The organism is Nitrosomonas europaea (assembly GCF_900167395.1).
In the GTDB taxonomy this organism is placed as follows: Bacteria; Pseudomonadota; Gammaproteobacteria; order Burkholderiales; family Nitrosomonadaceae; genus Nitrosomonas; species Nitrosomonas europaea.
In genome coordinates this window covers 1-57,671 of sequence record NZ_FUWK01000002.1, presented here as the reverse complement: position 1 = coordinate 57,671, position 57,671 = coordinate 1, and the positions used below count along the sequence as shown (strand labels likewise).

Below are 57,671 nucleotides of genomic sequence, written 5' to 3'. Positions count from 1 at the left end.
CGGTTTTCCGCCTCACAGGAATACAGTTGCATTCGTGCAATGGCGATGTTCGCTGTGGGCAGTGCAGGCAGGTATTCAACGGGTTCGTGGCACTGATCGTGGTCCCGGAGACATGTATTCAGCCTGCTGCACGATCTGCTGAATCAGCTCCGGACTACCTCGAATCCGGTAATGTTGCTGTAGTACCAGTTGCAGAATCATCTTTTCCTGCAGATCATTTCGGTGTTCAACTGTCCACACGGAAAACTTCCCGCTGGTGGCTGATACCCAATGCATTACTGCTGTTATTGCTGCTGGGCCAGTTTGTGCATGCCTATCGTACTGAAATCTTTATTGCTTTTCCTGCATTCCAGCCGGCACTGGATAGCTATTGTGATTTGATGCAATGTGAGATCGACTTACCGCGCCATCTCCATCTGTTGAGTCTGGAATCTTCAGATTTGCGTGTAAGCTCTCCCGCAGAGCCTGATGTCGTGGCGTTATCTGCAATCATCCGCAACCACGCACCCTTTCCACAAGCATTGCCGGCATTGCTGCTGACACTGACTGATTCTGATGAAAAGCCGCTTGCCAGCCGGATTTTTACTGCCGAAGATTATCTTGATTCTGTAACAGATCAGTCAGTATTGGGCGGAGATAGTGAAATACAGGTCCAGTGTTTTTTGAATACGAGCAGCCTCGATGCTGTGGGGTACAAGCTGGAGCTGATCTACCCGTAACAGGTCGTTTCACACAATTATAATGGAGCCCGGCAAGGCTGTTTCGTCACCGGGTATCTGCCACATCTACGCGTGTTTTCCAGCCTTTGCCACCGTAATAACGCTTGAGCCCGGCAGATATTGCATCGACCAGCTTGTTCTGATAAGCCTCGGAATTGAGTCTCGCTTCTTCGGTGTGATTGCTGATGAAAGCAGTTTCAACCAGAATGGACGGAATATCAGGTGATTTGAGTACCGCAAACCCTGCCTGCTCGACATTTCTTTTGTGCAGATGGTTGACCGATCCGATTTCATTCAGCACATGGCTTGCCAGCCGGACGCTGTCGTCAATCGTAGCATTCATGGACAGATCGATGAGTGTTTGCTTCAGATAACGATCCTTGTCATCCAGCTTGACTCCACCGAGCAGATCGACTTCATTCTCTTTTTTTGCCAGCCAGCTTGCCGTAGTAGAGGTTGCGCCGTTTTCCGATAAGGCATAAACGGAAGCACCATGCGCTTCCCTGCGTGGTGCAGCATCGGCGTGGATGGATACGAACAGATCCGCATTGGCCTGTCTTGCCTTGATGCGGCGTCCTGCCAGTGAAATGAAATGATCTCCGTCACGAACCAGTACGGCACGCATACCGGGTTCCCGGTCGATTCTGGCCTTGAGCTTTTTGGCGATCGACAGGGTTATATTTTTCTCCATGGTACCTTGCGGGCCGACCGCTCCCGGATCCTTGCCACCATGTCCGGCATCGATTGCAACGACAAAGGTTCGTTTGCCTGCAGGCTGGCGGTTGATCGCAGCCATGACGAGGTTCGGAGTCGCTTTCTGAGCAACGGGCCGGGTGGGAGGAGTGACTGCCGGCTGGGTATCTTTCTGTAATAGCGCCATCAGCGGATCGGTATATTCAGTTTTCCGGGCTTTATCAGCCGGCTTGGCGTGAATATCCAGTACCAGACGGTGTCCGTATTGCTCGGCAGGAGCCAGTGCAAAAGCTTTGGGTACCGCATCGGTTTTCAGTTCGACGACCAGTCTGGTGGTTTGTGGGGTGAATCGGCTGACTTTCAGTGTTTTGATCAGCGGATCGTGTGATTTGAGTTTGGCCGGTAAATCACCCAGTGCACCGGGGAATGAAACATTTTCGATGTCCATGACAATTCTTTTGGGGGCATCGAGTGTGCTGATCTTGTATTTGACCGGCTTGCTCACGTCCATCGCCAGGCGGGTATACGCAGAGTCGGCCCAATAGCGGGCAGCAGTGATTTGCGTTCCGGCAACCGCTCCGTTGCCGTATGAAAGCGGCGGCAGGAAGAGAGTTGCAACAAGAAGTGAAAAGCAGGTGAGTAATCTGGTGCTGAATCGATTCAATCGGATACCCGTTTTTGCCAGTGTGATAAGCATTGTTCTCCCGCCTCTGTTGCCGCGCTAAATTCAGCGATTCTTCTTGTTCCAGAATAGCTGATCCGTATTTCCAGATCAGCCGCGTGCAGAAATTCCCCTGCTTTTTCAGGCCATTCCACCAGGCAGATCGAATCCTGATTGAAATACTCCCGAAAACCTGCTTCTTCCCACTCTAATGAGTCATTGAATCTATAAAAATCAAAGTGATACAAGTATAACCTAGAAAGTTTATAGATTTCAACCAGGTTATAGGTGGGGCTTCTGACTTTACCGTGATGACCCAGCCCTTTCAGGATGCCGCGTGCAAGCGTGGTTTTGCCCGCCCCCAGGTCGCCATACAGGAATACGGTCAGGCCCGGATGAAACAGGGTTGCAAGCTGTTCTCCAAGTGCCAGGGTCGCTGCTTCACTATCCAGCTTTACCACGTGAGATGAGTGCATCCAGGGTTTGATAAAAAAATTTCGCTCGATTGGCTGGCAGAAATTACCAGGGTATATGTTGCCCATCATAGGCAATGAATTTACCCGTATCGGAGTGAGTCACTCTATCCAGAATACTTTTCATCCCGGTAACACTCTGTTTTGTCGAGATCAGTGCACCCCGTCCACCCATATCGGTTTGCACCCAACCCGGATGCAGCAGCACCGCGATAATGCCGCGTGGCTGCAGATCGATGGCAAGGCTTTTGACTACCGTGTTAACGGCAGCTTTGCTGGATCTGTAAATATAACTGCCACCGCGCTGGTTATCGGCGATACTGCCCATCTTGCTGGTGATGGTGGCAACGATTTTCAATTGGCTGCAGGCAATCTGTTCAATCAGTGCTTCGACCATTTTGAGGGGAGCGAATGTATTTACCCTGAAAGCTTCCATCCAGTCATCATAGCTGATACGACCGAATTCCCCGTTTTGTGCATGCGGGTAAACACCGGCATTGTTGATCAGAATATCAATGGACAGATCTTGCAGCTTGTGTGACAACTGATCGATTTCTGCGAGTTCTCTGACATCGAGCCGGTGAATGGAAAATCGATCTTTATACTGATCAGCCAACCGGTTCAGCGCTTCAGCCTGCTGCGGTTGCCGGCAGCAGGCCACCACTTGCCAGCCATCGGCAGCATATTGTCTGGCAAACTCCAGACCTATCCCTCGATTGGCACCCGTAATCAAAACAGTATTCATTGGAAACCTCCGTCAATAATCGGAATCATGTCCTTTTTTCAAAGAATCAAATCGAAAAAATAACGGATTATTGCATCTGCATTTCCTGAACCGGAGTATATCCAGTAAAAGGAGCAATGATTTTTATATGAATTTCTGGAATAATCCGAATGCTCATGCAACAGCACATTAAGGCAATTCCTGCAACATGTCGTTATAACCCGCTATTATCTTCGGCCTCGAATTCGAAACTGGCTTTACTCTTGCACGAGTAAGTATTATCTCATTCATAACCCAAATCCAATCAATAAAACTAATATGAGTAACTATCTTTTTACTTCTGAATCAGTATCTGAAGGCCATCCCGACAAGGTTGCCGATCAGATATCGGATGCCATTCTCGATGCCATCCTGCAACAGGACCCTCATGCACGTGTAGCCTGCGAGACTATGTGCAGCACGGGGTTGATCGTCTTGTCCGGTGAAATCACGACTGATGCCACGATCGATTACAACGCCATTCCCCGGGGTATCGTGCGCGAAATCGGTTATACCAGTTCCGAGATCGGCTTTGATGCAAGCACTTGCGCTGTATTGACTGCTTTCAACAAACAATCTCCCGATATTGCTCAGGGGGTAAATCGCAGTAAAGACGAGGAAATGGATCAGGGGGCTGGAGACCAGGGACTGATGTTCGGTTATGCCTGCGATGAAACACCGCAACTGATGCCGTTGCCGATTTACTATGCGCATCGTCTGGTCGAGCAACAGGCAAAACTGAGGAAAAGCGGCAGATTGTCATGGCTGCGTCCGGATGCCAAATCCCAGGTTTCCGTTCGTTATGAAGATGGATTCCCGAAAAACATCGAAACGATCGTCATCTCAACCCAGCATTCTCCCGATGTTCCTCGTGATGAACTGGTTGAAGGCGTTATCGAAGAAGTCATCAAGCCGGTTTTACCGGCCGAGATGCTGAGCAATCATATTCAATATCTGATCAACCCCACTGGCCGTTTCGTGGTGGGCGGGCCGATGGGGGATTGCGGGTTGACCGGGCGCAAGATCATCGTGGATACCTACGGTGGGACGGCACATCATGGAGGGGGCGCTTTTTCCGGTAAGGATCCTTCCAAAGTGGATCGTTCAGCCGCTTATGCTGCACGCTATGTGGCCAAAAATATTGTTGCGGCCGGCCTGGCGCGTAAATGCGAAGTCCAGGTGGCCTATGCGATCGGAGTGGCAAAGCCGGTCTCGCTGATGGTGCAAACCTTCGGTACCGGGAAAATCCCGGACGGGAAACTTGCTGAACTGATTGCCAGACATTTTGATTTACGGCCTCGGGCCATCATTCACGAACTGGATCTGCTGCGTCCGATTTATGGCAAAACAGCTGCTTATGGTCATTTTGGCCGGGAAGAACCCAGCTTTACCTGGGAAAAAACTGACATGGCAGAGCAGCTCAAAGCAGATGCAGGTATCTGACCATTTTCACGGTCATTCAGGCTGAATGAAGTTCCACTGGTACCGAGGAGCGCTGCAGCGGTCAATTCCGTGAGGCTCGTACCAATGGACAACCCAACAACGGCGCTCTTTCACTTTTGCGGAGATGTGTTATGAGTGCAACAATCAACCCCGTTGTGGATAATTCTGTTTTTACCGACTGCAAGGTGGCCGATTTGTCACTGGCAGACTGGGGCAGAAAGGAAATCGCCATTGCCGAGACAGAAATGCCCGGTCTGATGGCATTGCGTGAGCAATATGCCGACAAGAAACCGCTGGCAGGTGCGCGGATTGCAGGCTCCCTGCACATGACCATCCAGACAGCCGTACTGATCGAGACACTGGTAGCGTTGGGCGCGGAAGTCCGCTGGGCTTCCTGCAACATTTTCTCTACTCAGGATCATGCTGCCGCAGCGATTGCTGCCCGTAACATTCCGGTATTCGCTTACAAGGGAGAATCGCTGGAAGAATACTGGGATTACGCTCACCAGATATTTGAATGGGCCAGTGATGGTTCGCATACTGCCAATATGATTCTGGATGATGGCGGAGATGCGACCCTGCTGCTCATTCTCGGCAGCAAGGCTGAGCGCGATCCTTCCGTGATCGCCAATCCGACCAATGAAGAAGAACAAGTCCTGTTTGCTTCCATCCGCAGCCGTCTTGCCAGTCATCCGGGCTGGTATTCGCGTAATCTTGCCGCAATTCGCGGTGTGACTGAAGAAACGACGACTGGTGTCCATCGCCTGTACGAAATGGAAAAGAAAGGCGAACTCCCGTTTCCGGCAATCAATGTCAATGATTCAGTCACCAAATCCAAATTCGACAATCTCTATGGATGCCGCGAATCACTGGTGGATGGCATCAAGCGTGCAACCGATGTGATGATTGCCGGAAAAATCGCCGTGGTGTGCGGTTATGGCGATGTCGGCAAAGGATGTGCACAATCATTGCGTGGCCTGGGAGCAACGGTCTGGATCACCGAGATCGATCCGATCTGTGCATTGCAGGCAGCGATGGAGGGATACCGTGTGGTGACCATGGACGATGCCTGCGATAAAGCAGATATTTTCGTCACCGCTACCGGCAATCTTCGTGTGATTACCCACGATCACATGCTGAAAATGAAAGATCAGTCGATCATATGCAATATCGGCCACTTCGATTCCGAGATCGACATCGCTTCGGTTCAGAAATACCAGTGGGAAAACATCAAACCACAAGTCGATCATGTGATCTTCCCGACTGGCCGCCGTATTATCGTGCTGGCACAGGGGCGTCTGGTCAACCTGGGGTGTGCTACCGGCCATCCATCTTTTGTCATGTCCAGTTCGTTTACCAATCAGGTGCTGGCGCAGATAGAGCTCTGGCAAAATGGTAAAGACTACCAGAAGAAGGTATATGTACTGCCTAAACGCCTCGATGAAATGGTTGCACGGCTGCATCTGGGTAAACTGGGTGTGAAGCTGACTGAACTGACCGATGAACAGGCGCATTACCTTAACCTCGACAAGAACGGGCCCTATAAACCGGAAATGTACCGGTACTAAAAGCACTCTGAAAAACTGCGCCGGGGTTTGATGACTCCCGGGGCTTTTTCCGGAGTTGCTATGCTCAACCTGTCAAAGCCGGGAAACAGCGATAGAGTTTCCCGGCTTTGCTTCATTGATTTTCACCGTTGCCCTTCTTACAGGGTCGCAACTCATGGAAGTGAATCCCGATGCAATCCCAGAAAAAATTTACCCCCACATTCAGTTTTGAATTTTTCCCGCCGCAGACACCGGAAGGCATGGAAAAGCTGCGGGCAACGCGCATACAGCTTGCTCAGTTCAATCCGAAGTTTTTTTCGGTGACGTTTGGTGCCGGCGGATCCACTCGTGAACGCACGCTCGAAACCGTGCTGGAAATTCAGGCAGAAGGCTATCCGGTAGCGCCCCATCTTTCCTGTATCGGCTCCACGCGTGACAATATCCGTTCGATCCTTGAGAAATATCACAGTCACGGTATCAGCCGCATTGTGGCGCTACGTGGTGATTTACCCTCCGGCATGGCGCAGGCGGGAGAATTCCGCTACGCCAACGAGCTGGTAGCATTTATCCGCAAGGAGTTCGGTGATACCTTCTGGATCGAAGTGGCGGCTTATCCGGAATATCATCCACAAGCCCGCTCCGCTCTGGAGGATTTCACCAATTTCAGACGAAAAGTCGAAGCAGGTTCCAATGCAGCGATTACCCAGTTTTTCTATAACGTGGATGCCTATCTGCATTTCGTAGAGATGTGTGAAGCTGCGGATCTGAATATCCCGATCGTTCCCGGCATCATGCCGATCAGCAAATTTTCTCAACTGGCAAGATTTTCGGATGGCTGTGGAGCAGAAATTCCACGCTGGATTCGCAGAAAACTGGAAAGCTTCGGTGATGATATTCCGTCTATCCAGGCATTCGGGCTGGATGTCGTCACAGCGTTATGTGCTCGTCTGCTGGAAGCCGGCGCACCCGGCCTGCATTTCTACACACTCAACTCCGCCGTACTACCCACAAAAATCTGGCAACGCCTGGGGTTATAGATCACTGAAAAACCTGCATCTGCTTCCTTTAGATTATTACTGAATAGTTGAGTTTTGATACGCGTCTGGTTCCGGTTGGGTTAATACATAAAGTAGTTAATTTTTGGATATATCTGATTTGAGGGGTGGCTACCTACAATAGAAAAATGGCGGGTGTCACAGTATTTAGATGCAGTGTTATTGCGACTTTCTTGCGAAGTACGCTGGTTATAACACCTTGCTATACGTACATAAGCCATGAGACCGAATTTGTGTTGAAAAAATAATCAATCGCATAGAGTAACGGGTAAATAGCGGCCTGAAACACATTAAACTGTGTGGCATTCTCAATAATTAAGGGGGCTATCATCATTCTAAATATTAATGAATATACCAGTAAAAGAACAATTAATATAAATGCAATAGACATCACTTTTTTTATAACTATATTAGTTGTTTTGCGGGAAATTGTAGATGCTATAGATGATGCAGACTCCCCCAAAAAATTATTTAATATTCTAATAATAATATTTTTTTCGCTAATTTGATAGTGTGCTTTTCTATGCGCTTCTATATAAATTTCACTACGAATATATTCCTTTAGATTTAATTTATGATCAAAAACAAATTTTAATACTAAAGGCGTATTCTTAATTGCGCTATATAAAGAATAAAATATAGAGCCAAGATATACACATACAAATTATGTAAATGACTATTTCTTTACTTGTAATAAATGGTAAAAGATATACAGAAGAAGTTAGTAATGTGACATTAATGGAAATGTTGAAAAATGTGGAGAAAAGTGCTCTCCATATATTTTTTTCTACTTCATATTTAGCTGTAATAATACCGTCAACAATACCGTCTTCAATCTGCTTTTTAAATACAGCTTTAACTAAGAAGATAGTAGCTGGGGCAATGGCGGGCAAAAATTGAAGCATTTCATTATCTCGCTTTAAGTCATAACAAAGGAGGAGGAAAAATTTATTTTTGGCAGTTGGAGGGTCGATAATAATTTTATTTATCGTAGCTTAACTTGCCTTATTCCGGCTTTTTCTAAAGCCTCTAGTATCAGAATCATTTTATTTCCTTGGTTGGCAGATTGTTCAAGAACCTTGTCCAGCTGAGCTGGCAGGTAAAATAAGTCTGTCAATGATTATTAACGGGAGTTTGGTGCGAGGCTTTAATTGGGATACGATGTGCTTCTGCGTTCTTCACTTGGGGAATGGCATTCCCGAAGGCTGTGCCCTACTTGGATCGATCCAGTGAATCTTTGTCAGAATCTGATCACTCCGGGATAAGCTGGAAAAACGAACTCATATATTTAACGATCTGAATAGGCTTACCTAACCTGAGTTCGGGATAAGAAAAGAGGAGTTGAGCGCCAGCCTTTTTGCGTAAGATTATGTTTCCACAAACAAATCGATCGCATCCTGGAGACGCTCATGGACAGTTTAACCGAACTTTTTTGCCTCACAGATGATTTCTGCCACCAGTTCGAGCCTGCTTTAGAGCGCCATCTTCTGGAAGCAGGGGTAAAAAAGCGCAAACGCCGCAGCGAGTTAGCTTATCGGAGTTAATGACCTTAACTGTTTTGTTCCATCAATTGCGCTTTCGCCAGTTCAAGAGTTTTTACTTGGTTTACGTGTGTCGTCACTGGCAGGCTGAGTTTCCAAAGCTGCCAAGCTATCAACGATGTGTGGAACTCCTGCCCGCTGTGTAGCTCCTTTGGCAGCCTTATTCGAGATGCTCAAAGGCCAGTGTGACGGGATTTCCATCGCTGATGCTACTGCAATCGCCGTTTGCGATAACCGGCGTATCGCCCGCCATCGCGTCTTTGCCGACAGCGCCAGACGCGGCAAGACTTCGATGGGCTGGTTCTATGGATTCAAACTCCATGCCATCATCAATTCCAGGGGTGAACTGATCCGTCTGCGGCTCACTGCCGGTAATGTTGACGATCGTAAACCCATGCCCGATCTCTGTCAGGGACTGTTCGGCCAGTTGTTTGCCGATAAAGGCTACCTTGCCCAGTGGCTCACTGAAACACTGGACCGGCAAAACCTTCAACTCATTACTCCCTTCAAGAAAAACATGAAGCCTGCGCCTCGTACCGGGTTCGAGAAAGCCATTCTACGTCGCCGTTCCCTGATTGAAACCGTCTTTGATGAATTGAAGAATCTTTGCCAGATCAAACACACCCGACATCGCTCTTTCTTCAATTTTGTCGTTAACCTAATGGCTGGTATCGTCGCTTACTGTTTGTCCGATAACAAACCTACCTTGAATCTGACCAGGGTCAATACCTTGGTCAAAGCTTGAGGGCTTATCCCGAACTCAGGTTAGTACATGACAGTGCACATGATGCATTATCCGATGTCCGGGCTACGATTGCGCTGGCCCGTCTGCTGCGTGCACAGCAACCGCGCCTGTGACTGGCTGTTCCGTTTGCGGGACAAGCGTGAAGTATCTCGTCTACTCGATCTGACAGGGCGCACTCCGGTATTGCATACCTCGCGTATGTATCCATCCGAACAGAGCTGCACCACGCTGATGATGCTACTGTTGTCCGAAACAGGCCTAGAATCTCCAGTTCTCACTGGCAGGAAATTCCTGGGCAGATCAGCTCCAGGATCAATGACTTTTGTTATACCTGTTTTTTCTTGATTCGTGATCTGATCCCGACCATGCGCAATAGAGCTGGATGGTGCTGCAATACTTGTACGGTGCAGTGTCTGGTAACTAAAAAGAGATTGAGTGCCTATGTCAAAAAATTATTTGGCACGAAGATACAAGGCTTTTTGTGTTGATCCCGGTACCTGCCGTTCTTCGGTTACGAAGAGATCTGTTCTGGCTTTGACAAGATCAGAGAGTTTTTTGTAACCGTAAAGTCGGGAGTCGAAATCAGGTTGTAACTTGTTGAGGTAGTTGCCGAAATTGCCTAAATTTGCCCACCCGGCATCATCGCTTGATTGTTCGAGTGCGGCCAGAACAAATTTCCTGGGGAATGCCTGTTTTGTTTCCGGCGCCTGAGCAGCAGGCTGTGGCGAGGATGATTTCTGATCATTTTCTGTCTTTTTGGTTCGTTGTGCAGCTGATTCAGTTGCTGTATCCGGGCGAAGAACCTCGGTAAACACAAACTTATGGCAGGCATTGCGGAAAGCCTCGGGTGTTTTCTTCTCCCCGAAGCCGAGAACAGTAAGCCCCTCTTCACGTAAACGCATTGCAAGGCCGGTGAAATCACTGTCGCTTGTAATCAGGCAGAATCCATCAAACTTTCGGGTATAGAGTAAATCCATCGCATCGATGATGAGTGTGCTGTCCGTGGCATTTTTGCCTGTTGTATATGCAAACTGCTGAACAGGTTTGATGGCATATTTTTGAAGTACTTTTTTCCAGGAAGCGCTTGCAGGAGCGGTGAAGTCACCGTAGATGCGTTTCACGGTTGCTTCCCCGAATCGCGCAATCTCGGCAAGTAGTCCTTCAATGACGGCCGCTTGTGCATTGTCAGCATCAATGAGTACAGCTAACCGAAGAGTCGGTTCTTCTGCTTCAATTTTAGTGACTAATCGTGGAGATACCATGCAAGCTCCTGTTTTCTAATACTCATGTAATGGGGATTTAGCGAATTCGTGAATATACAGGAGACTGATAGATATCTCGCCATGAATGATTTGGACTTTCAGGAAGCGGGTTCTACAGCTAATCAACCGCAACTGAGCAGTGCAGCTTCGCAATTTGTATAGTTCCGGAATGAGGGAGCGAAAGTCCGGATCGTTAGGATGGCTATATTCAATGCGGATTGTTTTCCCTGATCAAACCTTTGTTGCCTCCTTTCTATCACGGATGGGAAGCGCGGTGAAAGACAGGCGAATACACAGCCCTGGTGCATTATCTTCCATGATGAGTTCCGCCTCATGTGCCGTCGCGATCGCCTTGACAAGGCTGAGCCCAAGGCCGTGTCCCTTTGTAGATCGGCTTGCTTCCAGGCGCACGAAACGCTCGATCACACGGGCTCTGTCGGCGACTGGAATACCGGGTCCGTCATCTTCGACTGTGAGGATGGTGTGATCAGCCGCACGGCTGAGGATGACGCTGATCGTGGTCCCGACAGGCGTGTGCCGCATGGCATTTTCGATCAGGTTGACCAGCAGTTGCGATAGCAGATGTCGTTCACCCAGGATATGAAGATCGTGATCCAGCCGCACGATCAGCTTACGGCCATTTTCTTCGATGTCAGGGCGAAATGCATCTGTCACACGTTTAGCGACTTCCGTCAGTGATACCGGGGTAAACGTCTTGCGAAGCGTGAGGGATTCGATCTCGGAAATTTTGAGCAGAGAGGAAAAGAGCTGTTGAATTTCGACCGCAGTGGCAATCGCGCGTTCTATCGTGTGGCGATAGTCCTGTGTGTTCCGACAGTCTGTAAGCGCCAGCTCGAGCTGTTGTTGCAGTCGGCCGAGTGGCGTGAGCAGATCATGGGCGATATCGGTCGAGATCTGCTTCAGATTGGTGAGCAGTTCGGCGTTCCGATCCAGCATGCGGTTGAGCGTTTCAGCAAGGCGATCGAACTCACCTGCACGATTGTTCCGGTCGATACGGCGAGAGAGGTCGCCGGCAGCGATTGCATTGGCTACCTTACTGATATTGTCGATACGCTGCCGGGTGATCAGGCCCAGGATCCATGCGCTGCCTATGCCCATCATGAGCATCACTGAGGTCATTCCTGCCGTGATCCAGCCGATGACTGCATCGATCTCTTCGACAGGCATGCGATCTGCAGCGACAACCAGTCGTTCTCCTGCAGGCAGGATTACAGTCAGCGCCTGATGTGCGCGGCGATCACCTGTGGTTTTGTTCCCGACATAAAGGTGTTCTCGCCAGCCGGCCTTGCTGGGCGCTTCAGCCTGAAGTGAGCCTGCCAGCCGGCGCCCCTGATGATCGACCAGCAGATAACCAAGACCACTGTTTTCGTGACGATCGTGGTGTGAATCGACCATGGCAGCAAGGGCAGCAAGTCCGCCGCGATCATATTCCTCTATCAGTAAGCTGCTTTCAGTGGTGATGCGGTGATCGAGTTGTTGCTCAAGTTCCTCATGCGCAAAATATCGGCCTACCAGACCGGAGAGGACAGCCAGTGCGGTAAGCACCACACTTACCATGACAGCAAGGCCGAACGTCGTCCGGGGAATATGCAGTTTCATTCGCTGCGGATCATATAGCCTGCGCCGCGGACTGTGATGATCGCATCCTGATCGAAGTCGGCATTGAGCTTCGCGCGCAGGCGACTGATATGGGTTTCGACAATATTGGTCTGAGGATCGAAGTCAAAATCCCAGACACGTTCAAGCAGCATCGTCTTTGTCATGACCCGATGAGGATTACGCAGAAGTACTTCAAGCATCAGCAGCTCACGCGGCTGAAGATCGATGCGCCTTCCGCCTCGGCGGGCGATACGCTTGCCGAGGTCCAGTTCGATGTCCAGCACGCGGAGGCTTGTTTCCGGTTCCAGAACGGCAGGTCTCCGGATAATCACGTTGAGACGCGCGTGCAGTTCGGAAAATGCAAAGGGCTTGACGAGATAATCGTCCGCACCGTTCTCCAATCCTTCCACCCGGTCCGCTATCCTGGTCATGGCAGTGAGCAGCAGCACTGGCGTTCGGATGCCGCCAGCACGTAACATTTTGAGGATCGACAGACCGTCGAGTCCGGGTAACATGCGATCGAGGACAATTGCATCATAGCTTTCCTCGGTAGCGCGGAAGAGCGCTTCACGGCCATTGTCGACCGTGGAGACGATATGACCCGCCTGCGTCAGTCCGCGCCGGATGAAGTTCAGCGTTTCTTCATGATCATCGGCAACAAGAACTCTCATGGTGCTCATCATACTATGATCGGGTTATTTCACCTGTCCTGATGGCTGTTTCCATCCGCCACCCAGTGCCCGGAATAGAGCGATCTGGATCTGAGCGATCCGAAGGTCCGAAGTGGCCGTCAATGTCGCGATGTCAGTTCGGGTACGCTCGGCGTCGAGCACCAGCAGATAGCTGTCGGCACCGAGACGGAAGCGCGCTTGTGCGCGGCGAACGGCTTTCTCACTCTCAATGAGTGCAGACATGAGGTCAGTGCGGCGTACCTGTTCGGCCCGATAATCCGCGAGCGCAGTTTCAACCTCGCGCAGTGCACGCAGGATGACTGCATCCCAAGTTGCAAGCGCTGCTGCTTCCTGGCCTTTAGCCGCAGCGATTCTCGCACGTACAGCACTCCGGTTGGGGAAGGGCCAGGTGATGAGTGGCGTCAGAATGGCGTCGAACCTGCCGGCGATCAGGCCGAGGGAACTACCCAGCGAAATTTTCGGATAAAGATCCGCGTGAGCAATATCGATCCGGGCAGTCGCAGCGATGACGCGCTGCTCTGCTTCGCGGACGTCCGGGCGGCGAGCGAGAAGGGCGGTTCCATCTCCAACCGGAAGAGGCACTTCGATCTTCGGGATGCTGTGGCAAGAGAGGTGCCATCCATCCGTCGCTGACGGTGGAAATCCTTCGAGAGTTGCAAGCCTGAACAGGGCTCGTCGGCGATCTGCTTCCAACGGGGCGAGATTTGCCCTGGCGCGCTGCAGCACTGTCTGAGCCTGGGCGACTTCCAGTGGCGAAACTTCGCCTTCCTGAAACTGCTGGTCGATTAGCTGGAAGCTGTGTTCATGCGCGCGCACCAGAGATTTGGTCAGCGTGCGGGTTTGCACCGCGCCGCAATAGTCGATATAGGCCGCTACGGTGTCGCCGACGACCGCGATCCGTGCGGCATCCACCAGTGCAGCGGATGCTGCGGCATCGGCACGAGCGGCACGGACACCGCTGCTCAATCGCCCGAACAGGTCGATTTCATAGGCAACCGTTGCCCCCAGTTCGTAGCTCGTCTTTGGAATCGACGAGGTACTGGGTTGCTTGTCCGCCTGATCAGGGCCTGCACCACTCTCGATGACAGTTGCCGGCAGTCGGATTGCGTCGGCCTGTCGGACCATCGCGCGGGCTGTTTCGAGATTGGCGATGGCAATATGCAGATCGGCGTTGGCGGTGAGCGCCCGTTCGACATGGGCGTCGAGCTCAGTGTCATCAAAGAGATGCCACCATTGGGCAGGCAGCGCCGTGGTTACTACACCCGGTGTGCGCGCTTCGATAAACTCCATCTGAGCCGCGGGAAGAGAGGATGGCGTACGCACTTCGCTGGTGGTGCCGCAAGCCACGAGCGAGGTGAGGGCAACCAGGCTGAATAAGGATATTCTGATCATGCGGTCACCCTGGCGGCTGGCGCTTCGGGTTGCGGAGGTATTTGAGATCCCCTGGCGAAGCGCAGATAAAGGGTGGGCATCAGCAGCAGGTTGAGGGCGGTCGAGCTGATCAGGCCGCCCAGGATCACCAGCGCCATCGGATGTTCGATCTCGTGGCCCGGCGCATTGCCGCGCACGACCAGCGGCAGCAGTGCAAGTGCGGCGCAGGATACGGTCATCAGGATCGGGATCAGCCGTTCCTCGGTGCCACGCAAGATCAGTGCGCGTCCGAACATTTCGCCTTCCTTTTCTTCCAGATGGCGGAAATGGCTGATCATCATGATGGCGTTGCGGGCAGTAATGCCGAGGACGGTCACGAATCCGACCAGCGCACCGAGCGACATGATGCCGCCCGACAGCGCGACCGCGATTACACCACCGACCAGCGCAAAAGGCAGGCTGAGTGCGATCAGCCCTGTGAGGCGCAGCGAGCGGAATTCGAGCCAGACTAACAGCAGGATACCCGCAAGACACAGCAGTCCGAGCGTCAGAAGCTGGCGCTGCGATTGCTGGAGTGCGGCATATTCACCAAGAAATTCGGGGTAATAGCCGCTGGCGAACTTCATTTGACGTACGCGGGTTTCGACAGCTGTCGCCACCGCGCCGAGATCGGAACCGGAAATGTTCATCGTGATATCGATGCGCCGCGAGCCGTTCTCGCGCTTGATCTCGTTGGCTGCGGGCATGATGCGGATATCCGTGACCTCGCCGAGCCGGATCTGCGCACCGCCGGTAGCGGCTCCTTGTACTGTTGCGCCCGCAGCCGGTGCCTCGATCATCAGGTTGCGCAGCGCATGGAGGTCGCCGCGTACCTCCTCGGTTCCCCAGACCGTGACGTCGAGGCTGCGCTGGTCGCGATAAATCTCGCCGACTTTTACGCCCTGGATCAGGGTTGCCGCGGCCCGGCGAACTTCACCTGTGGTCAGCCCATAAGCGGCAAGAGCTTCAGGTTTGGGCTTGATCTGGACCTGGGGGATGAGGCTTTGCATCTCGACCTTGAGATCAGTGACGCCGGGCACATTGGCGATCGCCGTCTTCACCTGCTCGGCCATCGTGCGGAGCTGATCGATCTCTGGCCCGTAAACGCGCACCACAATTGTGGCCCCGGCTCCCGTCAGGACTTCCTTGATCCGCTCGCGCAGATAGGTGAGTACATCGCGCTGGAGGCCAGGATAACCGTCGATCACCTCCTGAATCTTCGCGACGCTCGCATCATAGTCTGCGCTGTCGTCGAGACTGATCCAGAGCTCGGTGAAATTGGGGCCATAGACTTCATCGCCTGCCTCGGCGCGACCGATATGCGCCCCGAAATTGCGCACTCCTGGAATGGCCCGCAGTTCCTTGCTGGCGCGAATCGTCACCCGATCCATCGCTTCGATCGAGGTGCCAGGCTTTTCGACGAAGTGCATCAGGAAGTCAGTTTCGCGGAAATCTGGCAGGAACTGGTCCTTGAAACTCAGATAACCGATGCCGGTGACCGTCAGGCCGACCACAATCGTCATCACGGCGAGTTTTGGCCGTTCGATGAGGCGCGGCAGGACAGGGCGGTATCGTGCCTTGAGAAAGCGCACGAAGCTCGTGTCTGCGTGCCGGATGCCATCACGCGGCATCAACAGAAGGCAGAGTGCTGGCGTTACCGTCAGCGCGACGAGAAGTGAACTGCCGATCGCCAGTACATAGGCCGTGGCGAGCGGGCGGAAGAAGGTGCCGGATACGCCCTCAAGAAAGAAGATCGGCAGGAATACCAGCATGACGATCAGGCTTGCGAATACCACCGCACTGCGGACTTCGAGCGAAGCTGCGAGAACGACGTTGAACGCCGGTCTGGGTTCATCGAGCGCGGCGTTGAGTCGCAATCGTCGGCCGATATTCTCGACGTCGATGATCGCGTCATCCACGATTTCGCCGAGCGCGATCACCAGCCCGGCGATGACCATGGTATTGATGCTGATATTCCACCAGCTCAGCATCAGCGCGGCGCCCAGTAGTGACAGCGGGATGGCCGTGAGGCTGATCGTCGCTGAGCGCCAGTCCCTGGTGAAAAGGATCAGCACCATTGTGACCAGCGCGCAGCCGATCGCCATTGCTTCGGTGAGGTTGCCGAGCGATTTTTCGATGAAGGTGGCCGGGCGGAAGATCGTGCTGTCGACTGCGATGCCGGTTAGGCCGGGCTTGAGTTCCGTGAGCGCCTTTTCGACACCGCGGGTGACGTCCAGGGTGTTTCCACCCTGCTGCTTTTCGACGATCAGCAGAATGCCGGGTTTGTCATTGATGATCGCATTACCGATCGGCGCGGCATGGCCTTCCCTCACAGTCGCGACATCGCCCAGCCTGATCGGCGCCCCGTTGGCAAGCTTGACTACGGTACGGGCGAGATCTTCCGGCGTTTCGAGCGGAGAAAGGTGGCGCACCGCAAGGCGCTGGTTCGGTGTATCCACGAAACCACCACCCAGGGATACGGCAGCGTCACCGGTCGCGCGCTGGACTTCGGCCAGCGTTACTCCGGAGGCACGAAGGCGGGCGGGGTCGACGAGTACCTGAAGCTGGCGATCGCGCTGGCCCCAGACCGCAACATTGGCGACACCGGGCACGGCCATCAGCTTGGGCTTGATCGTCCAGCGCACCGCATCCGACAGCGCTATCTGGTCGAGCGTATCCGACGACAGGCCGATCTTCATGGCCCGGCTCGTCGCAGACAAGGGCGGCAGCATGATGGGTGGACGGATATTGGTCGGCAGGCGCGGCGTGACCACCGCGACGCGCTCCTGAACAAGCTGTCGGGCTCGGATCACGTCAGTGCCTTCAGCGAAGATCATCACGACGGAGGATAGACCCAGTACTGATTTCGAGCGTAGTGTCTTGAGTCCCGGCACGCCATTGACCACCATCTCGATCGGGATAGTGACGAGGCTCTCGACCTCTTCGGTCGACAAACCGGGCGCCTCAGTCTGGATTTCGACCATCGGCGGGGCAAATTCGGGGAAGACGTCGAGTGGGACGCTGCGCGTCGTATTGATCCCGACGAAGACCATGATGATAGCAAGCGCCAGCACGAGAACGCGCTGCTGCAGGGCGTTGGTGACAAGCCAGTTCAGCATCGGGCGTGTCTTATTTTATGCCGAATTCGGTACCGAACAATTCCGCGGCACCGGCGGTAACGACCTCCATTCCAGGTTTGAGGCCCCGCGCGAGAAGAGCCTGGCCGTTCTGCACCGAAGCGATCTCGACGCGTCTGCGCTCGAAGCTGCGTTTGCCGGTCGAGACATAGACCCATTCACCGCCGTAGATGTCGCGCAGGATAGATGACGACGGAATGGTAAGGCCGCTGGTCTGCCCCTGCGCGGGAAGTTCCACCGCAATGCGCTGCCCGATTCGGAACGAGGTACCGGCATTGCCGAGCGCGTAGTAGAGGTCGACCGTGGCCGCAGCTGCATTGGCGGAAGGCGGGCCGTCGACCGGTCGTGCCGACCGACGCGTACTCCCATCGCCGAGTGCCGCGATCTGGGCGGGTGCCGAGCGGATGATGCGTGACACATCTCCGGCCGGAACCGGCACGCGGATCCACACCTGGCTTGTCCGGTTCATTGCGGTGATCGGCGGTCCATATTGCGCCCGCTGGGTCTGGGCAACGCGCAGGTTTGCGCGTGCTACCGCAACCGTAGCCAGTGCTTCGTCACGCAGCCGCACGCTGCCCGCTTCCTCGCGCACGAGCGCCTCGGCGCGCGCTGCATTCTTGAGCGCGATATCGAGTTCCGCGCGGGTCCGCATCACGTCACCATCGGCGCGGGCCTGGTTTGATGCGAGCGTGGCAAGATCGCTCGCTGATGTTACCGGGACCCCGCCACCTGCCGGAGGAATGATGACTTCGCCGTGCAGCATTATGTTATTTGTATTTTTACTGTCGCTGGCGGGTGCAGTCTCGATACCGAGACGCTGGATGGCTTGTGTTGACAGGGTGAGCTTGAGGAGATTGGTTTCGTGGCCGATCGGTTCTACCTTGGCGGGCTTGTCCGGCATCGCTTCCGGTTGGGAACCACTGCAGGCAGCCAGGAAAAAGATGACTGGCAGGACCATTGTCATGGGAGAGGATCGGGATTGCATTGACATAAAAGCCCTGTTTGCAGATTGAGTCCGATCTATCGTACATGGAGCAGTTTCGTGGCAGCTTTCGGCTTCTATACAGATTGCGAACCTTCGAGACGTGGTATTACACCTGATTTGATTGAGTAGTGCGCTGTGTAAGAGATGGCGCGACGTTGTGTGAGGATGGGACAGGAACAGGCTTTAGCCGGTGGTTGTTTAGTACTTGTAAACTGCGCTTTTTATCTGTTTTTGCCTTGGCTGACTGCCTCGTCAATGATTTTCAGAGGATCCCTGAGAATCGCATTGACATGCTGTTTTCAGCGAAACCATAATGCAACCGGTAGAAACTATTCTGGTGGAAATGATGGCTTCTTTGACTGTTAAAAACATACCTGAGGATATTTATGAGCACCTTAAGCAGGCTGCTCTGCATATGATTGCGAATTCATATCGACTGCTAAATCGCTTAACTCCAAACTCATCACGGCTGATAGAAAACTGATCACCGTATTTCCCGATATAGCGATAACAGTGAAAGATCACCTGGCTGCATAACCTTGAGAAACTGACTACTACGATGCAGACAGGTAACTCAACGCTTTACTGGCATGATTATGAAACTTCCGGGGCAACGCCACGCTGGGATCGGCCATTTCAGTTTGCCGGGTTGAGGACGGACGAAGCGCTCAATGAAATTGGTGACCCGCTGGTGATCTATTGCCAGCCGGCGCGCGACCGGTTGCCTCACCCGGAAGCCTGTCTGCTTACCGGCATTACGCCACAAATGGCAGAAGCCCGGGGGCTGCCGGAGCCGGAATTCATCGCACTGATTCATGCACAGTTGGCGCAACCGGGTACTTGCGGAGTGGGCTATAACACGTTGCGATTCGATGATGAAGTCACTCGGTTTACGCTGTACCGCAATTTTTATGACCCCTACGCGCGCGAATGGCAATCTGGCAATTCGCGCTGGGATGTGATCGATCTTGCCCGTATGACTTTTGCTCTGCGTCCGGAAGGCATCAACTGGCCGATCAACGGGGAAGGGAAACCCAGTTTTCGGCTGGAGGACATCACCACAGCCAATGGATTGGTACATGACAGTGCGCATGATGCGTTATCCGATGTCCGGGCTACGATTGCGCTGGCCCGCCTGCTGCGTGCACAGCAACCGCGCCTGTACGACTGGCTGTTTCGTTTACGCGATAAACGTGCTGCTGGCAATTTGCTGGATATGAAAACCCACGCCCCGGTTTTGCATACTTCCCGTATGTACTCCTCCGAATATGGCTGTACTACGCTGGTCATGCCACTGCTGCCTGAAACCGGTAATGCCAACAGTGTTCTGGTTTATGACTTGCGGCATGATCCCGCTGAATTTGTCCTGCTGGATATCGATGCACTGGCGGAACGTCTTTTTACACCCAAAGAAGAGCTGGCAGAAGGACTGCAGCGCCTGCCAGTCAAAGCGGTCAGGCTGAACAAATGTCCGGCACTGGCACCACAAAAAGTTCTGAATGACGAAGTCGCCAATCGAATCGGACTGAATGTCGAACAATGTCAGCAACACTGGCAACTGTTACTGCAGCATCCGGATTTCATGCAGCGAATCAAACAGGCGTATTCCGGCAATAAAGTATTTGCAGAAAACGATGCCGATCTGGCGTTGTACGATGGTTTTGCCAGTGACCACGATCGCAATCTGTTCCCGCTGGTGCGTGATGCAGAACCAGGGAAACTGGCTGACCTGGCCGGAAAATTTCAGGATGAACGGTATATCGAGCTGTTGTTCCGTTATCGTGCCCGCAACTTTCCCGATACCTTATCGGTTCAGGAAGAACACCATTGGCAAATGCATTGCCGCAGACAGCTTGGTGAAAATGCCATCAACGGTAGCCTGACATTGAATGAATATCACCAGAAACTTCTGCAACTGCGAACCGATTGCCCTCAGCAGGCGCAGCTGGACATTCTGAATGAGCTGGAAGCGTGGGGCAGGGTACTGGCACAGGAAAATGATCTGCCCTGGCCGCCTGATCATTCCGGATCGGAAGAACAGACTGATTGATGAGCGAACAGATCAGGCTGGAAAATCTTACGATTTTCATGCAACGCAGGGCAGTGAAGCATGTTTACCTGCGGGTGCATCCACCGGATGGCCGGGTGACACTGGTGGCACCAACCGGTATGCGGCTGGAAGTGGTGCGTGCGTTTGTCACTGCAAAACTGGACTGGATTCACAAGCAGCAGGCAAAACTGCAAGCGCAGGTCAGGGAAGTCCCTCGGCAATTTATCGGTGGGGAAAGTCATACCGTATGGGGGCGTCATTACGTGCTGCAGGTGGTGGAGAAATCAGCCGGGCCGTGTGTGCTGATGGATCAGCAGACCATCACCCTGCAGGTGCGCCCCGGTAGCGATCTGTTCAAGCGTGCTGCTGTGATGCATGCCTGGCATAAATCCCTGCTGCATGCCGTGGTGCCTGATCTGATCGGAAAATGGCAGGATCGGCTGGGTGTGAGTGTCTCTGCTTACTTTCTGCAGCAGATGAAAACCCGCTGGGGTAGCTGCAATACGAGGCGTCGCCATATCCGGTTGAATACCGATCTGGTGAGAAAACCGCAGGATTTGCTGGAATATGTTGTGGTGCATGAGTTGGTTCACCTGATCGAACCATCGCATAACAAACGGTTTGTCGGGTTAATGGATCAGCATTATCCGGCCTGGCGCGAGGCCACAGCGGAACTGAACCAGATCCCCCTGTCGGCGATACGGCCGCGCGGATAGGTGATCAGCCTGATTTTTATTTCAGCAGTTACCCGGTCAGGGTTTCATCCAGCAGTTCAATCCAGTGGCGCACAGGCAGCGAAGTGCCGCCTTGCAGGTGCATCTGGCAGCCGATATTGGCGGTAACTACCAGATCAGGGTTCTCCATGGTTAATGCAGCGATTTTATTGTCGCGCAACTGGCGGGAAAGTTTGGGTTGCAGGATGGAATAGGTGCCTGCTGAACCGCAACAGAGGTGGGGATCAGCAACTTTGGTCAGGTTGAAGCCTGCCGCTTGCAGAACCGGTTCGACTTTTCCTTTCAGCTTCATGCCGTGCTGCAAGGTGCAGGGGGCGTGAAAGGCAAGATTGCGTGGAGATGAGGATTTCGATGTCGCTTTTTCTGCTTCCAGTAGCGGGATCAGTGTGGAAGCTTCGGCCGTGATGATTTCGCTGATATCCCGGGTCAGGCTGGAGATCTTTGCAGCTTTTTCGGCATAATCCGGATCGTGTTGCAGCAGGTGTCCGTAATCCTTGACAGTGACACCGCAGCCGCTGGCCGTGACGATAATGGCCTCAACCGGATTCTCGGATCGCGTGACAAAAGGCCACCATGCATCGATATTGCGGCGCATGGCGTTCAACCCTTCTTCCTGTGCATTGAGATGGTAGGCAAGTGCGCCGCAGCAGCCAGCTTGTTCTGCAGCCATCACTGCAATACCGAGCCGATCCAGCACACGTGTGGTGGCATGGTTGGTGTTGGGCGTCAGCGCCGGTTGTACGCAGCCGGCGAGTATCAGCATGGAGCGCGTGTGGGTTTTGCCGGAGGGGCTGCGTGCGGTTACCGGTTTCGGGAATATCGTCTTTTTCAGGCGGGCAGGGAGTAGTGGCCGACCCATACGGGCAACGCCCATGAGAGTGCTGAAAAGGGTGCGGTTGGGCAGCAATTTGCGCAGGGCATAACGCTTGAAGGTGGCATAAGGGGTGCGTTGAATTTGCTGTTCGACCATGCCTCGGCCGATATCGAGCAGATGCCCGTACTGTACACCGGATGGACAGGTGGTTTCACAGGCGCGGCAGGTCAGGCAGCGATCGAGATGCAGCTGGGTTTTTTCAGTGACTTCCTGGCCTTCCAGCATCTGCTTGATCAGATAAATTCGCCCGCGCGGGCTGTCCAGCTCGTTTCCCAGCAGCTGATAGGTGGGGCAGGTCGCGAGACAGAAACCGCAATGCACACAACTGCGCAGAATGGCATCTGCTTCTTGTCCTTCCGGCGTGTCTTTGATCAGATCAGTCAAACGGGTTTGCATGGCTCAAAACTCGGTATACAGTCGTTGTGGATTGAGGATACCTGCTGGATCGAACTGCTGTTTCAGACGTCGGTGGATTTTCAGCAGAGCAGGGGAAAGCGGGTGAAATACAGGAATCGCTGTTTTATTGCCGTGAAACAGGGTGGCGTGACCACCGGCATCCGCAGCGTGTTTGCGGATTACGGCAGCATCAGTATCTTCATCTGTGACGAACCAGCGCAGTGCACCGCCCCATTCGATCAGCTGTTTACCCGGCAGTGAAAGCGGGGGAGTGGTCGGCTTGATCGACAGGCGCCACAGTGATTTTTCGGCGGATTTTCCTTCCTGGAAAAACGGGTGAGTATGATCTCTGATCGATTCCCAGAAATCATCCTTGTCTTTGATTTCATCCCCCCCCAGTCTGGCATGCGCGGTTTGCACGGCAGATTCGGCGCCGGAAAGCCGGACGTAAAGCTGATCATTATGAAAACAGGTGGCGGAAATCGGCAGTGGTTCAGCTGTGCAGCGACGCATGATTGCCAGGGCTTCGGGTGTGCTGGCCTGGAAGCGAAGGGTGCGTTCTACTGCCGGTTTGGGAAGCACTTTAAGCGATATTTCGAGCAATACGCCCAATGTACCCATTGCACCTGTCATGAGACGAGACACATCATAGCCGGCAACATTCTTCATCACCCGCCCGCCAAAAGACAGGATACTTCCCTGGCCATCCAGCAGTTTGGTACCTAATACATAGTCACGCACCGCACCGGTATAGGCCCGTCTGGGGCCGGACAATCCGGCTGCGACACACCCGCCCAGTGTGGCAGCCGTGCTGAAATGAGGAGGCTCGAAAGCCAGCATCTGGCTGTGATCGTGCAACAGCTTTTCCAGCTCGGCCAGTGGTGTTCCGGAGCGAGCGGTGATCACCAGTTCGCTCGGTTCATAATCGACGACTCCCTGCCAGGTGGACGTATCGAGTATGGAAGAATGCTGTAAAGCCTGCGGATTGCCGTAAAAATCCTTGCTGCCGCCACCGCGGATGCGCAGCGGCTGTTTATTTTCGATTGCCGCGTTGATAGTGTCGATGAAATGATCGGGAAGGGTTTGCATGACAAAAAATTAGAATCTGGGTATTTCCGGGAATTTTTCAGCTCCCCGGTGTATGTGCATGGCACCGAATTCGGCACAGCGGTGCAGCTCGGGAATTGCTTTGCCTGGATTGAGCAGTGATTGCGGATCGAATGCTGCTTTGATCGCATGGAACCGGTTGCGCTCGGCATCATTGAATTGCAGGCACATCTGGTTGAGTTTCTCGATTCCCACGCCGTGTTCGCCGGTCAGCGATCCGCCTGCTTCGATGCAGATCTCCAGTATTCGCGCCCCGAATGCTTCTGCCTTTTGCAGTTCACCCGGCTGGTTGGCATCATACAGAATCAGGGGATGCAAATTGCCATCTCCCGCATGAAATACATTCATGCAGCGCAGGCCATATTCTGCCGAGAGCTGTTCGATTTGTTCCAGCACGTGTGCCAGATGCTTGCGTGGAATGGTGCCATCCATGCAGTAGTAATCTGGTGAAACTCTGCCTGCTGCCGGGAAGGCTGCTTTTCGTCCGGCCCAGAAGCGCTGCCGTTCGGCTTCATCCTGCGCAAGGCTGATCCGGGTAGCCCCGCTTGCCTGCAGAATGGTGCGTATCCGCTCGATTTCATCAGCGACTTCTTCCGCCATACCATCGGATTCACACAGCAGAATTGCCGCTCCTTCGAGGTCGTAACCCGCATGCACGAAATCTTCGACGGCGTGAATGGTGATCTTGTCCATCATCTCCATACCGGCTGGAATGATACCGGCCTGAATGACGCTGGCGACGGCTTCTCCAGCTTTTCTGACATCGTCGAACACTGCCATGACCAGTTTTACCGTTTCCGGTTTGGGCAGCAGTCTGACCGTAATCTCGGTGACGATCCCCAGCATGCCTTCACTGCCTGTCATCAGTGCGAGCAGATCGAAACCGGGACTGTCGAGTGCATCTGCACCGATTTCCAGCAGATCTCCTTCGATCGTCAATACACGCAGCCGCAAGATATTGTGGACGGTCAGTCCGTATTTGAGACAGTGCACACCTCCTGAATTTTCTGCCACGTTCCCGCCGATACTGCAGGCGATCTGGGAAGAAGGGTCAGGCGCGTAATACATTCCATAATATGCAGCCGCTTCGCTGATGGCCAGGTTACGGACACCGGGCTGCACACGCGCAGTACCGGCTGCAGGATCGATTTCCAGAATATGGTTCAATCTGGCTAATGACAGTAAAACACCTTCTGCGTGAGGGAGTGCGCCCCCAGACAAACCGGTGCCGGACCCACGTGCTACCACCGGAATACGTTCGGCCTGGCAGGTTTGCAGGATAGCGGCAATTTCAGCCTCGGTTCGCGGCAGCACGACGATCATTGGTAGCTGCCGATAGGCGGACAGGGCGTCGCATTCATACGGTCTCAAATCCTCTGCCTCGTGCAATATGGCTTCCGCAGGCAGAAATTTGCGGAAGGCTTCGATCAGCTGGTTAGTGTTCATGGGCAGATTCAGTGGAGGTATCGAGGGTATGTCCGGCCAGTTGTTCGAGGATGCGCACGATGGCTGAACTGTCCTGTTGCGCATCTCCTTGCGCAATGCTGGCATTATAGAGCGATTGAACCAGTGCAGTGCCTGGCAGGCTGACACCCAGTTCCGTGGCGCAATCCAGTGCGATGCCGAGATCCTTCCGGTGCAGATCGACCCGGAAACCGGGAGTGAAGGCATGTTTGATCATGCGTTCTCCATGTACTTCCAGGATGCGCGAGGCGGCAAACCCTCCCAGCAGGGCCTGTCTGACTTTATTGGGATCAGCTCCGGCTCTGGAAGCTAATACCAGGGCTTCAGCCACAGCCTCAAGTGTCAGGGCCGCGATGATCTGGTTGGCCGCCTTGCAGACCTGGCCAGTGCCCGGATCACCGATTCGCGTGACAGTTTTGCCCATCAACGCCAGTATCGGCTCGATTTCCGCAAAAACTGCCTCGGTTGCCCCGACCATGATCGTGAGGGTGGCATTCTGTGCACCAATATCTCCACCTGATACCGGGGCATCCGCGTACTCGTGGCCGAGCTGCCTGATTCGTGTAACGAAATCCCGGGTTCTGATCGGGGAAATCGTGCTCATGTCGATGATGATTTTCGACCGAGGCGGGTTCGCAGACAGCCCTTGTGCCACTCCGTTTTCGGCAAACAGCACCTTTTCAACATCAGGTGTATCCGGCAACATCAGGATGATGATATCCGCTTGTTCAGCCACAGCCCTGGGGGTGGGGCAGGCCAGCCCACCCGGCACTGTCAGCTCAGCAGGTATGCCACTGCGTGAGTTGAGATAAACCGGGTATCCTCCCCGGATGAGATGGCCGGCCATGGGTTTTCCCATGATACCCAGGCCGATGAAACCGATCGTTGTCATGTGAACAGTATTACCGAGAAAATGGGTTTTATCTGCCGTTAAGCGATCCCGGTAAAACAGGTAGACTGTCCGGTGATTCGGCTGGCTTTGGATCTGTCAATTTATCTGAATCCGTGTGCTGGCAGCAAGCAGTCGTAGTATAGCAGCCAGCCTTTCGTGAATTGATCCTATCTGCAAGAATCCGTATATTTCCAGGTTCTTCCGGTTTTGCTGGCTGAGTACCGTTATTTCATCAGCAGGAATATCCTGGATTACGTATCCGAAAAATATTCAAGGAATAAATACATGACACGCAGAGGCCTCATCCTTGCGGGAGGGTCCGGTACCCGGCTGCATCCGGCGACGCTTGCACTGAGCAAGCAGTTGTTGCCGGTATTCGACAAACCCATGATTTATTATCCGCTCAGCACCCTGATGCTGGCAGGCATACGCGATATTCTCATTATCAGCACGCCGCAGGACACCCCTCGTTTTCAGCAACTGCTGGGTGACGGAGAACAATGGGGGCTGAATCTGCAATATGCCGTGCAACCTTCACCCGACGGCCTCGCACAGGCTTTTCTGATTGGCGAGGATTTCATTGGTAACCATCCTTCTGCACTGGTGCTGGGAGATAACATTTTCTACGGCCATGATCTCCAGCGTCTGCTGACTCATGCCATGATGCGCACCGAAGGAGCCAGCGTATTCGCTTATCATGTGCATGATCCGGAACGTTATGGTGTAGTCGAGTTCAATGCACAGGGCAAGGTATTGTCACTGGAAGAAAAACCGATACAACCAAGATCCAGTTATGCGGTGACCGGGCTGTATTTTTATGATACGCAGGTCGTCGATCATGCCAAAGCGCTCAAACCTTCAGCACGCGGCGAACTGGAAATCACCGATCTCAACCGTCTTTATCTCGAACAGGGCAACCTCAGCGTGGAAATCATGGGGCGCGGCTACGCCTGGCTGGATACCGGTACGCATGCAACCCTGCTCGATGCCAGTCAGTTCATCGCTACCCTGGAAAACCGGCAGGGTCTGAAAGTTGCCTGTCCGGAAGAAATTGCCTACCGGCAAGGATGGATAGATGCAGCCCGGCTGGAAATGCTGGCCCAATTACTGGCTAAAAATGGTTATGGTCAGTATCTGCTGAAAATACTCAGGGAAAATGTGTTCTGATGAAAGTAACTCCTTTTGCTATTCCGGAAGTCGTACTCATCGAACCCAAAGTATTTGGTGATGAACGCGGCTTCTTTTTTGAAAGTTTCAACCAGGCCCGGTTTGAAGAAACTGTCGGCAGGGAAATCAATTTTGTGCAGGATAATCACAGTCGCAGCGTGAAGAATGTCCTGCGCGGTCTTCACTACCAGATACAGCAACCGCAGGGAAAACTGGTGCGGGTGGTGCAGGGTGAAGTTTTCGACGTGGCAGTCGATTTGCGCAAAAGCAGCCCGACCTTTGGCCGATGGGTGGGCCAGGTTCTTTCTGCAGAAAACAAACATCAGCTCTGGATACCTGAAGGATTCGCCCATGGCTTTGTCGTACTGAGTGATACCGCAGAGTTTCTTTATAAGACGACGGATTACTATGCGCCTGCCCATGAGCGTTGTCTGCTCTGGAATGATCCAGTGCTCAATATCCAGTGGCCACTTGGGATTGCGCCTGTTCTTTCAGCCAAAGATACTCAGGGCAAGCCATTCAGCGAGGCGGAAGTATTCGCCTGATGCGATTTATTTTTCCGGTGCAGCAGGCGCAGTTGTCTGCCGAATCTGATCTGAAAGTGAGAGATTGATATGAACGTTCTCGTTACCGGCGGTGCCGGTTACATTGGTTCTCATACCTGTGTCGAATTATTGACGGCCGGGTATGAAGTAGTGATATTCGATAATTTCTGTAACAGTCATCCAGAGGCATTGCGCCGTATCGAACAGATCACCAGTAAGAAAATCACTATCGTCACAGGCGATATACGTAATCAGGTTGCGATAGAAAAAGCGTTGAAAGATTACGGATGTGAGGCTGTGATTCACTTTGCCGGGCTCAAGGCGGTAGGAGAATCGGTCGAAAAGCCGCTCGAATACTATGACAATAACGTCATCGGTACTCACCGGCTGCTGGCAGCAATGCAAAATTGTGGTGTCTATACACTGGTTTTCAGTTCCTCGGCGACGGTTTACGGTGAGCCGCAGCGTCTGCCTCTGACGGAAGATCATCCGTTGTCCGCTACCAATCCGTATGGCCGCAGCAAGCTTATCATCGAGGAAATGTTGCGCGATGTGTATCGGGCTGATCCTCGATTTCGTATCGCCATTCTGCGTTATTTCAATCCTGTCGGGGCGCATGATAGCGGCCTGATTGGTGAAGATCCGCAGGGTATCCCCAATAATCTGATGCCTTTCGTTGCGCAGGTTGCCGTGGGGCGGCGTGAATATCTGAATGTATGGGGGAGTGATTACCCGACGCATGATGGAACCGGTGTGCGAGATTATATTCACGTCGTGGATCTTGCGCTGGGGCATCTCGGTGCACTGGATTACCTTACCGTGCCGCAATGTATGGCAATCAATCTGGGTACAGGCATTGGCTACAGTGTTCTGGACGTGATCAAGGCCTTTGAGGAGGCCAGCAGCCGGCAGATAGATTATCGGCTTGCATCCAGACGATCCGGTGATGTAGCTGCCTGCTACGCAAACCCTGCACTTGCTGAGAAGCTGCTGAGGTGGAAAGCACAACGCGATCTTGCTGTGATGTGCAGGGACCACTGGCGCTGGCAGAAGAACAATCCGGCAGGGTATGTATGAATCGATACCCTGGTGAGCATCGTTGTAAATGATCGTAACCTGCTAAATAAGCAGAACTATTTTCTTGCCGGCCCTTCCGGGATATGGCAAAATTCCGCCCGCCGTGCAGTTTTTGTGCACGACTTGACCATCATCAATTCCCTCAATTAACTCATCTCAAAAATATGAAAGAATCTGAACAACCATCGATCATTCTGAATGAACGGGTCATCCAATCCAGCATTGCTGCAGAGACTATGTCAACGGGTGGTTCTGTAGCCAGTGCTCCGGTCAAAGTGAGCAATGAGCCAACTGCAGTCATTGACAGTGTCTCACCTATACAGATGGGACATGATCTTGTCGAAGACGCAACGAAAAAGAAAAAATTCAAAGTTGGCCAGATTCTGATAAGGGGGTTCTTATGCACTCCTTTTCTGGCCTATGCCACGGCATTGTGCGCGTTGCTGGTTTCACAAGGCTGGCCAACGGCAGCAGCCGGCCTGCTTTTCCCGGCAGGCTACGTGATGTTGTCGATATTGGGTCTGGAGATGGCGACAGGTAGTTTTTCAGTGATGCCGATGGGACTCTTTGCCGGCAGATTTGGATTGGGGAGTGTGATACGCAACTGGTCCTGGACGTTTGTCGCCAATCTGATTGGTGGTGTTTTCTTTGCGTACCTGCTTTGGTTCTCACTGACCAAAGGAGGAGCAGTCGAACCTCCAGGGGTTCTCACTACACTGGCGCATCTTGCAGAAAAAAAGGCTTCCTATGCAGGGTATGGGGTGAACGGCTGGTTTGCAGCCATTGGTATGGGAATACTGTGTAACTGGCTGGTGAGTCTTGCTCCGGTTTTTGCCAAAGGATCGCGCAGTGTGCCTGGTAAGATCATGTTAATGTGGTTACCGCTTGCGACCTTCTTCTCACTTGGTTTTGAGCACGCGGTGGTTAATATGTTTGTCTTCCCGATTGGCATTCTGTCGGGTGCAGATGTGACGATTTCCCAGTGGTGGTTGTGGAATCAGATTCCCGTCACGATAGGCAATATGCTGGGAGCGGTGATATTCAATTCAACCTTGTGGTATCGCACGCACAGGGCATAAAGTAAAGACTGCAGTGATCTGCCGGATGGTGGATCACTGCAAGTTTCAGGTATTGATGATTTTGGTTCCAAACATTACTCGAAGCGTCCAGGCGATTGCCCAGGCACTTCCAATCAGTAGCAGTAACTGCCCTAGAACACGCTGATCACTCAAGAGATAATTTGCGCAGAGACGATCGGGCAGATCGAGATAGAGCCACCCCAGACGCATGAAAGTAGCCCAGAATTCCAGTTTCAGGACACCTTGTGCAATCGGATTGAGCTGGGGCCAGCTTACTCCCAGTGCGATACCCATCGCCGGGACGGTGATGAATTTTCCCAGCTCCACGTACCATTCGGATACAGCAGCATCCAGTGCGCGTGGCAGCATCCAATAGGTCATGATCACAATGGCGAGAGCCATGCCTGTTATTCCCCACCGGTTCCATGGAGCTATTTTGTTGCTCCAGCTTTCAGGCAGTGTTCTGCCGAATATCCATCCGATGACTGTCAGTGCCGGGAGCTGAACGAGCATGTGCGTTACCATGCTCTGTTCCAGAAAGCGCTGCATCGGGGGAAGGGTAAGTATGATGAATGCTGCCAGAAGCAGCCATTCCGGTTTAATTTTCAGACGCATTATCCTTCCCCTCCAATGCCTGATTCAGGTAGGCGCGTAGTTCATCCATCTGTTCCATTCCAAAAATAGCGACCAGTTTTCCATCCGGGTTGATGATATGGTAACCGGCAGAGTGTGTATAACCACCGTACTCATCAGGAATGACGATCACTTTAAAGAAATCGAGGATAGCTTCTTTCTGGGACGGGCTGGTTGGCCGGGCAGCTACCCAGTTTTTGAAATCAGCAGAAAAATGACTTAAATGTTCTTTCAGTCTTTGGGGCGTATCTTTTTCCGGATCGAAGGTGATACTGAGAAAGCGCAGCTTGTCTGATTTTCCCTCGTCAGAGAAATCTTTTTGCAGATTCTTGAGGTTGCCGCTAAGTATCAAACATACGCTGGGACAACTTGTATAGATGAAATCTACAACAATGAGATGCCCATGCCAGTTTTGAAAAGTGAAGGTTTCTGCATCCTGATTCTGCAGTTGCCAATCGGGTACAGAACGGGGATTTTCACGAATTTCAAGGCGGCGTGCTTCTTCAGCTGTAAAAGCACGCCCTCCATCGGTACTTATCCAAAGAATGAGTGTTCCTGAGATGGCTACGAAAAGTGTTGCCAGGAAAGTCCTCATTCCTTTTTCCTCCTATGTGAGGGGGTATCGATTATCCCTGCCAGATTCCGGCAATTCTCCATTCATACAGGAGAAATTGCCGGTGTTTCTGTTTTAACGAGGGTTGCTGGCGCCTGGCAAACTGACCAGTGCACGAATGATGAACAACAACATTCCCAGAACAACCAGTGCAGCGGCAACAGTTCCTACCTGAGCAAAACTGACCCATTCAGGCATGTGTGCTGCCCAGCGGCGAGGAATACTGCTTGCACCGCTGGCGAGGAAGACCATGGATGTCATGAATGCACCGATCAGATAGGCATAGAAACCAAGTTTGTCGGTTGCTTTAGGTTGTTCTTTACTGTCACCTTCACCCGCCAGAAAGTAGGCGAAGCCGATGAGCATCGGCAGTAATCCCAGCAGCAGGTAGAAATGGAAATGACCAGGTACCCACAGTGTGTTGTGGAAAGCACGGTTAACCGTAACCATTGCATCCAGAATCGCAGGGATTACACCAGCCCACCAGCCAAACATGGATAAGAACAGCAGTTTGGCCGAAGTGGTCCATTTGATACCTGAACGGTATACGATCATCAGGGCACCGTAGCCGGTAACCACCATCACTGGAATACCACTGCCAAAAGAAAGCACCTGTCCTACTACGAGTGCCCAATTCGGCATCGCGAAGTCCATCATGAGGTGGTGTGGATAGACACCCATTACCATGAATACAATCGCAAACCAGGCTGCATAAAATGGTTTATTGGTTTTCCATGGACGACCAGTGTAGCGTGGCAGGAGTTCATAAACAGCGATGACTGATGCGTAGATAGTGGCATTGATGACAACGTGACCAAAGAAGTAGATCAGGTTTTTCATCAGCAGCGCATCTGGCTTGAATTCAGGATAGAACAGATTGATCAGTCCCATCACCAGTACCACGGCACCTGCAGCGATACCCATAAAATTGACAATCAATACCATTGTGCTGGCAACTACTGCCGCTGGATGTTTGTAGTCTACCGGCTCTTTACCGAAAAGCTGGGTAAGTCCCAGTGCACGAGCCAGACTGCCGTAGCGAGCCAGAATGGCACGGCCAAAGTCCAGATAGAGGATAAGGAAGCCGACTCCGATGATAAGCAGACCAGCTTGAAACAGTGCTGCTGCACCATTCGACCAGGCACCCATTGAAATGGCGGGTAGCGGGAAGAGGAACGTCCATGCACCACCATATTTACCAACGAAAATGGAGCCGAGGATCAGCACGACACCTGTCAGAAAAATAAAGAAGTTCGTCCAGAAAATCCCGTTGCTCAGACGAACGTACTGACGCAGGAAATACCACTGTACACCGGTTGATGTGATCATTGCCGCACCCACAACGCCTACACCGTGCACAGTCATAATCTGATAAAACAGATCAGCGCCAATTTCCAACCAGGTACCTTGCGCTGCACGCATGGTAAAGCCTGCAATCATCATTAATAAAAATACTAAAAATCCCGCAATTAAATGGGATTTGACGGCGATCAATGCATTCCGATTTTCCGGGTCGGAATACTCAATCTTTCCATTTACTTCAGTTGCACTCATTGTGTCCTCCAATACGTTTTTAGCTGTATTAAATGTTGTACTAATTATTCAACGGTCAATTCGCTAATCATGGCGTGATGTGCCAGACCACAATATTCCAGACAAAGAATTTTATATTTTCCGGGTTTGTCGAACGTATGAATAAGCTTATTGGTGTAACCCGGCATCGCCTGAGTTTGGGCAACTAATGTCAGTTTTTCATCGTAGATACCGAAACCATGGTTGACATCAGCAGAAGACACTTGAAATTCAACCGGTTGGCCTGCCTTTACGGTAGAAGGTGTCATTATCCAATACCATTGATGGCTATCCACAGTGACATTTTGATAGTCACCACCCGAGTATTCTTTTTTCTGATCGGGTGTTGGAAATGGATTCGTTGAAAGCACAGAGACGGTAATTCCTAATACAAGCAGAAAAAGAAACCATTTGCTGCGTACACCGTACCATTTTTTTGTGATTGACGGATAATCCGGATCAGCTTCCTTCGAATTGGCAATCACAAAATAAAAGACTGCGATGACCAAACCGATACCCACGAGTGTGATGGCATAAACTGTTGAGATCATTTTAAACTTTCCCCCTCCTTGTTTGTTAAACAAGTCGCGGAATCTACATTTGATAAAAGTTGCTGTCAACAGTTAATTATCGAAGGTCAAAATCCATTTTTGTCTTGTGGTTTATTGAGTTAGCGTTGATCGACCCCGGAATAAAAAGGGCATTTTTGCATTGGACGAGATGATGTTTTTAGCTTCTTCACCGGGTATGCCATTGCACTGCCGGCACAGAGATTCTGTTACTGAAATGGGCTTTATGGGATAATTGCGCGCATACGGCTGGTACTCATATCTGGATCAAAATGAAAACGTTATATGACAAACTCTGGAGTGACCATGTAGTGCATGCGGAATCGGATGATCCGAATGGCATGGTTATTCTGTATATCGATCGCCATCTGGTACATGAAGTTACCAGCCCTCAGGCTTTTGAGAGCCTGAAGCTGGCCGGACGCAAACCCTGGCGGACTGGCTCGATTCTGGCGGTAGCCGATCATAATGTTCCAACGACGGATCGAAGCAGTGGTATCAGCGATCCTGTATCCCGTTTACAAGTCGAAACGCTGGATCAGAATTGTGAGGAATTCGCGATTACCGAATTCAGAATGAACGATGAACGTCAGGGAATCGTTCATGTGATCGGGCCTGAGCAAGGTGCGACACTGCCTGGTATGACCGTGGTGTGTGGAGATTCCCATACCAGTACACATGGGGCATTTGCTTGTCTGGCATTTGGTATCGGGACATCCGAGGTTGAACATGTTCTGGCGACACAATGTCTGGTTGCCCGGAAATCCAAAACTATGCTGGTCAGGGTCGAAGGGGATCTGCCACCTGGTGTGACGGCCAAAGATATTGCACTGGCTGTTATTGGTGAAATAGGTACGGCCGGCGGTACGGGTTATGCCATTGAATTTGCCGGCAGTGCGATACGATCGCTTTCCATGGAAGGCCGGATGACGCTCTGCAATATGGCGATCGAGGCGGGTGCCCGTGCAGGTATGGTTGGAGCGGATGAGGTTACGATCGATTATATCAAGGGGAGACCCTTTGCCCCGCAGGGAGCACTGTGGGATCAGGCGGTGGCTTACTGGCGTACATTGAAAAGTGATGAAGATGCGGTGTTCGATCGGATGGTGGAATTGAAGGCAGTCAACATCAAACCGCAGGTAACCTGGGGCACCTCACCAGAAATGGTGACTACTGTGGATGGGTATGTGCCCGATCCTGCGGATATCAGCGATCCGACCAAACGCCATGATGTCGAACATGCACTCGGGTATATGGGACTGAAGCCGAAGATGCCCATTCAGGAAATAACGCTGGATAAAGTTTTCATTGGTTCCTGTACCAATTCACGTATCGAAGATCTGCGCGCAGCAGCAGAAATCGTCAAAGGAAAACGGATTGCCCCGAATATCAGGCTGGCTATGGTGGTCCCTGGTTCCGGTCTGGTCAAATCGATGGCCGAGAAGGAGGGGCTGGATAAAATTTTTCTGTCGGCGGGATTCGAATGGCGCGAACCCGGATGTTCGATGTGCCTGGCCATGAATGATGACAGATTGTTACCTGGAGAGCGTTGTGCCTCGACTTCCAATCGTAATTTTGAAGGCCGGCAAGGCCCCGGCGGGCGAACACATCTCGTCAGCCCTGCCATGGCAGCCGCTGCTGCAATAGCTGGCCATTTCGTTGATGTGCGTTCTTTTATTCGGTAAGTGAGGTTTTTTTATTTTTAAAGGAGATCGATAATGAAAACGCTGTCCACATTATTTCTATTGTTGGCCATCGTTGCACAGTTGACTGCCTGTAATACCATACAGGGATTTGGCAAGGATGTTCAACGTGGCGGTGAAGCCATTGAAAAAACTGCAAAATAAACAGAATGGAAAAATTTGAGCAGTTCAAGGGAATAGTTGCGCCACTGGATCGCGCAAACGTGGATACGGATGCGATTATTCCCAAGCAGTTTCTGAAATCGATCAAACGCTCAGGTTTTGGCCAGAACCTGTTTGATGAGTGGCGCTATCTCGATTATGGAGAGCCGGGGAAGGATATTTCATTACGGCAGCTTAATCCCGATTTCATATTGAACCAGCCGCGCTATCAAGGGGCCAGGATTCTGGTCGCACGCGACAATTTTGGTTGTGGATCCAGCAGGGAGCATGCTCCCTGGGCTTTGCAGGATTATGGTTTTGCTGTAATCATTGCGCCAAGTTTCGCCGATATTTTTTATAACAACTGCTTCAAGATCGGTCTATTGCCAATTGTGTCGGAAGCTTCCATCGTTGATAGGCTGATCAGGGATACACTCGAGACAGACGGTTATCGACTGGAAGTGAATCTGGATGCGCAAACCGTGACGACCCCTTCCGGCGAGATCCACCGATTTGAAGTTGATTCATTCCGTAAGCACTGTCTGCTTAATGGGCTGGATGAAATCGGGCTGACGTTGCAGCATGCCGATAAAATCAGAACATTTGAAATGAATCGTCGCGATCGACAACCCTGGCTATTTTTACAGCAAAATGGAGACAAACTGAGAACATGAAAATTGCGCTGCTTGCCGGTGACGGGATCGGGCCTGAAATCATGGCTCAGGCTGAGCGGGTATTACGCTACTTCCAGCAGGAAGGTTTGCAGATCGAGCTTGAACCTGGTTTGCTGGGTGGTTGTGCGGTGGATGCCACCGGTGAACCTTTTCCGGAAGCAACACGCCAGTTGGCGATCGAGGCAGATGCCATACTGCTGGGGGCAGTAGGTGGAACTCAGTACGATGGTCTGCCTCGCGAAAAACGGCCAGAGCAGGGGTTGCTGGCCATTCGGAAGGAACTCAACCTGTTTGCCAATTTGCGGCCGGTAGTGCTGTATCCGGAGCTGTCGAATGCTTCGACACTGAAGCCGGAGGTTGTCGCTGGTCTGGATATTCTGATTGTGCGTGAGCTGACTGGAGATATTTATTTCGGGAGACCGCGAGGCATCGAATACCGAGACGGACAGAAAGTGGGCTTTAATACGATGATTTATTCTGAATCAGAAATCAGGCGTATCGCTCATGTGGCGTTTCAGGCAGCAGGTAGGCGAAACGGCAGGCTTTGCTCGGTGGACAAAATGAATGTCCTGGAATGCACGCAGTTATGGCGTGATGTGGTGACGGAAACTGCGCAGTCGTATCCGGACGTTACGCTCTCACACATGCTGGTGGACAATGCAGCGATGCAGCTGGTACGCAACCCCCGGCAATTCGATGTGGTGGTTACGGGAAATATGTTCGGTGATATTTTATCAGATGAAGCATCCATGCTGACAGGCTCGATCGGAATGCTTCCTTCTGCTTCTCTGGATGACCGAAATAAAGGTTTGTATGAGCCTATTCACGGATCTGCCCCGGATATCGCCGGTAAAGGGATTGCCAACCCGTTGGCAACTATCTTATCTGCGGCAATGATGTTGCGATACTCTTTCAATCAGGAAACGGCCGCATCACGAATCGAGCATGCCGTTCAGAAGACATTGCAGCAAAGCTATCGTACCGAAGATATTTATGAAGCGGGTATGAAAAAGGTCGGTACTGTGGAAATGGGGGATCGTGTCCTGGCAAACTTGCAATCCCGGTGATTCTACTGTTTCGTTACATGCTGTTTTTCTATTTCTGTTTATCGCCCGGTTTTACCGCTTTTTTCTGATTCTTTGATGGTATGCCGGATAGTAAGCTGTCAGGGGTGCGTAACATTAAAACTATTTTGTAAAAGGTTGAGTGAATTACATGAAACAAGTCGGATTTGTGGGCTGGCGCGGTATGGTGGGCTCTGTTCTCATGCAGCGGATGCGTGAAGAAAATGATTTCTCATTAATCGAGTCCGTGTTCTTTTCAACTTCGCAAGTGGGTGAAAAGGGGCCGGATATTGGCCGGGAAGCAGGATTACTCAAGGATGCCTACGATATCGCAGCCTTGCGGGAAATGGATATCATCATATCCTGCCAGGGCGGAGATTACACCGGCGACGTTTTTAAAAAGCTGCGTGAGTCCGGCTGGCAAGGATATTGGATTGATGCCGCTTCTACACTCAGGATGAGTGATGATGCAATTATCATTCTTGATCCCGTTAATCGTTCGGTGATCGATGATGCATTGAATAAGGGTGTCAAGAATTATATCGGGGGTAATTGTACGGTCAGCCTGATGCTGATGGCCGTTGGCGGATTGTTCGACCAGGACATGGTTGAGTGGGCAAGTATCATGACTTATCAGGCGGCATCAGGGGCAGGCGCGCAAAACATGCGTGAACTGTTGCAGCAGATGGGAGAAACTCACGATGTCGCAAAAGATTTACTGGAAGATCCTGCTTCCAACATATTGGATATCGATCGCAAGGTTGCTGAGAAATTGCGTGACAAAGAATTTCCCGCTCAGAATTTTGGTGTTCCACTGGCTGGAAGCCTTATTCCATGGATCGATCGCGAGGTTGCACATGGACAGAGCCGGGAAGAATGGAAAGGGCAGGCCGAGACCAATAAAATTCTTGGGCACGGCGATGACCCCGTACCGGTTGACGGGATTTGTGTGCGAGTGGGAGCCATGCGTTGCCACAGTCAGGCATTGACGATCAAGTTGAAGAAGGATATTCCACTGGAAAAGATCGAGGAAATCATCGCAGCATCCAACAAATGGGTTCATGTGATTCCCAATGAAAGGGAAGCCACCACCAGGGAACTTACTCCGGTTGCGGTTACCGGGAAGCTCGATATTCATGTTGGCCGCATACGCAAATTGAATATGGGAAGTGAATATCTCTCTGTTTTTACGGTGGGAGATCAGTTATTATGGGGCGCGGCCGAACCATTGCGCCGAATGCTGCGCATCTTGGTCGAAGATAAGGCTGCATAAAATCTTTCCAATCGTTCCTGGTTTTGAACCACTGCACAGCAGAAGTGTTATGACATTTCTCTATGATATCTGCTGTTTTTACGGTTCTCGAACCATGGTACTCGGATAACGTCGAGGGGTATTCGTGTGAAGATAATGAATTTCAGGGCCAGGGATATATCTCCTTGCGTTTTATACAAAGCATTTTTGACAGGTATGCTTATGTCCGTCTGGGTCGTCCAGGCGGCTGGTCTGGGAAAATTGACCGTGAGCTCATATCTTGGTCAGCCCCTCAAAGCAGAGATAGCTCTGGAATCTGTAACTGATAAAGAAATCAATACACTATCTGCCAGGCTTGCTTCACCCAAAATTTTTCAGAAAGCAGGTATCAATCTTGCCCCCTATCATGCGACCTTGTCCGTGGCTGTGGAAAAACGAACGGATGGGCAGCCTTATGTTCGCGTGGTTTCATCACAGGCAATCAGTGAACCTTTTCTTAAATTACTGATCGAGCTTCACTCATCCTCGGGGCGTATGCTACGTGAGTACAACGTTCTGCTTGATCCTGCCGATACCCGAAAACCGGCCACTGCGCCGCCGGTTATACAATCAGCCGGCAACCAGGCAGAAGATTCTGCTGCAACTGCTGCGGGGGAAACGCAGCCTTTCGTTAAAGCAGAAAGGCAGCCGGTATCTCAGGAGAAATCAGCCGTTCAGACTGGTAATACCTATGGTCCGGTTATGCAGGGAGATACCTTGAGCAGAATTGCAAGACAGGTATCCCCTGATAGCGTCAGTCTCAATCACATGCTGGTTGCGCTGTATCGTGCGAACAGAGATGCTTTCCTCGAAAAGAATATGAATCTGCTCAAGGTGGGCGTCATTCTGCGCATTCCCGACGAGGAAGAGATATCGTCCATTACGGTTAAAGAAGCTGCTCGTGAAGTAGCGGTGCAGAAAGAAAGCTGGAACAGTTATCGTCAGAGAATTGCGGATCTGGCCGGCGATGCACCAGGAAAGAACGAGCTGAAACAGTCTCAATCGGGAAAAATCATAACCGTTTCTGAAGATACTTCGGTTGCAGGATCAGGCAAACCGGAAGAGGTGCTGATTCTTTCGAAAGGTGAATTGCTGGATGACAGCCACTCATCTGTCAAAAGTGCTGAAAGCAAGACTGCTCAGAACTATTTGCACATGATGGAAGAAGATGCGATTGCAAAAGAGCGGGCATTGCGTGAAGCGAATGAGCGAGTGGCCATTCTGGAGCAGAATGTCGCCAAATTACAGCGCCTGCTGGAGTTGAAAGAGGAGGCTTCCGGGAACAAGGGGCAAGCTGAATTAGATCAGGCTCAACATGTATCTGACCTGCAACCAGTTCCTGTAATAACTGATCAGACCGGAACCGTGGCTGAGACTTCTGAATCAGCTGCTCAGACTCCGGAAAAATCGGCATTGCCTGTTACCATTCCTGTACAGCCGGTTAATCCGATGTCGTCGGCTAAATCTCTCCAGCCAGCCGACCCTGTATCAGAGGAGCCTGCTTTGATGGATACACTGGTTGAGTCTGCGATGGAGAACAGTGAATGGGTTGTTGGTGGTCTGGCGACATTGCTGACGATTGCTCTCGGAGCATCGGTGGTTCGCCGCAGAAGAGCACAGACAGAGGATCTGAACGCTGAAGATGATCTATATGATTTTAATGAGAAGGATAATGGCTCGGGAACATCAGTAATGGCTGAAGCCATGCCATCTGGTTTAGAAAATCTGGAAAGTTCGGAGAGTACGATTGGATCAGCCCAACAGGCTGCTGGCCCGATAATGATGGAAAATTCCAGTTCGACTGACGATCACACTGATGTCGATCCGGGGTTGTTTTTTGGAAGCAGGCAGGATGAGAGGATCACAGAAGATTCTTTTCTCGATGATTCAGCCAGCCAGATTCAGGAAGAAGAGGATGCGACATTCAACGAACTGGATGAATTGGGTTATGAGATCAAAATTGATACGGAAGAGCCTGATCAGACTGAATACAAGCAAGAGGCCATCGTTGAAACCGGAGAAAATGATAAAGATGATATAGGTGAGCAGTGGATTTTCACGGCCACTGATACCGGTCTGGAGCGTAAGCCCGATTCAGTGCAACAGCAGGATACTGTTGAAGAATTTGTTTCATTGCATGACGAGCATCAGATCGATTTTGATCTGGATCTTCCGGTTGACACGGAAGCTCAAGAATCGGAATCGCGTGTGAAGAATGAATTGTCGGATTTGGGTTCCAATCTGGCAAATATTGATCTTGATCTGGGAGATAAGTCTGATACGAAGTTTCAATCGGGTGAATATTCTGAAGCTGAGGAAATGCAGTGGCAGGAAGTCGCGACTAAACTCGATCTGGCCAAAGCCTATCTTGAAATGGATGATAGGGACGGAGCCAGGGAAATTCTTGAAGAAGTGCTGCGCGAAGGTGATGATGAACAACAATCCACGGCTCGTTCCATGCTGGATCAAATAAGTTGAGCCTCTGGTCTGCCGGGAACATTTCTGGTGATCCAGAAGAAATACAAACCTCTTTTGATCTGAATAGATTCTTATATTGACCATTCTGGTCAGGTGGTTTTCTATGTCTTCAAATCGGGATGACAGTGATACCACCTAAAAGGAATAAACATTTTTTCGTGAAAATCGTTCTGGCGCTGGAATATGACGGCCGTGGCTATTGTGGCTGGCAAAAACAGCCCGGCTGCCTTTCTGTACAGAGCCGACTGGAGAGTGCTTTATCAGGGGTTGCAGGCAGACAGATACAGGTTGTCGCAGCAGGGAGAACTGATGCAGGCGTGCATGCATTATGTCAGGTGGTGCATCTTGAGACCTGTGTACGACGGCCTTTGAATGCCTGGATCAGAGGAACCAACGCACTTTTGCCAGGTGATATTTCGATATTGGAAGCTTCGGAAGTCAGTGATGATTTCCATGCCCGTTTTAGTGCAACCGAGCGTACCTATTTGTATTATCTGTTGAGTCGTCCTGCCCGTCCCGGTATTCATCACGGAAAAATCGGGTGGGTCCATTACCCGCTCGATCTTGAGAAAATGCAGATGGCAGCAAAGCTGCTGATTGGCAAACATGATTTCAGTGCATTTCGTTCATCGGAGTGTCAGTCGAGAACTGCCATACGGCAGCTTACCAGGCTGAATATCAGCCAGCATCAGCAGCTTTTCGTTTTTGAATTCTGTGCCAATGCATTTCTGCATCATATGGTTCGAAACATTCTCGGCGGATTGGTCTATATTGGCCGGGGAAAATATCCTCCTGAATGGATGCGGATACTCCTGGAAAAACGTGACCGTACACTTGCCGCGCCGACATTCTCGCCGGATGGATTGTATTTGTCTGGTGTCCGATATGATGCCAGATGGAATTTGCCTGTTTTTAACGTTACCCGGCCGCTGGATATCATATAGAACGATTCAGAGCATAACTATCCGGAGAATCCGGCAGAGTGCCAAAAGGAGATTGAGTGCGCATCCGTGTAAAAATATGCGGTATTACCCGCCTGGAAGATGCCATGGCTGCTGTGCAACATGGTGCGGATGCCATCGGCTTTATTTTATGGCCGCAGAGTGAACGATATATTTCACCTGAAGAAGCGGGCCGGATCGTGAAATGCCTGCCCCCGTTCGTACGGGCGGTAGGTGTGTATGTAAATCCTGATAAATCGTGGGTGGAGGAGACCAGTGCCACTGCCGGGCTTGATCTCCTGCAGTTTCATGGGGATGAATCTGCCGATTTCTGCAGCCGGTTTCATCTGCCGTATATCAAAGCTGTTCGTGTCCGGGACGGGCTGGATTTGCTACAATACGCGCAACATTACGCGGGAGCCAGAGGATTATTGCTGGATGCTTATACAGCAGGAATACCAGGGGGGACTGGCCATGTGTTCGATTGGAAACTCATTCCCGCAGAGTTGCCGTTGCCATGGATACTGTCCGGCGGACTTCATCCCGGCAATATTACCGATGCCATCGGACAGACACATCTGTCAGCAATCGATGTTTCGAGTGGTGTCGAGGTCGCCAAAGGTATCAAGGATGTGAACAAAATTTCTGCTTTCATGCAAAGAGTGAGGTCCTGTGAAGATGTACGATCTTCCTGATAAACGTGGCCATTTTGGCCCGTATGGCGGTACATTCGTGGCTGAAACCCTGATTTCCGCCCTGGATGAGCTGTGTAAGCAGTATGAATACTATCGTGATGATGCCGAATTTCAGGCAGAGTTTTTTCATGAGCTCAAGCACTATGTAGGTCGCCCCAGTCCCATTTACCACGCCAAACGCTGGTCAGAACATCTGGGGGGCGCACAAATCCTGCTGAAACGTGAAGACCTCAATCACACAGGCGCACACAAGGTAAACAATACCGTGGGTCAGGCTTTGCTTGCAAGGCGAATGGGAAAAGGTCGCATCATCGCTGAAACGGGTGCTGGTCAGCATGGGGTGGCCAGTGCTACCGTTGCTGCCCGGTACGGAATGGAATGTGTCGTATACATGGGTTCCGAGGATGTCAAACGACAGGCCACCAACGTTTATCGTATGAAGTTGCTCGGAGCCACGGTCATTCCGGTCGATTCAGGTTCGTGCACACTCAAGGACGCATTGAATGAAGCCATGCGTGACTGGGTTACCAACGTAAGTAACACTTACTACATCATTGGAACGGTGGCAGGGCCACATCCTTATCCAATGATGGTCAGAGATTTTCAGGCAATTATCGGGAATGAGGCCAGGCAACAGATGCGGGAAGAGTATGGCAGACAGCCGGATGCTCTGATCGCATGCGTGGGAGGGGGATCCAACGCCATTGGCCTGTTCTATCCTTATATTGATGAAGAAAATGTCCGGATGATCGGTGTGGAAGCTGCCGGCAAAGGGATCGATACACACGAGCACGCAGCCACGCTGGTGACGGGCAGACCGGGTGTGCTGCATGGTAATCGTACTTATCTGATACAAGATGAGAACGGTCAGATCATCGAGACACATTCAATTTCTGCCGGCCTGGATTATCCGGGTGTAGGACCGGAGCATGCATGGCTCAAGGATTGTGGCCGTGCCGAGTATGTGGCTGTGACGGATGATGAAGCACTGGCTGCATTTCATGCACTTTGCCGGTTCGAGGGCATCATTCCTGCTCTGGAATCCAGCCATGCCCTGGCTTATGCAGCCAAACTCGCACCAACGCTCAATAAAGACCAGTTGCTTCTGGTCAATCTGTCCGGCCGTGGAGACAAGGATATGGCAACGGTAGCGCAGCAGTCGGGCATTTCGCTCTAACCGGGCAGCCCATGAACCTCATCCTGCCTGAATTTTTCTGATCATCTGTCAAATGAATCGTATCCAATCTGTCTTTTCCCAGCTCAAATCACAGAATAGAGCTGCGCTCATTCCCTTCATCACGGCGGGTGATCCTGACGCAACTACGACAGTGGCGTTGATGCACCGGTTGACGCAGGCCGGAGTGGATCTGATCGAACTGGGAGTCCCGTTTTCTGATCCCATGGCGGACGGGCCAACCATACAGCGCTCTTCAGAGCGTGCATTGAAACATCACATCAGTCTGAAAGATGTATTTTCCATGGTGGCCGAGTTCAGAAAAACCAATCAGAGTACACCGGTGGTCCTCATGGGATATGCCAACCCGATCGAGGCCATGGGCTATAAAGATTTTGTGCAAACAGCCGGCCATGCCGGAGTCGATGGTGTTCTGGTCGTCGATTATCCGCCGGAAGAATGTACTGAATGGGTGCGCTATTTGAAAGAGCAGAACATCGATCCGATTTTTCTGTTATCTCCCACGACACCTGAGTCACGCATCAGGCGGGTTGCGGAGCTTGCCAGAGGGTACGTCTATTATGTTTCTCTGAAGGGAGTTACGGGCGCTTCACATCTTGATTTGCATGAGGTTGGCGACAAACTGTCGCAGCTTCGTTCGTACATCAACATTCCGATTGGAGTAGGTTTCGGTATACGAGATGAACAAACGGCACGGCGTATTGCAGAACAGGCTGATGCGGTAGTCATAGGCAGCCGCATCGTGGAAGAAATCGAACACTCTCCAGCGGCGGATCTGCTGGCGAATGTGGGAGCCCTGGTAGAGTCTTTGCGGCGTGCAATCGACGCAAAATCCGATCATTCTTCTATTACGGAGAAGTGATGTATGAGTTGGTTTGAAAGCATCATTCCACCCAAAATCAAACGTAAGGAGAACGGTGAGAAAAAGGCCGTTCCCGAAGGCTTGTGGAGCAAATGTGCCAGTTGCGAGGCTGTACTTTACTGTACCGATCTGGCAAAAAATCTCAATGTTTGTCCCAAATGTGGTCACCACAACCGCATTTCAGCCCGCAAGCGTCTCGAACTGTTACTGGATTCTCAGGATCGCCATGAAATCGGTACCGATATCATTCCGCAGGATCCCCTGAAATTTCGTGACAGCAAACGCTATACGGACAGGCTGAGCGATGCACATGAAGCTACTGGCGAGACAGATTCACTGGTGGCCATGCGTGGCAATATCAAATCAGTCCCGGTTGTTGCTGCTGTTTTCGAATTTGGTTTTATGGGTGGATCCATGGGATCCGTGGTTGGTGAGCGTTTCGTCCGTGCTGTAAAAGCCTGTGTTACACATCATCTGCCTTTCATCTGTTTCAGTGCAAGCGGGGGGGCCCGTATGCAGGAAGGCTTGTTTTCGCTGATGCAAATGGCGAAGACGACCGCAGCACTGGAGCAGTTGAGCAAAGAGCGGCTGCCTTTTATTTCTGTGCTGACAGATCCTACGATGGGAGGAGTCTCTGCCAGTTTCGCATTCATCGGTGATGTCGTGATTGCCGAGCCTGGAGCGCTGATCGGTTTTGCCGGACCGCGTGTCATCGAGCAAACCGTACGCCAAACATTACCCGAAGGTTTTCAGCGAGCAGAGTTTTTACTGGCGCATGGTGCCATAGATCTGATCATCGATCGCCGCGAAATACGTGATCGGCTGGCAAATCTCTGCACGTTACTAATGCGTATCCCGGTTCCTGTATTACCGACTGCCGTGCCTGCAGATCCCTGATGGTTGTTGATTCGGTCGCGGATCAAATCCGGATTGCTTGAAACCCGCTGTTACCCTTTGAACGGCTGCCATGTCAAATGAAAGCGACCATGTAAGTCTGCTGTTTGCCATGGCGGCAATACTTCCTTTACTCCTCCTCATTCAGATCGATGATTGATATCCGACCAGCAACCCTGGAGAGCTGGTTAAGCTATCTCGAAAAACTTCACCCTAAAATGATCGATATGGGTCTGGAACGGGTGAAGAAAGTCAGAGATGCCTTGAAATTGAAGCCGGAGTTTCCCGTCATTACCATTGCCGGCACAAATGGCAAAGGCTCAGTCTGCGCGATGCTTGAGTCGATACTCGGCTGCGCATCCTACCGGGTGGGGTGTTATACCTCACCGCACTTGTTGCGTTACAACGAGCGGATACGGATCGATCGACATGAAATCACCGATGAAGTCCTGTGTGAGGTATTCGCTGAAATTGAATCTGCACGTGAATCAGTTCAGACTACGCTGACCTATTTTGAATTCGGTACCCTGGCTGCCATGCTGATATTCCTGCGGTCGCGTGTGGATGTGGCCATCCTGGAAGTCGGGTTGGGGGGGCGCCTGGATGCAGTCAATGTGTTCGATACCGACTGTGCGATTCTGACCAGTATCGATCTGGATCATACGGATTACCTCGGATCGACACGGGAAGCCATCGGTCAGGAGAAGATCGGTATCTTCCGGGCAGACAAACCGGCGATCTGTGCCGAACCGGATATCCCCGGCAATCTTCGCGAAAAGATGCGAGCCATGAATGTCAGACTCTACTGTATCGATGAAGCTTTCAGCTATACCGCAGATCATCTACAATGGCGCTATCAAGGCGTGTCCGGGCGTCATTGCAGCTTACCGCTGCCGGCTCTCAAGGGAGACTGTCAATTGCAAAACGCGAGTGCAGTGTTGGCTGCACTGGACGTCCTGGAAGAGGTATTTCCTGTCCCGATGGATGCCATCCGTCGTGGATTGGTCGAAGTCACCCTGGCGGGCAGATTTCAAATGATTTCAGCACGACCTGTGATCATTCTGGACGTGGCGCATAATCCGGCAGCAGCTCGCAGATTGTCGGCCAATCTGGAAACTCTGCCGGTAAAAGGGTGTACTTATGCAGTGGTAGGGATGCTGAAAGACAAGGATATGGCCGGCACGCTTCGGGCACTGAAAAACAATGTGGATTGCTGGCTGATCTCGGGTCTGGATGTAGCGAGAGGTGCATCGGCGAATGAAGTCCTGCAGGCACTCGAAGAGGCCGGTGTTGAACGGCGGAATATTCTGCATGCGTTCCCGGATGTGCAGAGTGCCTATGTTTACGCACATGAACATGCCAGTGATGATGATAGAATATGCGTATTCGGGTCGTTCCATACCGTTAGCCCAGTGATGACGGGTTTAGGCGAATCAGATTCTTAAAGATGAGCGGATAATCAAAAATGATCAAAAATGTCAGTGAAGAAGAAATTCTTCTGAGGAAGCGTGCCAGAAGACGCTTTATCGGTGCCGTTACATTCGTGATTCTGTCGGTTGTCTTCCTGCCCATGATTCTCGATGATGCACCTCAGCAGGAACAACAGCAGATCGATATCCAGATTCCTTCCGAAGAACTGACAGCAGAAACTTATCCGTGGATGACTCCGGAAAATGCTCCAGCCATTGATGAAGCAGAGATTGCATCTGATCCGGATAAACCGTTACCTTTCAGTGACTCCGAGTACTCCGGGAAAATAGAAAGTGGTAGAAGCACGAGTGGAATACCGGTTCCTGCAAAAAAACCACCGTTTGTAAAATCCACTCCGGCTTCGGTTCCGGCGCCGGTTGTGCAGGAGAAGGTGCCTGCCAGTAACAATGTGAAAGTACAGGAAGGTGCATTTGTCATACAATTGGGTGCATTTTCCGATGTTTCCAAAGCAAAGCAGCAACAGCAGAATCTCGTTGCAAACGGAATCAGGGCATATACCGAGACGATCAAGGTCGGCAACAATGAAATGACTCGCGTGCGTATCGGCCCGTTTGCCACACGGGACGCTGCCGAAGCAGAGCATGAACGCTTGAAAAAGACCGGTTTGAGCGGTGTCGTGACGACTAAATGACCGTTTTTGATTACATCGTTATTGGAATCATATCTTTCTCAGCCTTGCTGAGTATTACGCGCGGTCTGGTACATGAAATAGTGTCGCTTCTTGCCTGGATCATTGCATTCTTTGCCGCCAGCCGTTATTCAATCAATGTGGCACCTTTGCTGGCAGGTATGGTCGAGAACGAATCCATACGCATGCTGGTCGCATTCAGCGCGACATTTTTCATCGTTCTCCTGATCACGATGCTGGCGTCCAAACTGCTGTCCGCACTGGTGAGGGGAGTGGGGCTCGGTCTGATAGACAGGATGCTGGGGGCACTATTCGGGATGATTCGCGGGCTGGTGATCGTATTGTTTCTGATAACAGCGGCCGGTTTTACGCCACTGCCGCAACAGCCCTTCTGGAAACAGGCGGTACTGAGCGAACCTCTGGAAGTAATGACAGCAGATATCATTCCCTGGTTACCTCAGGATTTCAGAAATCTCATTGGCTTCGACAGAAACAGCTAACATTCATGTCGTGACCGAATAAGAAATTCGTATCTCGTGGCTCATACAGATACGGCAGTCAGTTGCAGGAAGTTTTATGATCCACTTTTTTCAGCGAGTTCGCTATGTGTGGAATTTTAGGCGTGGTAGCCCGGTCACCCGCCAATCAGTTGCTCTATGATGGTCTGTTGATGCTGCAGCACCGTGGTCAGGATGCTGCCGGTATCGTTACTGCACAAGGTAACAGCTTTCACATGCATAAAGGTCTCGGTCTGGTACGGGATGTTTTCCGTACCCGGGATATGCGTGCGCTGCCGGGGTACATGGGAATCGGCCATGTACGCTACCCCACGGCGGGATCTTCAACCTCTCCTGCTGAAGCACAGCCTTTTTACGTAAATTCCCCGTTTGGTATCGTGCTGGCCCATAACGGTAATCTGACCAATGCGGAAACCCTCAATCAGGAACTGTTTCTTGCAGACCGGCGTCACGTCAATACGCATTCCGATTCAGAAGTATTGCTGAATGTACTGGCGCACGAGTTGCAGGAACGTGCCGTCGGTTATCAGCTTGACCTGGCTGAGATTTTCTCGGCAGTAGCCGGTGTACACGAACGCTGTCAGGGTGCCTATGCCGTTATTGCCATGATTGCAGGCTATGGTCTGCTCGCATTCCGCGATCCGTACGGAATCAGGCCGCTCGTGTTCGGTTCAGTAGAAACAGATGCGGGTACCGAGTACATGGTGGCTTCCGAGAGTGTTGCGTTGGATACGCTGGGTTTTCGTCTCATCCGCGATGTTGCTCCCGGGGAAGCCATTTTTATCGATATGGAAGGGCATTTCTACAGTCATCAGTGCGCTGCTCTACCCAGCCTGAATCCCTGTATTTTTGAGTACGTTTATCTCGCCCGGCCTGATTCGATGCTGGATGGAATATCGGTTTATGAAACCCGCCTCAACATGGGTATCAATCTGGCGGACAAGATCAGTACTTCCATGCAACATCTCGATATCGATGTCGTCATTCCGATTCCGGAATCCAGCCGTCCGAGTGCCATGCAGCTTGCCAACCGTCTTGGGATCAGTTTCAGGGAAGGGTTCGTCAAGAATCGTTATGTGGGCAGAACCTTTATTATGCCAGGCCAGCAACAACGCCGGAAATCGGTCAGGCAGAAGCTGAATGCGATCGAAATAGAATTTCGCGGCAAGAATATCCTGCTGGTCGATGATTCCATCGTGCGTGGAACCACCAGTCGGGAAATCGTCCAGATGGCGCGTGAGGCTGGTGCCAACAAAGTTTACTTTGCTTCGGCCGCACCCCCGGTACGTTTTCCTAATGTTTACGGTATCGATATGCCAACTCGTCAGGAACTGATTGCAACAGATCGAACCGATGAGGAAATATGTCGTGAAATCGGTGCGGATTATCTGGTTTATCAGAATCTGGATGCGCTCAGGCAGGCAATCACTCAGATCGATCCACAGATCAGGCATTTTGAAACATCCTGTTTCGATGGACGATACATCGCAGGCAATATCACTCAGGAATATCTCTGCAGAATCGAGTCACAACGCAACAATCCCGGCCTGTCTCAGGGTGAGCGTACTACTCAGCTTGATTTAGCTCTGTTATCAACGGATTAATCATAAAAGAACAATCATGACGAACGATCTGGATCCGGAAACACTGGCCATTCATACCGGTGTTCACCGCAGTCAATTCAATGAACATTCGGAATCACTTTACCTGACCTCGAGTTTTGTATTTGACAGTGCTGCCCAGGCTGCAGCGCGTTTTTCCGGACAAGAGCCCGGGAATATCTATTCGCGTTTCACTAACCCGACCGTGACTGCAATGCAGGAACGGCTGGCTGTTCTGGAGGGTGCAGAAGCCTGTATTGCGACTGCTTCCGGTATGTCTGCCATTCTCACCTGTGTCATGGGCCTGTTGTCTGCCGGGGATCATATCGTTGCTTCTCGCAGCCTGTTTGGATCTACTGTCAGTCTGTTCAACAATATTCTCAGTCGCTTCGGTATTCAAACGACATTTGTTTCAGCGACGGATCCTGCTGAATGGCAGGCTGCAGTCAGGCCCAACACCAGGTTGTTTTTCCTGGAAACACCTTCCAATCCGCTGACTGAGATTTCCGATATTGCTGCACTGGCAGAAATAGCCAAACGAGCCGGTGTGTGGCTGGCAGTGGATAACTGTTTCTGTACGCCGATCATACAGCAGCCACTCAAGCTGGGTGCGGATCTGGTGATTCATTCAGCAACGAAATATCTGGACGGGCAGGGCAGAGTACTGGGGGGGGCCATCCTGGGTAAACGTGATTTACTCATGGACAGCGGCATATTCAGTTTTCTGCGTACTGCCGGCCCGTCTCTGAGTGCATTCAATGCCTGGATCATCCTGAAAGGGATGGAAACATTGAGCCTTAGAGTAAAGGCGCATTCGGATCATGCACTGGAAGTGGCACGCTGGCTGGAAACCCATCCCCGGGTGGGGCGTGTGTTTTATCCCGGTCTGCCATCACATCCGCAACATGAGCTTGCAATGCGCCAGCAGAAAACAGGAGGGGGTATCGTTTCGTTCGAGGTGAAAGGCGGCAGGGAGGCTGCCTGGCGTGTTGTCGATGCCGCCCGGCTGATGTCGATTACAGCCAATCTTGGTGATACCAAAAGTACACTGACGCATCCTGCTACCACGACTCACGGACGAATCAGTCAGGAAGCACGTGAAGCTGCCGGAATCAGGGATGGTTTGCTGCGTATCGCGGTAGGTCTGGAATCACCAGATGACCTCAAGGCCGATCTTGCTCGCGGATTGCAATAAACGTGTGACGCGCGATTACTACAGATTTCACGGTTCTTCAGAATTTGATGCCAGCTCTGAAATCGGCTTCTCACTCAGTGCTGTCATACTCCCGGTTTTTTCCACTTTACCATGGTAAATGATTATCTCGAAAGGATACTGACTGCGCATGTCTATGACGTTGCCAGCGAGACGCCCCTTGATTTCGCTCCGTCATTATCTGCTCGTATCCATAACCGCGTATTGCTCAAAAGAGAGGACATGCAGCGGGTTTTTTCCTTCAAGCTGCGCGGCGCCTATAACAAAATGGCCAGGCTCTCCCCGGATGTACTGCAACAGGGTGTGGTGGCCGCTTCAGCGGGTAATCATGCACAGGGGGTGGCACTGGCCGCACAAAAGCTGGGCTGTTCTGCCACCATCGTGATGCCGGCCACCACACCGCAAATCAAAATCAATGCGGTGATGGCAATGGGTGCAGCCGTGCTGCTGCAAGGAGATTCCTATAATGATGCCTACGAATATGCACGGAATCTCGCCGAAGAAAAAGAAGCTGAATTTGTCCATCCTTACGACGATCCCGATGTAATTGCCGGACAGGGCACGATTGCCATGGAAATTCTGCGCCAGCATCCGGGCAGGATTCACGCAATTTTTGTACCGATCGGTGGCGGAGGGCTGATTTCAGGCATTGCCGCGTATGTGAAACGGTTGCGACCGGATATCAAGGTGATCGGAGTGGAGCCGGTTGATTCAAATGCCATGTACCGCTCCCTGCAGGCAGGCTATCGTGTCGAACTCTCCCAGGTGGGGCTGTTTGCGGATGGCGTGGCTGTCCGCCTGGTAGGCGAGGAAACCTTCCGGCTGTGCCGTGAGCTGGTGGATGACATCATCCTGGTGGATTCGGATGCCATTTGTGCAGCGATCAAGGATATTTTCGAGGATACACGCTCCATCGTTGAACCTTCGGGAGCACTTTCAATTGCCGGGTTGAAGGCATACGTCAAACAAAAAAACTTGCTGCACGAAGTCCTGGTTGCGATTGCTTCCGGCGCGAACATGAATTTTGACCGTTTGCGTCATGTTTCTGAACGGGCAGAACTTGGTGAGCAGCGCGAAGCTATCCTCGCAGTCACGATCCCTGAAAAACCGGGCAGCTTCAAAAAATTCTGCAATCTGCTGGGCGCTCGTAATATCACTGAATTCAATTACCGCTATGCGGACCCCGAGATGGCGCATGTCTTTGTCGGTGTATCAGTGCGCAATCGGGAGGAATCGTTACATTTGATCGAGATTCTGCAGGAAAACGGTTTGAAAACCGAAGACATGACCGATAACGAAATGGCCAAACTGCATATCCGTCACATGGTGGGCGGGCGCAGCAGAGAAGTCATGCATGAAATTTTGTATCGCTTCGAATTCCCTGATCGCCCGGGTGCACTCATGAATTTTCTGAATCACATGAGCGACCACTGGAACATCAGCCTGTTTCACTATCGTAATCATGGTGCCGATTTCGGCCGTGTGCTGATCGGTATACAAGTTCCGCCGGAAGAAAAACAGGAATTCAGGGAGTTCCTCGATAAACTGGGCTACAGCTTCTGGGATGAAAATGACAACCCGGCTTACCAGCTTTTTCTCGCCTGATACGGTTTGTCATTGGGATCACTGCCATGAGCCGTCTTACAATCTTCGTTTATCCCGCCTTCTCGATTTAAGTGGCTCAATCCTCATTTCCCCAGTAATCGGTGCATTAAAAGAGATTGCATATCACGCCGGCCATCAGCAATTAAGTAGATATACACCTTCTGCTCAATTACCCGGTAAATTACACGGTATGGTTTAAAAATCGCCTGTCGATATTCTCGGATGCCAACCGCAACAAGCTCCTTGGGCCAGGTTCCCCGACTGGGAAAAGTAGCCAGATTTTCCACCACTTCCAGCAGACGATCTAAAACACTGTCAGCATTAGCTTTGCAATCAGATTCAACAATATAATCGTAGATCAGTTCGAGATCCTGCTCAGCACCCCGAGTAAACAGTACTTCATATTGGCGGATCGCCATTATTTTATTGTCTGCCTGGTACGCAATCCTGCGATGACCTCATGTACCGGCTGCACTTCACCCGCTTCGATCTCAGCATTGCCGAGTGCAAGAATTTTTAGCAATGCTAACGTTTCCTGTGTCTCTTCAAAAGAGGCGATATCCTGGATAACAGCTTTAGCTTCTCCATTCTGAGTAATGATCAATGGTTCCCTGTTTTCGGTTAAATAAGCTAAAACCTCAGCGGCATTTGCTTTTAGATAACTAATAGGTCTGATCTGTGTTGAATAGCGCATTTAAAAATCCTCAAAAAATATAGGATTGAATATAGTCCTTTAATAGTCTATATACAATATTTACCTCTTTGCAAAACTCCTGAAGGCAGGAACAAGCAGCTTTCAGCCTCTCTTCCGGATTCCTGCTCTCCAGGAAGAAAACTATCCTTATCAATAAACTACCCCGTTGCTTGCGGCAGGGTAGTTTATTTTTCTGCTATTGGGTGTTGAGGTTACGGCACTGCTTACTATTATCCATCCTGGTAATACGCTTCCAGCTTCTTATGAGATGACTGGGATCAATTTGTCCGGTAATCGTCACTTCGACGGAAAGCCCTGCAGCCTCATCCGAGGTATTCCCGGGAAGCACATTCACGCGAAGCGTGGCGCCAGTAACATTATGGGACGACGTATCGTCATTCAGGACAGAGTGCGTTCCGGCAGATCTGGATCTCAATCCAACAAGTTCGACCAGATCATTCGATGCATACCGCCAGTCGGGTTCCACCCGGCCTGAGTAAAATGTAATGTGAGGATAGAGACAGGCAAATGCACTATGGCTGAGACCAAGCATTGCCTGCAAATCAGTGTAGGTTGCAGGGCGAAGGGTGCCTGTCGAACGTGCTGACAGGAAATCAGGCTCACGTGAGTTCCGGGGGATGGCAAGCCACGCCAACAGTCGACTCAGTATCCGTGAATCAGATGTCATGGCATCTATGAGTCCTGTCGCCTGCTGAACTGAAACACTGAACATTTGCTCGCTGATCTGTACATTTCGAGTAACAATACCGTCACCTATCCAGATACTTCTGTTCCCTTTGACCAGGACATCATAGATAACCATTTCCACGGCCGATTCATGTGCAAGATCGGCTCTAAGCCGTCGCTCCGAGATCGTAAGCTCCTCGGCTGAATAAAAAACAGCCATCATCGAACCCACAATGAGGGTGGCTGCTGCGAGGAGCAGCCACAGCGTATGCAGGAGGACAAAGCCCCTACTGTGCACGTGATGGGGCAGGAAGACGAGCACGCTCGGCCAGACGGGAAGCCGCCTCGAGGCCATCAACTAACGCGTCGGCAACCGATTGTGTCTCCATCTGGTTACGCATTACATGAGGAACAAGCAGGACGACCAGCTCAGTACGGCGGATATCAGAAGTATTGCTCTTGAACAGATTGCCGATGACCGGCACATCCTTGATCAAAGGTACACCACTGTTGCCGGCGCTGCCATTTTCCCGGATCAGCCCGCCAAGTGCGACTGTGAAGCCATCCCGGGTTGCAATGACACTATGAATTTTCCGTCGCTGGATGGTTGGCGAATCAATACCGGATGAAGTGGTTTGTGCAACTTCGCTTACTTCCTGGGTGACATCGAGAATCACATTCCCGTTATCATTGACACGCGGTATCACCTCCAGGATGACGCCTGTATCACGCATTTGAATCGTATTGATGACCGGCGCTCCACTTACTACTGTTCCTTGAGATGTCTGGGTCACGATAGGAACCTGATCGCCTACCTGCAGGCTTGCCTTCTGGTTGTTCAATACGGAAATCTTGGGTGCGGATAAAATCTTTACTTCTGTTTTGGATTGAAGGGCATTCAAGACAATGCGAGCATTTGCCTTGCCCGCGTAAATATAGGAAAAGCCAGGGAACTGTGATGCCACTGAGCCGACATCGGTTGCACTCAGTGTAACGGTGTTTTCACCCGAATCGAAGAACCACTGAACACCATAGCGCAGGTTGTTGTTCAGAGTCACTTCGGCCAGAAATGCCTCGATCATGACCTGGCGCGGCAGCACATCGATCTGCTTGAGCGCCTCCTGGATGACACGGAACTCATCCTCAGTGCCGTAGAACATCAATGAATTGTTCTCTTCGATTGCAACAAGTCGACCGACATTCGTTTGAGAACCGGATATAGACGGTTCAGCTGAGAGAGAGGGGGCTGCTGCGGGCATCTGTGGTGTCGACATTGGTGTCGATGTCGGTGATACCGTTGTACCCGAAGCCGTTGTTGCCTGCATCTCGCCGGTCAGCACCTGTCGAAGGGGCGCCACCAGATCCTTGGCATTTCCGTTCTGCACGTTATAGACAAAAATGCGTTGTGCACCTAACTTCGAAACATCGAGGCGCTCGATCCATTCACGCAGTAATTCGAGATCAGATTTATTCTGAGCCACACCGAGTACGGCTTGCATTCGCTCAAGGGGTACGAGATGGATACGGGTGGTAAAAAGATCGATCTCGCCCTGGAAAATCTCTCTGAGTTCCGTAACGATGGCTTCCAGCCTGCTCTGAGAAAGCTTGTAGAGCGCAAAAGTCATTCCATTGAGCCAATCCACATCGAAATTTTCGATGGTATGGAGAATAGCGCCGCGATCCTGACTGCTGCCCGCAACGACCAGATGCCCATGACGTGTATCAGCCTGCAGAACTATTCCCTTCGGGACGAATGAGTCAAGAATCGCCTGCATGTCATTTGCATTGATATACCGGAGCGGAATGATTTCCACAGCATAGCCGGGAGTGGGAGGCATTGCAGAGGCAAAGCGCTGAGCGGGTCTGACTCTTTGAGGTGCTTCACTCCATGGCAACACGCTGATGGTTTGCTCATCTTTCAGTATTACCGCTGAAACCGTACCCAACGCCGCTTCCAGGGCAGAAAGTAGAGAAGCTTTCGATACCGGGCGACTTGTCCGCAACGTAATGCGGCCCTGTACTGCAGGTGAGACGACATAGTCAAGTTTGAGCATTTCCCCGAGCACCACATCGATTACACCGCGGATATCGGCTTCGTTGAAGTTGAGTTCGAAACGCTCGCCAGTGTCTGCAAAGGCAAACTTTCCAACCTTGGAAGATGAAGGTCCTCTCCAACCGGCTTCGAAATACTCCGTTGAGATGCCGGTGGGATGCTCCGGAGTAGTGGAGGTTGATGACGCAGCATCGCTCGGTTGCATCGGTACCGCCGGCATGATTTTCCATGTCGAAATAGGAGCCGGTTCAGGTGGTCGTGTCGTAGAACACGCATTTAGCCCTGCCAGCATGGCAGTTCCGATAAAGAATGTCTGGAATCGATTCATGGGTTGAAATTTTGGGAAGGTGGGACAGACGGCCTTAATCGGAGCTCGATATCAGAAGATGGATGGACTCCATCATTGATATCCGAGCGGCTTCGCAAATGAATGGCATCGGATGTGACTGAAACCACCATCCATGTCTCGAATGTATCCCCTTGCGCGACGAGCTTTCTGGAAGTGGCAGTCTCATCTTCAAGCAGGGCAAATCGTTTGTGCCCTTCCTCTTCGACGATACCCACCAGACGCGGGGGGGCAGTATCCAGAGGCACCGTGGATTCGGGAGAAGATATTACCGTACGGGTGCGTGAAGAAGAAAATAATAATGTCTGTTCCAGCGCATTCGGTAATGTCTCCATTGGAATACTCAGGGGGGTGGTCTCAGACGGTACGTTCCGGCTTTTTGTTGATAAATCATCCGGATGATCCAACACTATCCAGTGGATGAGTACAAACGCCGAGATCACACAGGTATTGAGGACAAGCAGAATGGTTGTCTGTCTATTGAACATTGGCTTTGCCATGGTGAAGTTGTCAGTATTCTGCAGCAAAAGCCCAAATTCGGAGTTCTACGGAAAGGGGGGGTGAAGTACCGTCGGACGCCGCAGCAGTGGCCAGAACAACGGCACGATCGATGATCAGGAGTGGCCGGTGGCGTTCGAGTGATTTCAACAGATGTACTAACTTCTCCTCGGGCGCGTTTATGCGTACGTCCAGCGCGAAGCGGGTCAGATTCCCATCATTGAATGGATCTGCCGTCCGCAGTTCCAGCAATTGCACATCCGAGTCATGGATCAGCATGTTAACAGCATCAACAAAGGCAGCATTGTCATTCGATGAGGGAAATACCAGTGTGGAAATCGATTGTTCGATCCGAGTGAAATCATCAGTGGTGAGATTACTGTTCTCGGCGGCGAGTGTCTGCAAACGCTGGAGCTCAAAGCGCGTGTCATCCAATCGTTCGATGGCAGTTGTGGGCAGAACGTAGAGCAGACGAACGACGATAGACCAGACGCTGGTCAGCAACAACACGCCTACAGCAAGCGCAAGAGCTCGCCGCGCCATTGCAGGGTAGGGCGTCACTTAGTTTTGAACCGTCCCGACAATCGAGGAGGCTATTTGGTTAAAGTAAAATATCCATCAATGTCTTATTATCCTGGGTTTGTCGGTAGTTTTCTTCAGCCTGAGCTGGAGGAATATACCCGATAGATCCAAGCAGGCGTTGATGGTTATACCAGGCAACCCATTCCAAAGTTGCCAGCTCCACAGCAGCCCTGGTTTTCCAGGGAGCTCTCCTGTGTATCAGTTCAGCCTTGTACAGGCCATTGATCGTTTCAGCCAGCGCATTATCGTAACTGTCACCGCGACTGCCGACAGACGGTTCAATACCGGCTTGTGCCAGA

53 protein-coding genes, 1 pseudogene and 1 riboswitch (1 of these 55 running past the window's edge) are annotated in these 57,671 nt (G+C 51.5%); of the genes and pseudogenes, 30 read left to right on the top strand and 24 right to left on the bottom strand.

Annotated elements, in window-relative coordinates; all coding sequences use genetic code 11:
• Nucleotides 1-719, top strand: the 3' portion of a protein-coding gene (locus tag B5D58_RS01190; RefSeq protein ID WP_011111278.1) for a zinc-ribbon and DUF3426 domain-containing protein. 34 nt of this gene lie to the left of the window's left edge; 719 of the gene's 753 nt are visible here — the last part of the coding sequence; the start codon falls outside the window, past its left edge; it ends in the stop codon at nucleotides 717-719.
• 46 nt (nucleotides 720-765) lie between these two features.
• Here B5D58_RS01190 and B5D58_RS01185 read toward each other — a convergent pair whose 3' ends face one another.
• From B5D58_RS01185 to B5D58_RS01175, 3 genes are read right to left on the bottom strand one after another with little or no spacing between them, the layout of a single operon-like run.
• A complete protein-coding gene (locus tag B5D58_RS01185; protein ID WP_143023656.1) occupies nucleotides 766-2,109 on the bottom strand; it encodes an N-acetylmuramoyl-L-alanine amidase in 1,344 nt (447 codons plus the stop codon).
• Complete coding sequence (tsaE, locus tag B5D58_RS01180) at nucleotides 2,073-2,549, bottom strand: tRNA (adenosine(37)-N6)-threonylcarbamoyltransferase complex ATPase subunit type 1 TsaE (protein WP_011111280.1); 477 nt, start codon at nucleotides 2,547-2,549, stop codon at nucleotides 2,073-2,075. The genes B5D58_RS01185 and tsaE overlap by 37 nt, the downstream gene beginning before the upstream one ends.
• A gap of 43 nt (nucleotides 2,550-2,592) precedes the next feature.
• Nucleotides 2,593-3,291, bottom strand: coding sequence for an SDR family oxidoreductase (locus B5D58_RS01175; protein WP_011111281.1), 699 nt, complete (start codon nucleotides 3,289-3,291; stop codon nucleotides 2,593-2,595).
• Between the two features lie 297 nt (nucleotides 3,292-3,588).
• Between B5D58_RS01175 and metK the strand changes: the two genes are divergently transcribed.
• From metK to B5D58_RS14395, 6 genes and pseudogenes are all read left to right on the top strand, one after another.
• Nucleotides 3,589-4,752, top strand: a complete 1,164-nt coding sequence (metK, locus tag B5D58_RS01170) for a methionine adenosyltransferase (RefSeq protein WP_011111282.1) — start codon at nucleotides 3,589-3,591, stop codon at nucleotides 4,750-4,752.
• 37 nt (nucleotides 4,753-4,789) lie between these two features.
• A riboswitch (S-adenosyl-L-homocysteine riboswitch) is annotated at nucleotides 4,790-4,867 on the top strand.
• A gap of 16 nt (nucleotides 4,868-4,883) precedes the next feature.
• Nucleotides 4,884-6,320, top strand: coding sequence for an adenosylhomocysteinase (ahcY, locus tag B5D58_RS01165; protein ID WP_011111283.1), 1,437 nt, complete (start codon nucleotides 4,884-4,886; stop codon nucleotides 6,318-6,320).
• A gap of 170 nt (nucleotides 6,321-6,490) precedes the next feature.
• Nucleotides 6,491-7,336 (top strand): methylenetetrahydrofolate reductase [NAD(P)H], encoded by an 846-nt coding sequence (metF, locus tag B5D58_RS01160; protein ID WP_011111284.1) that lies wholly within the window; start codon nucleotides 6,491-6,493, stop codon nucleotides 7,334-7,336.
• A gap of 690 nt (nucleotides 7,337-8,026) precedes the next feature.
• The gene (locus tag B5D58_RS13505; protein ID WP_143023657.1) at nucleotides 8,027-8,254 is read left to right on the top strand and encodes a hypothetical protein; all 228 of its coding nucleotides are present in this window, start codon (nucleotides 8,027-8,029) and stop codon (nucleotides 8,252-8,254) included.
• Nucleotides 8,255-8,763: 509 nt separating this feature from the next.
• Nucleotides 8,764-9,640, top strand: a pseudogene (locus tag B5D58_RS01145) (IS982 family transposase).
• A gap of 27 nt (nucleotides 9,641-9,667) precedes the next feature.
• A complete protein-coding gene (locus B5D58_RS14395) occupies nucleotides 9,668-9,985 on the top strand; it encodes a hypothetical protein (RefSeq protein WP_074671124.1) in 318 nt (105 codons plus the stop codon).
• A 107-nt stretch (nucleotides 9,986-10,092) separates the two neighbouring features.
• On the opposite strand, the gene B5D58_RS01135 is transcribed toward B5D58_RS14395, so the two are convergent.
• The 6 genes from B5D58_RS01135 to B5D58_RS01110 form a co-directional block, all read right to left on the bottom strand.
• On the bottom strand, nucleotides 10,093-10,902 hold the full coding sequence (locus tag B5D58_RS01135; protein WP_011111286.1) for an NYN domain-containing protein: 810 nt from the start codon (nucleotides 10,900-10,902) through the stop codon (nucleotides 10,093-10,095).
• A 231-nt stretch (nucleotides 10,903-11,133) separates the two neighbouring features.
• A complete protein-coding gene (locus B5D58_RS01130) occupies nucleotides 11,134-12,522 on the bottom strand; it encodes a sensor histidine kinase (RefSeq protein WP_011111287.1) in 1,389 nt (462 codons plus the stop codon).
• Complete coding sequence (locus B5D58_RS01125) at nucleotides 12,519-13,205, bottom strand: response regulator transcription factor (RefSeq protein ID WP_011111288.1); 687 nt, start codon at nucleotides 13,203-13,205, stop codon at nucleotides 12,519-12,521. Before B5D58_RS01125 ends, B5D58_RS01130 begins: the two co-directional genes overlap by 4 nt.
• A gap of 12 nt (nucleotides 13,206-13,217) precedes the next feature.
• Entirely contained in the window at nucleotides 13,218-14,606 is a 1,389-nt protein-coding gene (locus tag B5D58_RS01120; protein ID WP_011111289.1) for an efflux transporter outer membrane subunit, read from the bottom strand.
• Nucleotides 14,603-17,743 (bottom strand): efflux RND transporter permease subunit, encoded by a 3,141-nt coding sequence (locus tag B5D58_RS01115; protein WP_011111290.1) that lies wholly within the window; start codon nucleotides 17,741-17,743, stop codon nucleotides 14,603-14,605. The genes B5D58_RS01120 and B5D58_RS01115 overlap by 4 nt, the downstream gene beginning before the upstream one ends.
• A 10-nt stretch (nucleotides 17,744-17,753) precedes the next feature.
• The gene (locus tag B5D58_RS01110; protein ID WP_041356494.1) at nucleotides 17,754-18,725 is read right to left on the bottom strand and encodes an efflux RND transporter periplasmic adaptor subunit; all 972 of its coding nucleotides are present in this window, start codon (nucleotides 18,723-18,725) and stop codon (nucleotides 17,754-17,756) included.
• Between the two features lie 580 nt (nucleotides 18,726-19,305).
• Here B5D58_RS01110 and sbcB point away from each other — a divergent pair.
• Nucleotides 19,306-20,796 carry an exodeoxyribonuclease I gene (sbcB, locus tag B5D58_RS01105; RefSeq protein ID WP_011111292.1) on the top strand — a complete coding sequence of 497 codons (1,491 nt, stop codon included), beginning with the start codon at nucleotides 19,306-19,308 and terminating at the stop codon, nucleotides 20,794-20,796.
• Complete coding sequence (locus tag B5D58_RS01100; RefSeq protein ID WP_011111293.1) at nucleotides 20,796-21,512, top strand: YgjP family zinc-dependent metalloprotease; 717 nt, start codon at nucleotides 20,796-20,798, stop codon at nucleotides 21,510-21,512. Before sbcB ends, B5D58_RS01100 begins: the two co-directional genes overlap by 1 nt.
• Before the next feature lie 28 nt (nucleotides 21,513-21,540).
• Here the strand turns inward: B5D58_RS01100 and glcF are convergent, their stop codons facing one another.
• From glcF to B5D58_RS01080, 4 genes are read right to left on the bottom strand one after another with little or no spacing between them, the layout of a single operon-like run.
• The gene (gene glcF, locus B5D58_RS01095) at nucleotides 21,541-22,800 is read right to left on the bottom strand and encodes a glycolate oxidase subunit GlcF (RefSeq protein WP_011111294.1); all 1,260 of its coding nucleotides are present in this window, start codon (nucleotides 22,798-22,800) and stop codon (nucleotides 21,541-21,543) included.
• Between the two features lie 3 nt (nucleotides 22,801-22,803).
• Complete coding sequence (glcE, locus tag B5D58_RS01090) at nucleotides 22,804-23,889, bottom strand: glycolate oxidase subunit GlcE (protein ID WP_011111295.1); 1,086 nt, start codon at nucleotides 23,887-23,889, stop codon at nucleotides 22,804-22,806.
• Nucleotides 23,890-23,898: 9 nt separating this feature from the next.
• Nucleotides 23,899-25,353: an FAD-linked oxidase C-terminal domain-containing protein gene (locus B5D58_RS01085; protein ID WP_011111296.1), complete on the bottom strand. Its 1,455-nt coding sequence runs from the start codon at nucleotides 25,351-25,353 to the stop codon at nucleotides 23,899-23,901.
• Nucleotides 25,343-26,323, bottom strand: coding sequence for a 2-hydroxy-3-oxopropionate reductase (locus B5D58_RS01080; protein WP_256335799.1), 981 nt, complete (start codon nucleotides 26,321-26,323; stop codon nucleotides 25,343-25,345). Before B5D58_RS01080 ends, B5D58_RS01085 begins: the two co-directional genes overlap by 11 nt.
• A 225-nt stretch (nucleotides 26,324-26,548) precedes the next feature.
• On the opposite strand from B5D58_RS01080, the gene rfbA reads away from it, so the two are divergent.
• From rfbA to B5D58_RS01060, 4 genes are all read left to right on the top strand, one after another.
• Nucleotides 26,549-27,430, top strand: coding sequence for a glucose-1-phosphate thymidylyltransferase RfbA (gene rfbA / locus B5D58_RS01075; RefSeq protein WP_011111298.1), 882 nt, complete (start codon nucleotides 26,549-26,551; stop codon nucleotides 27,428-27,430).
• Nucleotides 27,430-27,975 carry a dTDP-4-dehydrorhamnose 3,5-epimerase gene (rfbC, locus tag B5D58_RS01070; protein WP_011111299.1) on the top strand — a complete coding sequence of 182 codons (546 nt, stop codon included), beginning with the start codon at nucleotides 27,430-27,432 and terminating at the stop codon, nucleotides 27,973-27,975. The genes rfbA and rfbC overlap by 1 nt, the downstream gene beginning before the upstream one ends.
• Before the next feature lie 69 nt (nucleotides 27,976-28,044).
• Complete coding sequence (gene galE, locus B5D58_RS01065) at nucleotides 28,045-29,052, top strand: UDP-glucose 4-epimerase GalE (RefSeq protein WP_011111300.1); 1,008 nt, start codon at nucleotides 28,045-28,047, stop codon at nucleotides 29,050-29,052.
• Nucleotides 29,053-29,216: 164 nt separating this feature from the next.
• Nucleotides 29,217-30,131 (top strand): formate/nitrite transporter family protein, encoded by a 915-nt coding sequence (locus B5D58_RS01060; protein WP_086935145.1) that lies wholly within the window; start codon nucleotides 29,217-29,219, stop codon nucleotides 30,129-30,131.
• A 45-nt stretch (nucleotides 30,132-30,176) separates the two neighbouring features.
• Here B5D58_RS01060 and B5D58_RS01055 read toward each other — a convergent pair whose 3' ends face one another.
• From B5D58_RS01055 to B5D58_RS01040, 4 genes are all read right to left on the bottom strand, one after another.
• On the bottom strand, nucleotides 30,177-30,746 hold the full coding sequence (locus B5D58_RS01055; RefSeq protein ID WP_011111302.1) for a hypothetical protein: 570 nt from the start codon (nucleotides 30,744-30,746) through the stop codon (nucleotides 30,177-30,179).
• Nucleotides 30,730-31,359, bottom strand: coding sequence for an SCO family protein (locus B5D58_RS01050; RefSeq protein ID WP_011111303.1), 630 nt, complete (start codon nucleotides 31,357-31,359; stop codon nucleotides 30,730-30,732). Before B5D58_RS01050 ends, B5D58_RS01055 begins: the two co-directional genes overlap by 17 nt.
• A gap of 93 nt (nucleotides 31,360-31,452) precedes the next feature.
• The gene (locus B5D58_RS01045; protein WP_011111304.1) at nucleotides 31,453-32,931 is read right to left on the bottom strand and encodes a cbb3-type cytochrome c oxidase subunit I; all 1,479 of its coding nucleotides are present in this window, start codon (nucleotides 32,929-32,931) and stop codon (nucleotides 31,453-31,455) included.
• Nucleotides 32,932-32,975: 44 nt separating this feature from the next.
• Nucleotides 32,976-33,500 carry a cupredoxin domain-containing protein gene (locus tag B5D58_RS01040; RefSeq protein WP_011111305.1) on the bottom strand — a complete coding sequence of 175 codons (525 nt, stop codon included), beginning with the start codon at nucleotides 33,498-33,500 and terminating at the stop codon, nucleotides 32,976-32,978.
• Nucleotides 33,501-33,790: 290 nt separating this feature from the next.
• Here B5D58_RS01040 and leuC point away from each other — a divergent pair, with 290 nt between their 5' ends.
• The 17 genes from leuC (at nucleotide 33,791) to ilvA (ending at nucleotide 52,512) form a co-directional block, all read left to right on the top strand.
• A complete protein-coding gene (gene leuC, locus B5D58_RS01035; protein WP_011111306.1) occupies nucleotides 33,791-35,203 on the top strand; it encodes a 3-isopropylmalate dehydratase large subunit in 1,413 nt (470 codons plus the stop codon).
• A 33-nt stretch (nucleotides 35,204-35,236) separates the two neighbouring features.
• Complete coding sequence (locus B5D58_RS01030) at nucleotides 35,237-35,365, top strand: entericidin A/B family lipoprotein (RefSeq protein ID WP_011111307.1); 129 nt, start codon at nucleotides 35,237-35,239, stop codon at nucleotides 35,363-35,365.
• Between the two features lie 5 nt (nucleotides 35,366-35,370).
• On the top strand, nucleotides 35,371-36,036 hold the full coding sequence (gene leuD / locus B5D58_RS01025; RefSeq protein ID WP_011111308.1) for a 3-isopropylmalate dehydratase small subunit: 666 nt from the start codon (nucleotides 35,371-35,373) through the stop codon (nucleotides 36,034-36,036).
• Complete coding sequence (gene leuB, locus B5D58_RS01020; protein ID WP_011111309.1) at nucleotides 36,033-37,103, top strand: 3-isopropylmalate dehydrogenase; 1,071 nt, start codon at nucleotides 36,033-36,035, stop codon at nucleotides 37,101-37,103. Before leuD ends, leuB begins: the two co-directional genes overlap by 4 nt.
• A 148-nt stretch (nucleotides 37,104-37,251) precedes the next feature.
• Nucleotides 37,252-38,373, top strand: a complete 1,122-nt coding sequence (asd, locus tag B5D58_RS01015; protein WP_011111310.1) for an aspartate-semialdehyde dehydrogenase — start codon at nucleotides 37,252-37,254, stop codon at nucleotides 38,371-38,373.
• A gap of 201 nt (nucleotides 38,374-38,574) precedes the next feature.
• Nucleotides 38,575-40,869 carry a motility hub landmark protein FimV gene (locus tag B5D58_RS01010; RefSeq protein WP_011111311.1) on the top strand — a complete coding sequence of 765 codons (2,295 nt, stop codon included), beginning with the start codon at nucleotides 38,575-38,577 and terminating at the stop codon, nucleotides 40,867-40,869.
• Nucleotides 40,870-41,027: 158 nt separating this feature from the next.
• Nucleotides 41,028-41,813 (top strand): tRNA pseudouridine(38-40) synthase TruA, encoded by a 786-nt coding sequence (gene truA / locus B5D58_RS01005; RefSeq protein ID WP_041356500.1) that lies wholly within the window; start codon nucleotides 41,028-41,030, stop codon nucleotides 41,811-41,813.
• Nucleotides 41,814-41,869: 56 nt separating this feature from the next.
• The gene (locus B5D58_RS01000; protein ID WP_011111313.1) at nucleotides 41,870-42,505 is read left to right on the top strand and encodes a phosphoribosylanthranilate isomerase; all 636 of its coding nucleotides are present in this window, start codon (nucleotides 41,870-41,872) and stop codon (nucleotides 42,503-42,505) included.
• Nucleotides 42,483-43,682 carry a tryptophan synthase subunit beta gene (gene trpB, locus B5D58_RS00995; RefSeq protein ID WP_198407859.1) on the top strand — a complete coding sequence of 400 codons (1,200 nt, stop codon included), beginning with the start codon at nucleotides 42,483-42,485 and terminating at the stop codon, nucleotides 43,680-43,682. Before B5D58_RS01000 ends, trpB begins: the two co-directional genes overlap by 23 nt.
• A gap of 52 nt (nucleotides 43,683-43,734) precedes the next feature.
• Entirely contained in the window at nucleotides 43,735-44,562 is an 828-nt protein-coding gene (trpA, locus tag B5D58_RS00990) for a tryptophan synthase subunit alpha (protein WP_011111315.1), read from the top strand.
• Between the two features lie 3 nt (nucleotides 44,563-44,565).
• The gene (gene accD, locus B5D58_RS00985) at nucleotides 44,566-45,459 is read left to right on the top strand and encodes an acetyl-CoA carboxylase, carboxyltransferase subunit beta (protein ID WP_011111316.1); all 894 of its coding nucleotides are present in this window, start codon (nucleotides 44,566-44,568) and stop codon (nucleotides 45,457-45,459) included.
• Between the two features lie 149 nt (nucleotides 45,460-45,608).
• On the top strand, nucleotides 45,609-46,901 hold the full coding sequence (gene folC, locus B5D58_RS00980) for a bifunctional tetrahydrofolate synthase/dihydrofolate synthase (protein WP_011111317.1): 1,293 nt from the start codon (nucleotides 45,609-45,611) through the stop codon (nucleotides 46,899-46,901).
• Between the two features lie 20 nt (nucleotides 46,902-46,921).
• The gene (locus B5D58_RS00975; protein ID WP_011111318.1) at nucleotides 46,922-47,578 is read left to right on the top strand and encodes an SPOR domain-containing protein; all 657 of its coding nucleotides are present in this window, start codon (nucleotides 46,922-46,924) and stop codon (nucleotides 47,576-47,578) included.
• Entirely contained in the window at nucleotides 47,575-48,075 is a 501-nt protein-coding gene (locus tag B5D58_RS00970) for a CvpA family protein (RefSeq protein ID WP_011111319.1), read from the top strand. The genes B5D58_RS00975 and B5D58_RS00970 overlap by 4 nt, the downstream gene beginning before the upstream one ends.
• A gap of 104 nt (nucleotides 48,076-48,179) precedes the next feature.
• The gene (gene purF, locus B5D58_RS00965) at nucleotides 48,180-49,697 is read left to right on the top strand and encodes an amidophosphoribosyltransferase (protein WP_011111320.1); all 1,518 of its coding nucleotides are present in this window, start codon (nucleotides 48,180-48,182) and stop codon (nucleotides 49,695-49,697) included.
• 16 nt (nucleotides 49,698-49,713) lie between these two features.
• Nucleotides 49,714-50,889: an O-succinylhomoserine sulfhydrylase gene (locus B5D58_RS00960; RefSeq protein ID WP_011111321.1), complete on the top strand. Its 1,176-nt coding sequence runs from the start codon at nucleotides 49,714-49,716 to the stop codon at nucleotides 50,887-50,889.
• Between the two features lie 111 nt (nucleotides 50,890-51,000).
• Entirely contained in the window at nucleotides 51,001-52,512 is a 1,512-nt protein-coding gene (gene ilvA, locus B5D58_RS00955) for a threonine ammonia-lyase, biosynthetic (RefSeq protein WP_011111322.1), read from the top strand.
• 83 nt (nucleotides 52,513-52,595) lie between these two features.
• On the opposite strand, the gene B5D58_RS00950 is transcribed toward ilvA, so the two are convergent.
• From B5D58_RS00950 to B5D58_RS00920, 7 genes are all read right to left on the bottom strand, one after another.
• Entirely contained in the window at nucleotides 52,596-52,931 is a 336-nt protein-coding gene (locus tag B5D58_RS00950) for a type II toxin-antitoxin system RelE/ParE family toxin (RefSeq protein WP_011111323.1), read from the bottom strand.
• Nucleotides 52,931-53,206, bottom strand: a complete 276-nt coding sequence (locus B5D58_RS00945; RefSeq protein WP_011111324.1) for a type II toxin-antitoxin system Phd/YefM family antitoxin — start codon at nucleotides 53,204-53,206, stop codon at nucleotides 52,931-52,933. The genes B5D58_RS00950 and B5D58_RS00945 overlap by 1 nt, the downstream gene beginning before the upstream one ends.
• 196 nt (nucleotides 53,207-53,402) lie before the next feature.
• Nucleotides 53,403-54,113 carry a hypothetical protein gene (locus tag B5D58_RS00940; RefSeq protein ID WP_234988946.1) on the bottom strand — a complete coding sequence of 237 codons (711 nt, stop codon included), beginning with the start codon at nucleotides 54,111-54,113 and terminating at the stop codon, nucleotides 53,403-53,405.
• Between the two features lie 67 nt (nucleotides 54,114-54,180).
• The gene (gene gspD, locus B5D58_RS00935) at nucleotides 54,181-56,274 is read right to left on the bottom strand and encodes a type II secretion system secretin GspD (RefSeq protein WP_011111326.1); all 2,094 of its coding nucleotides are present in this window, start codon (nucleotides 56,272-56,274) and stop codon (nucleotides 54,181-54,183) included.
• Nucleotides 56,271-56,780 carry a hypothetical protein gene (locus B5D58_RS00930; RefSeq protein WP_143023658.1) on the bottom strand — a complete coding sequence of 170 codons (510 nt, stop codon included), beginning with the start codon at nucleotides 56,778-56,780 and terminating at the stop codon, nucleotides 56,271-56,273. Before B5D58_RS00930 ends, gspD begins: the two co-directional genes overlap by 4 nt.
• 22 nt (nucleotides 56,781-56,802) lie before the next feature.
• Nucleotides 56,803-57,351, bottom strand: coding sequence for a type II secretion system protein GspM (gene gspM / locus B5D58_RS00925; protein ID WP_143023659.1), 549 nt, complete (start codon nucleotides 57,349-57,351; stop codon nucleotides 56,803-56,805).
• 40 nt (nucleotides 57,352-57,391) lie between these two features.
• On the bottom strand, nucleotides 57,392-57,671 hold a 280-nt coding region (locus B5D58_RS00920), incomplete at its 5' end, for an integrase core domain-containing protein (protein WP_143779540.1).

Excerpts from the sequence above, each read along its gene's own strand:
- rfbA (WP_011111298.1), top strand. The coding sequence starts at position 26,549 with ATGACACGCAGAGGCCTCATCCTTGCGGGAGGGTCCGGTACCCGGCTG.
- B5D58_RS00970 (WP_011111319.1), top strand. The coding sequence starts at position 47,575 with ATGACCGTTTTTGATTACATCGTTATTGGAATCATATCTTTCTCAGCC.
- sbcB (WP_011111292.1), top strand. The coding sequence starts at position 19,306 with ATGCAGACAGGTAACTCAACGCTTTACTGGCATGATTATGAAACTTCC.
- B5D58_RS01120 (WP_011111289.1), bottom strand. The coding sequence starts at position 14,606 with ATGATCAGAATATCCTTATTCAGCCTGGTTGCCCTCACCTCGCTCGTG.
- B5D58_RS01055 (WP_011111302.1), bottom strand. The coding sequence starts at position 30,746 with ATGCGTCTGAAAATTAAACCGGAATGGCTGCTTCTGGCAGCATTCATC.
- B5D58_RS00930 (WP_143023658.1), bottom strand. The coding sequence starts at position 56,780 with ATGTTCAATAGACAGACAACCATTCTGCTTGTCCTCAATACCTGTGTG.
- asd (WP_011111310.1), top strand. The coding sequence starts at position 37,252 with ATGAAACAAGTCGGATTTGTGGGCTGGCGCGGTATGGTGGGCTCTGTT.
- leuB (WP_011111309.1), top strand. The coding sequence starts at position 36,033 with ATGAAAATTGCGCTGCTTGCCGGTGACGGGATCGGGCCTGAAATCATG.
- tsaE (WP_011111280.1), bottom strand. The coding sequence starts at position 2,549 with ATGCACTCATCTCACGTGGTAAAGCTGGATAGTGAAGCAGCGACCCTG.
- B5D58_RS00940 (WP_234988946.1), bottom strand. The coding sequence starts at position 54,113 with ATGGCTGTTTTTTATTCAGCCGAGGAGCTTACGATCTCGGAGCGACGG.
- B5D58_RS01135 (WP_011111286.1), bottom strand. The coding sequence starts at position 10,902 with ATGGTATCTCCACGATTAGTCACTAAAATTGAAGCAGAAGAACCGACT.
- glcF (WP_011111294.1), bottom strand. The coding sequence starts at position 22,800 with ATGCAAACCCGTTTGACTGATCTGATCAAAGACACGCCGGAAGGACAA.
- B5D58_RS00950 (WP_011111323.1), bottom strand. The coding sequence starts at position 52,931 with ATGGCGATCCGCCAATATGAAGTACTGTTTACTCGGGGTGCTGAGCAG.
- B5D58_RS01085 (WP_011111296.1), bottom strand. The coding sequence starts at position 25,353 with ATGAACACTAACCAGCTGATCGAAGCCTTCCGCAAATTTCTGCCTGCG.
- leuD (WP_011111308.1), top strand. The coding sequence starts at position 35,371 with ATGGAAAAATTTGAGCAGTTCAAGGGAATAGTTGCGCCACTGGATCGC.
- B5D58_RS01040 (WP_011111305.1), bottom strand. The coding sequence starts at position 33,500 with ATGATCTCAACAGTTTATGCCATCACACTCGTGGGTATCGGTTTGGTC.
- B5D58_RS01110 (WP_041356494.1), bottom strand. The coding sequence starts at position 18,725 with ATGACAATGGTCCTGCCAGTCATCTTTTTCCTGGCTGCCTGCAGTGGT.
- ilvA (WP_011111322.1), top strand. The coding sequence starts at position 51,001 with ATGGTAAATGATTATCTCGAAAGGATACTGACTGCGCATGTCTATGAC.
- B5D58_RS13505 (WP_143023657.1), top strand. The coding sequence starts at position 8,027 with ATGACTATTTCTTTACTTGTAATAAATGGTAAAAGATATACAGAAGAA.
- gspD (WP_011111326.1), bottom strand. The coding sequence starts at position 56,274 with ATGAATCGATTCCAGACATTCTTTATCGGAACTGCCATGCTGGCAGGG.
- B5D58_RS01100 (WP_011111293.1), top strand. The coding sequence starts at position 20,796 with ATGAGCGAACAGATCAGGCTGGAAAATCTTACGATTTTCATGCAACGC.
- glcE (WP_011111295.1), bottom strand. The coding sequence starts at position 23,889 with ATGCAAACCCTTCCCGATCATTTCATCGACACTATCAACGCGGCAATC.
- B5D58_RS00960 (WP_011111321.1), top strand. The coding sequence starts at position 49,714 with ATGACGAACGATCTGGATCCGGAAACACTGGCCATTCATACCGGTGTT.
- metK (WP_011111282.1), top strand. The coding sequence starts at position 3,589 with ATGAGTAACTATCTTTTTACTTCTGAATCAGTATCTGAAGGCCATCCC.
- leuC (WP_011111306.1), top strand. The coding sequence starts at position 33,791 with ATGAAAACGTTATATGACAAACTCTGGAGTGACCATGTAGTGCATGCG.
- B5D58_RS01115 (WP_011111290.1), bottom strand. The coding sequence starts at position 17,743 with ATGCTGAACTGGCTTGTCACCAACGCCCTGCAGCAGCGCGTTCTCGTG.
- B5D58_RS01010 (WP_011111311.1), top strand. The coding sequence starts at position 38,575 with ATGTCCGTCTGGGTCGTCCAGGCGGCTGGTCTGGGAAAATTGACCGTG.
- B5D58_RS01050 (WP_011111303.1), bottom strand. The coding sequence starts at position 31,359 with ATGAGGACTTTCCTGGCAACACTTTTCGTAGCCATCTCAGGAACACTC.
- B5D58_RS01130 (WP_011111287.1), bottom strand. The coding sequence starts at position 12,522 with ATGAAACTGCATATTCCCCGGACGACGTTCGGCCTTGCTGTCATGGTA.
- B5D58_RS14395 (WP_074671124.1), top strand. The coding sequence starts at position 9,668 with ATGACAGTGCACATGATGCATTATCCGATGTCCGGGCTACGATTGCGC.
- rfbC (WP_011111299.1), top strand. The coding sequence starts at position 27,430 with ATGAAAGTAACTCCTTTTGCTATTCCGGAAGTCGTACTCATCGAACCC.
- B5D58_RS01030 (WP_011111307.1), top strand. The coding sequence starts at position 35,237 with ATGAAAACGCTGTCCACATTATTTCTATTGTTGGCCATCGTTGCACAG.
- trpA (WP_011111315.1), top strand. The coding sequence starts at position 43,735 with ATGAATCGTATCCAATCTGTCTTTTCCCAGCTCAAATCACAGAATAGA.
- accD (WP_011111316.1), top strand. The coding sequence starts at position 44,566 with ATGAGTTGGTTTGAAAGCATCATTCCACCCAAAATCAAACGTAAGGAG.
- B5D58_RS01175 (WP_011111281.1), bottom strand. The coding sequence starts at position 3,291 with ATGAATACTGTTTTGATTACGGGTGCCAATCGAGGGATAGGTCTGGAG.
- B5D58_RS01185 (WP_143023656.1), bottom strand. The coding sequence starts at position 2,109 with ATGCTTATCACACTGGCAAAAACGGGTATCCGATTGAATCGATTCAGC.
- ahcY (WP_011111283.1), top strand. The coding sequence starts at position 4,884 with ATGAGTGCAACAATCAACCCCGTTGTGGATAATTCTGTTTTTACCGAC.
- B5D58_RS00975 (WP_011111318.1), top strand. The coding sequence starts at position 46,922 with ATGATCAAAAATGTCAGTGAAGAAGAAATTCTTCTGAGGAAGCGTGCC.
- purF (WP_011111320.1), top strand. The coding sequence starts at position 48,180 with ATGTGTGGAATTTTAGGCGTGGTAGCCCGGTCACCCGCCAATCAGTTG.
- B5D58_RS01045 (WP_011111304.1), bottom strand. The coding sequence starts at position 32,931 with ATGAGTGCAACTGAAGTAAATGGAAAGATTGAGTATTCCGACCCGGAA.
- B5D58_RS01125 (WP_011111288.1), bottom strand. The coding sequence starts at position 13,205 with ATGATGAGCACCATGAGAGTTCTTGTTGCCGATGATCATGAAGAAACG.
- metF (WP_011111284.1), top strand. The coding sequence starts at position 6,491 with ATGCAATCCCAGAAAAAATTTACCCCCACATTCAGTTTTGAATTTTTC.
- B5D58_RS00945 (WP_011111324.1), bottom strand. The coding sequence starts at position 53,206 with ATGCGCTATTCAACACAGATCAGACCTATTAGTTATCTAAAAGCAAAT.
- folC (WP_011111317.1), top strand. The coding sequence starts at position 45,609 with ATGATTGATATCCGACCAGCAACCCTGGAGAGCTGGTTAAGCTATCTC.
- B5D58_RS01060 (WP_086935145.1), top strand. The coding sequence starts at position 29,217 with ATGAAAGAATCTGAACAACCATCGATCATTCTGAATGAACGGGTCATC.
- galE (WP_011111300.1), top strand. The coding sequence starts at position 28,045 with ATGAACGTTCTCGTTACCGGCGGTGCCGGTTACATTGGTTCTCATACC.